General features: G+C 69.6%; 44 protein-coding genes and 3 pseudogenes. 20 read left to right on the plus strand and 27 right to left on the minus strand.

The window, feature by feature from the left end; all coding sequences use genetic code 11:
* Positions 1-378: 378 nt before the first annotated feature.
* Positions 379-948, minus strand: a complete 570-nt coding sequence (locus QZT59_RS02260) for a DUF1684 domain-containing protein (protein WP_290810750.1) — start codon at positions 946-948, stop codon at positions 379-381.
* Positions 949-1,517: 569 nt separating this feature from the next.
* Here QZT59_RS02260 and QZT59_RS02265 point away from each other — a divergent pair.
* Positions 1,518-3,977, plus strand: a complete 2,460-nt coding sequence (locus QZT59_RS02265) for an ATP-dependent DNA helicase (protein ID WP_290810868.1) — start codon at positions 1,518-1,520, stop codon at positions 3,975-3,977.
* A 69-nt stretch (positions 3,978-4,046) separates the two neighbouring features.
* On the opposite strand, the gene QZT59_RS02270 is transcribed toward QZT59_RS02265, so the two are convergent.
* Positions 4,047-5,009: a transcription initiation factor IIB family protein gene (locus tag QZT59_RS02270; protein WP_290810753.1), complete on the minus strand. Its 963-nt coding sequence runs from the start codon at positions 5,007-5,009 to the stop codon at positions 4,047-4,049.
* A gap of 497 nt (positions 5,010-5,506) precedes the next feature.
* The gene (locus QZT59_RS02275) at positions 5,507-5,773 is read right to left on the minus strand and encodes a hypothetical protein (protein WP_290810756.1); all 267 of its coding nucleotides are present in this window, start codon (positions 5,771-5,773) and stop codon (positions 5,507-5,509) included.
* Between the two features lie 176 nt (positions 5,774-5,949).
* Between QZT59_RS02275 and QZT59_RS02280 the strand changes: the two are divergent.
* A pseudogene (locus QZT59_RS02280) lies at positions 5,950-6,138 on the plus strand (CBS domain-containing protein); the annotation flags it as partial.
* 44 nt (positions 6,139-6,182) lie between these two features.
* Complete coding sequence (locus QZT59_RS02285; protein ID WP_290810760.1) at positions 6,183-6,761, plus strand: phosphatase; 579 nt, start codon at positions 6,183-6,185, stop codon at positions 6,759-6,761.
* A 105-nt stretch (positions 6,762-6,866) separates the two neighbouring features.
* Here QZT59_RS02285 and QZT59_RS02290 read toward each other — a convergent pair whose 3' ends face one another.
* Together QZT59_RS02290 and QZT59_RS02295 are read right to left on the minus strand one after the other, a co-directional pair.
* A complete protein-coding gene (locus QZT59_RS02290; protein ID WP_290810763.1) occupies positions 6,867-8,162 on the minus strand; it encodes an aminoacyl--tRNA ligase-related protein in 1,296 nt (431 codons plus the stop codon).
* Positions 8,163-8,454: 292 nt separating this feature from the next.
* A complete protein-coding gene (locus tag QZT59_RS02295; RefSeq protein ID WP_290810765.1) occupies positions 8,455-9,369 on the minus strand; it encodes an EamA family transporter in 915 nt (304 codons plus the stop codon).
* 232 nt (positions 9,370-9,601) lie between these two features.
* On the opposite strand from QZT59_RS02295, the gene QZT59_RS02300 reads away from it, so the two are divergent.
* A complete protein-coding gene (locus QZT59_RS02300) occupies positions 9,602-10,477 on the plus strand; it encodes a VOC family protein (RefSeq protein ID WP_290810768.1) in 876 nt (291 codons plus the stop codon).
* 38 nt (positions 10,478-10,515) lie between these two features.
* On the opposite strand, the gene QZT59_RS02305 is transcribed toward QZT59_RS02300, so the two are convergent.
* Together QZT59_RS02305 and QZT59_RS02310 are read right to left on the minus strand one after the other, a co-directional pair.
* On the minus strand, positions 10,516-11,466 hold the full coding sequence (locus QZT59_RS02305; RefSeq protein WP_290810771.1) for a hypothetical protein: 951 nt from the start codon (positions 11,464-11,466) through the stop codon (positions 10,516-10,518).
* 176 nt (positions 11,467-11,642) lie between these two features.
* Positions 11,643-12,071: a DUF6069 family protein gene (locus tag QZT59_RS02310; RefSeq protein ID WP_290810774.1), complete on the minus strand. Its 429-nt coding sequence runs from the start codon at positions 12,069-12,071 to the stop codon at positions 11,643-11,645.
* A 290-nt stretch (positions 12,072-12,361) separates the two neighbouring features.
* Between QZT59_RS02310 and QZT59_RS02315 the strand changes: the two genes are divergently transcribed.
* Entirely contained in the window at positions 12,362-14,020 is a 1,659-nt protein-coding gene (locus QZT59_RS02315) for a thiamine pyrophosphate-binding protein (protein WP_290810777.1), read from the plus strand.
* A gap of 147 nt (positions 14,021-14,167) precedes the next feature.
* On the opposite strand, the gene QZT59_RS02320 is transcribed toward QZT59_RS02315, so the two are convergent.
* Positions 14,168-15,262, minus strand: coding sequence for an ABC transporter substrate-binding protein (locus tag QZT59_RS02320; RefSeq protein WP_290810780.1), 1,095 nt, complete (start codon positions 15,260-15,262; stop codon positions 14,168-14,170).
* Between the two features lie 140 nt (positions 15,263-15,402).
* Here QZT59_RS02320 and QZT59_RS02325 point away from each other — a divergent pair, with 140 nt between their 5' ends.
* Positions 15,403-16,536, plus strand: coding sequence for an AI-2E family transporter (locus QZT59_RS02325; protein WP_290810783.1), 1,134 nt, complete (start codon positions 15,403-15,405; stop codon positions 16,534-16,536).
* A 183-nt stretch (positions 16,537-16,719) separates the two neighbouring features.
* Positions 16,720-17,409, plus strand: coding sequence for a ribose-5-phosphate isomerase RpiA (gene rpiA / locus QZT59_RS02330; protein ID WP_290810786.1), 690 nt, complete (start codon positions 16,720-16,722; stop codon positions 17,407-17,409).
* A gap of 2 nt (positions 17,410-17,411) precedes the next feature.
* On the opposite strand, the gene QZT59_RS02335 is transcribed toward rpiA, so the two are convergent.
* Complete coding sequence (locus QZT59_RS02335) at positions 17,412-17,858, minus strand: hypothetical protein (RefSeq protein ID WP_290810789.1); 447 nt, start codon at positions 17,856-17,858, stop codon at positions 17,412-17,414.
* Between the two features lie 150 nt (positions 17,859-18,008).
* On the opposite strand from QZT59_RS02335, the gene fni reads away from it, so the two are divergent.
* On the plus strand, positions 18,009-19,073 hold the full coding sequence (gene fni, locus QZT59_RS02340; protein ID WP_290810791.1) for a type 2 isopentenyl-diphosphate Delta-isomerase: 1,065 nt from the start codon (positions 18,009-18,011) through the stop codon (positions 19,071-19,073).
* A gap of 211 nt (positions 19,074-19,284) precedes the next feature.
* Positions 19,285-21,210: a hypothetical protein gene (locus QZT59_RS02345; protein ID WP_290810794.1), complete on the plus strand. Its 1,926-nt coding sequence runs from the start codon at positions 19,285-19,287 to the stop codon at positions 21,208-21,210.
* Positions 21,211-21,305: 95 nt separating this feature from the next.
* Here the strand turns inward: QZT59_RS02345 and QZT59_RS02350 are convergent, their stop codons facing one another.
* The gene (locus QZT59_RS02350) at positions 21,306-21,473 is read right to left on the minus strand and encodes a DUF1931 family protein (RefSeq protein ID WP_290810796.1); all 168 of its coding nucleotides are present in this window, start codon (positions 21,471-21,473) and stop codon (positions 21,306-21,308) included.
* 431 nt (positions 21,474-21,904) lie between these two features.
* Between QZT59_RS02350 and QZT59_RS02355 the strand changes: the two genes are divergently transcribed.
* Positions 21,905-22,054: a hypothetical protein gene (locus tag QZT59_RS02355; RefSeq protein WP_290810799.1), complete on the plus strand. Its 150-nt coding sequence runs from the start codon at positions 21,905-21,907 to the stop codon at positions 22,052-22,054.
* Positions 22,055-22,123: 69 nt separating this feature from the next.
* Positions 22,124-22,372, plus strand: coding sequence for a GIY-YIG nuclease family protein (locus tag QZT59_RS02360; protein ID WP_290810801.1), 249 nt, complete (start codon positions 22,124-22,126; stop codon positions 22,370-22,372).
* Positions 22,373-22,529: 157 nt separating this feature from the next.
* On the opposite strand, the gene QZT59_RS02365 is transcribed toward QZT59_RS02360, so the two are convergent.
* Positions 22,530-23,123, minus strand: a complete 594-nt coding sequence (locus QZT59_RS02365) for an NADPH-dependent FMN reductase (protein WP_290810804.1) — start codon at positions 23,121-23,123, stop codon at positions 22,530-22,532.
* Positions 23,124-23,279: 156 nt separating this feature from the next.
* Here QZT59_RS02365 and QZT59_RS02370 point away from each other — a divergent pair, with 156 nt between their 5' ends.
* The 3 genes from QZT59_RS02370 to QZT59_RS02380 all read left to right on the plus strand — a co-directional run bounded on the left by QZT59_RS02370 (position 23,280) and on the right by QZT59_RS02380 (position 26,089).
* Entirely contained in the window at positions 23,280-24,044 is a 765-nt protein-coding gene (locus QZT59_RS02370) for a bifunctional 2-polyprenyl-6-hydroxyphenol methylase/3-demethylubiquinol 3-O-methyltransferase UbiG (RefSeq protein WP_290810807.1), read from the plus strand.
* Between the two features lie 252 nt (positions 24,045-24,296).
* Positions 24,297-25,736 (plus strand): phosphoglucomutase/phosphomannomutase family protein, encoded by a 1,440-nt coding sequence (locus QZT59_RS02375; RefSeq protein WP_290810810.1) that lies wholly within the window; start codon positions 24,297-24,299, stop codon positions 25,734-25,736.
* 74 nt (positions 25,737-25,810) lie between these two features.
* Positions 25,811-26,089 carry a hypothetical protein gene (locus tag QZT59_RS02380; RefSeq protein ID WP_343195721.1) on the plus strand — a complete coding sequence of 93 codons (279 nt, stop codon included), beginning with the start codon at positions 25,811-25,813 and terminating at the stop codon, positions 26,087-26,089.
* Between the two features lie 308 nt (positions 26,090-26,397).
* On the opposite strand, the gene QZT59_RS02385 is transcribed toward QZT59_RS02380, so the two are convergent.
* From QZT59_RS02385 to QZT59_RS02415, 7 genes are all read right to left on the minus strand, one after another.
* Complete coding sequence (locus QZT59_RS02385) at positions 26,398-27,606, minus strand: ATP-binding protein (RefSeq protein ID WP_290810813.1); 1,209 nt, start codon at positions 27,604-27,606, stop codon at positions 26,398-26,400.
* Positions 27,607-27,850: 244 nt separating this feature from the next.
* The gene (locus QZT59_RS02390; RefSeq protein WP_290810816.1) at positions 27,851-28,309 is read right to left on the minus strand and encodes a GNAT family N-acetyltransferase; all 459 of its coding nucleotides are present in this window, start codon (positions 28,307-28,309) and stop codon (positions 27,851-27,853) included.
* Between the two features lie 4 nt (positions 28,310-28,313).
* A complete protein-coding gene (locus QZT59_RS02395; RefSeq protein WP_290810819.1) occupies positions 28,314-28,529 on the minus strand; it encodes a ubiquitin-like small modifier protein 2 in 216 nt (71 codons plus the stop codon).
* Between the two features lie 137 nt (positions 28,530-28,666).
* On the minus strand, positions 28,667-30,082 hold the full coding sequence (locus QZT59_RS02400; protein WP_290810822.1) for an Nramp family divalent metal transporter: 1,416 nt from the start codon (positions 30,080-30,082) through the stop codon (positions 28,667-28,669).
* Positions 30,083-30,134: 52 nt separating this feature from the next.
* Positions 30,135-30,839: a TenA family protein gene (locus QZT59_RS02405; RefSeq protein WP_290810824.1), complete on the minus strand. Its 705-nt coding sequence runs from the start codon at positions 30,837-30,839 to the stop codon at positions 30,135-30,137.
* Positions 30,836-31,495, minus strand: coding sequence for a thiaminase II (gene tenA / locus QZT59_RS02410; protein ID WP_290810826.1), 660 nt, complete (start codon positions 31,493-31,495; stop codon positions 30,836-30,838). The genes QZT59_RS02405 and tenA overlap by 4 nt, the downstream gene beginning before the upstream one ends.
* 278 nt (positions 31,496-31,773) lie before the next feature.
* Complete coding sequence (locus tag QZT59_RS02415) at positions 31,774-33,261, minus strand: NAD(P)/FAD-dependent oxidoreductase (protein ID WP_290810829.1); 1,488 nt, start codon at positions 33,259-33,261, stop codon at positions 31,774-31,776.
* A gap of 188 nt (positions 33,262-33,449) precedes the next feature.
* Between QZT59_RS02415 and QZT59_RS02420 the strand changes: the two genes are divergently transcribed.
* The 3 genes from QZT59_RS02420 (at position 33,450) to QZT59_RS02430 (ending at position 35,491) form a co-directional block, all read left to right on the plus strand.
* Positions 33,450-34,541, plus strand: coding sequence for a Gfo/Idh/MocA family oxidoreductase (locus tag QZT59_RS02420; RefSeq protein WP_290810832.1), 1,092 nt, complete (start codon positions 33,450-33,452; stop codon positions 34,539-34,541).
* Between the two features lie 224 nt (positions 34,542-34,765).
* Complete coding sequence (locus tag QZT59_RS02425; protein ID WP_290810834.1) at positions 34,766-35,158, plus strand: hypothetical protein; 393 nt, start codon at positions 34,766-34,768, stop codon at positions 35,156-35,158.
* 3 nt (positions 35,159-35,161) lie between these two features.
* A complete protein-coding gene (locus QZT59_RS02430) occupies positions 35,162-35,491 on the plus strand; it encodes a hypothetical protein (protein WP_290810837.1) in 330 nt (109 codons plus the stop codon).
* Between the two features lie 27 nt (positions 35,492-35,518).
* On the opposite strand, the gene QZT59_RS02435 is transcribed toward QZT59_RS02430, so the two are convergent.
* From QZT59_RS02435 to QZT59_RS02445, 3 genes and pseudogenes are all read right to left on the minus strand, one after another.
* Entirely contained in the window at positions 35,519-35,788 is a 270-nt protein-coding gene (locus tag QZT59_RS02435) for a type II toxin-antitoxin system HicB family antitoxin (RefSeq protein ID WP_290810840.1), read from the minus strand.
* 40 nt (positions 35,789-35,828) lie between these two features.
* Positions 35,829-36,098 (minus strand): annotated as a pseudogene (locus tag QZT59_RS02440) (winged helix-turn-helix transcriptional regulator); the annotation flags it as partial.
* A 61-nt stretch (positions 36,099-36,159) separates the two neighbouring features.
* Positions 36,160-36,414 (minus strand): hypothetical protein, encoded by a 255-nt coding sequence (locus tag QZT59_RS02445; protein ID WP_290810843.1) that lies wholly within the window; start codon positions 36,412-36,414, stop codon positions 36,160-36,162.
* Between the two features lie 533 nt (positions 36,415-36,947).
* Here QZT59_RS02445 and QZT59_RS02450 point away from each other — a divergent pair.
* Together QZT59_RS02450 and QZT59_RS02455 are read left to right on the plus strand one after the other, a co-directional pair.
* Entirely contained in the window at positions 36,948-37,319 is a 372-nt protein-coding gene (locus QZT59_RS02450; protein WP_290810846.1) for an AbrB/MazE/SpoVT family DNA-binding domain-containing protein, read from the plus strand.
* A complete protein-coding gene (locus QZT59_RS02455; protein ID WP_290810848.1) occupies positions 37,316-37,804 on the plus strand; it encodes a type II toxin-antitoxin system VapC family toxin in 489 nt (162 codons plus the stop codon). Before QZT59_RS02450 ends, QZT59_RS02455 begins: the two co-directional genes overlap by 4 nt.
* Before the next feature lie 28 nt (positions 37,805-37,832).
* On the opposite strand, the gene QZT59_RS02460 is transcribed toward QZT59_RS02455, so the two are convergent.
* From QZT59_RS02460 to QZT59_RS02485, 6 genes are all read right to left on the minus strand, one after another.
* Positions 37,833-38,984 carry a hypothetical protein gene (locus tag QZT59_RS02460; RefSeq protein WP_290810850.1) on the minus strand — a complete coding sequence of 384 codons (1,152 nt, stop codon included), beginning with the start codon at positions 38,982-38,984 and terminating at the stop codon, positions 37,833-37,835.
* The gene (locus tag QZT59_RS02465; RefSeq protein ID WP_290810854.1) at positions 38,981-40,888 is read right to left on the minus strand and encodes a carboxypeptidase-like regulatory domain-containing protein; all 1,908 of its coding nucleotides are present in this window, start codon (positions 40,886-40,888) and stop codon (positions 38,981-38,983) included. The genes QZT59_RS02460 and QZT59_RS02465 overlap by 4 nt, the downstream gene beginning before the upstream one ends.
* 4 nt (positions 40,889-40,892) lie before the next feature.
* A complete protein-coding gene (locus tag QZT59_RS02470; protein WP_290810857.1) occupies positions 40,893-42,410 on the minus strand; it encodes a hypothetical protein in 1,518 nt (505 codons plus the stop codon).
* A 1,258-nt stretch (positions 42,411-43,668) separates the two neighbouring features.
* Complete coding sequence (locus QZT59_RS02475; protein WP_290810859.1) at positions 43,669-45,183, minus strand: hypothetical protein; 1,515 nt, start codon at positions 45,181-45,183, stop codon at positions 43,669-43,671.
* Between the two features lie 202 nt (positions 45,184-45,385).
* A complete protein-coding gene (locus QZT59_RS02480) occupies positions 45,386-47,863 on the minus strand; it encodes an MEDS domain-containing protein (protein WP_290810862.1) in 2,478 nt (825 codons plus the stop codon).
* Positions 47,864-48,145: 282 nt separating this feature from the next.
* Positions 48,146-48,577, minus strand: coding sequence for an ester cyclase (locus QZT59_RS02485; RefSeq protein ID WP_290810865.1), 432 nt, complete (start codon positions 48,575-48,577; stop codon positions 48,146-48,148).
* 240 nt (positions 48,578-48,817) lie between these two features.
* On the opposite strand from QZT59_RS02485, the pseudogene QZT59_RS02490 reads away from it, so the two are divergent.
* Positions 48,818-49,105: pseudogene (locus QZT59_RS02490) on the plus strand (hypothetical protein); the annotation flags it as partial.

Here is a 49,105-nt window from a genome sequence, read left to right on the forward strand (position 1 = left end):
GTTCGACGGGGAATCCGGTGAGCCGTCTCGGAACGGACGGCCGACCGCCGGCGTTGCCGCCACTCGAACCCCTTCATTTCACTTCGAAACGAGTGCACTATGGGCATAAACCCGGTAATTTCGTAGATAGAGCGATCGAGCGACCGTCTGACTCGCGTCTGACGCTCCAGATGAAATGGTGGATATCGAAATCTACGGTTTCCAACCGTTCAGGCCGGATCTCGCCCGATCAACCCCCCTACTTCGACTGGAGCACCACCCGAACTACCCTCGATCCATCGAAATCGGAGTGAAGAGCGGTGCTCGCGGCGTCTGACGCACGGCTGACGGTCCACTCGAACGGCGGGGAGCGACTCGAACGCCGGTGGTTCGCGTTCCTCAGTCCCGCCGCTCGCCCGCCGGGATCGCGACCTCGAGCCAGTTCTCTTCGGGCGGGAGCGGACAGTCGAAGGTCTCGCTGTACGCACAGAACGGGGTGTAGGCGAGGTTGAAGTCGAGGACGATCTCGTCGCCGGGTTCGAGCTGGCGATCGGCAGCCAGTTCCATGTACCGGCCGCCGTCGTAGCTCTGCTGGCCGGTCGTCTTGTCGCGGAACGGGACGAAGAGGGTCTCCTCGTCGGCGCCCTCCTGGCGGTAGCCGCCCAGCTCGCAATCCCGCTCGTCGCCGGCCGCGTCGGGCACCGCGAACGAGAGGGTCCCGAACCGACGGTATCGCATCTCGCCCCCGGCCGTGGTCCCCATTCGCACCACGTCCGGCTCGTCGTGGACGGTCACGGTCGCGCTCACCCGGTAATCGGGATCCGGCTCGAAGTACGAGAGTCCCGAGAAGTCCTCGCGCTCGTCGGGCGGAATCGGCGACTGCGGGTGCTCGGCGAAGAACTCGTCCTTCTCGGCTCGTTTCGCGTCGAGCTCGCGGCGCCAGCGGTCGACGTCCACGTCGTCGGTCATGGGGGACGATTGGTCGTGCCGACGGGAGTGCGTTGCGTTCGTCCCCAGGGTGGCGGGGTTCGTGGGGAGACGGACTTCACCGGATGCGGCTCGCTCGTCCCACTCGAACGGATCGAGCGGATCGGCAACCTCCCGATTTCCACTCGAGTTCGGGGATGAACGCGCCGAACCCGGCGAAACCCGGATCAAACGGCGTTGACGCGGCGTCTGACGTACGCACGACGCTCCACTCGAACCGGTGGTCCGGCGCCGCGGGGATCGAACCGTCGCGGTCTCCGCCGGCGTCCGCGGCGACCGTCGTCGATGGCCGAGGCGACCGTCGTCGGCAGCCGGGGCAACCGTCGTCGATGGCCGAGGCGACCGTCGTCGGCAGCCGGGGCAACCGTCGTCGATGGCCGGGGCAACCGTCGTCGATGGCCGAGGCAACCGTCGTCGATGGCCGAGGCGAACGCCGCCGGCGGTCGGGGGCGATCGACGACCCGCGTCGTCGCGCGATCCGAGGGTTCAAATCGGATGCGGAGGCGACGGTCCGACACGCCTATGCGGGTGCGAGAATGAGTACGCCCACCATGACGGACTGGCGCGCCGTCTTCGGCCACGACCGGCCCTACGACGAGCAGGTCGACGGCATCGAGACGGCGATGGAGACGGCTCGCGAGGGCGGCTACACGGTGATCGAGGGCGCCTGCGGGACCGGCAAGACGATGCTCGCGCTCACCGCGGGCGTCTCGCTCGTGCGCGACCCCGACACCGACTACGAGTGCGTGCTCGTCCTCACGAGCGTCAAGCAACAGCTCCGCCAGTTCGAGACGGATCTGGAGACGATCAACGAGAGCCTCCCCGACGAACACGCGCCGATCTCCGGGCTGACCCTCGTCGGGAAGGCCGACGTCTGTCCGTACAACCGCGAGCGGGCGGCCGGATTCGACGACGGGACGGTCTACGACCGCTGCGAGACGCTCCGCGAGCGCACCCGCGAACTCGCGGGCGAAGGGGGCCCCACGACCGCTGGCGATCTCGCGGCCCGCGGGCGGAGCCAACAGGTCGGGCTGGCCGACAGCGGCCGACGGGATCGCGGGGTCAGGCTCCTCGAGACCGCCGGCGAGCGGTCGCCGTACCCTCCCGACCTTCCGGAGTTCGACGACGGCCGCGGCGAGGTCGAGTTCTGTCCCTTCTACGCGCAGTACCTCGCCGACCTCCCCGAGGAGGGGAGCGAGGGATCCCCCGTCGAGGCCGTTCCGTTCGACCTCACCGCGGCCGGCCTGGTCACCCCGGACGAGCTCGTGGCGCGGTCTGCGTACCACGGAACCTGCCCACATTCGGTGATGGGCGCCGCCCTCGGCGCCGTCGAGGTCGTCATCGGGAACTACTACCACGCGTTCGACCCGACCACCCTCGCCGCGTTCACCGGCGGCCTCTGCACCGAGGAGACGTTCGTGGTCTGCGACGAGGCGCACATGCTCGAACCCCGCGTCCGCGACCTCGTCAGCGACGGCGTCGCGGACGCGACCCTTCGGGACGCCGTGACCGAACTCTCGCGGGTGATCCGGCCCGTGAAGTTCGACCGCGAGGGACGCGAGTACGAGGGCGGTTCCAAAACCGCCGACGCCGAGCTGGTCCGGGCCGAGCTGGCCGGATCGGACGTCTCGTTCGACGAGCTTGCGAGGACCCTCGAGTTCCTCCAGGACCTCAGGGCCGAACTCGACCGCCGGGTGAGCGTCCACCTCGACCGCGAACACCGGGGATGGCGCTCGGACCTGCACTCGCTCCCGGACGACGAGCTCCCGCTGCGCGATCCCGCCGAACCCGCGGAAGACGAGCTGACGGCCTGGGCCCGGCGGGCGGGGTACACGGACGTCGACTGGGTCCGCGCGGAGGCGGCGGGCGCGGTCGCCGCGCGGATCCTGAACGAAGCCGAGGACGAAGAACGGAGCCGCGCGGCGCCCGCGGTCGGCCGGCTGCTCGGCGAGTGGTACCGGCGCGACCACACGGACTACTTCCGCGAGATCGAACTCGAGCGCACCTGGGACGAGACCGAGCCGCCCGATTCCTGGCGGCGAGCGTACAACGCCAGGCTCGCGCTGCACAACTGCGTCCCGAGCGGCGCGATCGGCGAGCGCCTCTCAGCGTTCGGCGGCGGCGTCCTCATGAGCGCAACGCTCGCGCCGATGGACGCCTTCGCCGAGGTGACGGGGCTCGACTACCTCGAGCGCGAGGCGGATCGGCCCGTGGTCGAGCGCCGGTACGGCCTGCACTTCCCCGAGGAGAACCGCGAGAGCTTCGCGGTCGCCGCTCCCAAGTTCACCTACGACAACCGGGGACGGCCGGCGACGCTCGGCGGGTCGAACGGGTCCGGCGGCGATCGGGGCGACGCCGAGGCCGACGCGTCGGCCGAAGACGAGTTCGACCCCGCGCGTCCCGGCTACGAGAACCCCACGCGGCGCGCCTACGCCGACGCGCTGACCCGGATCGCCCGACTGCCCGGCAACGTCCTCGTGGGGATGCCGAGCTACGCGGAGGCCGAGTGGGCGGCCGCCGCCCTCGAGGACCGCCTCTCAGAAAAGGCCGTGCTGCTCGACGTCTCGAGCGGCGACGAGACGACCGAGTCGCTCAAGGGCGAGTTCTTCGCGGGCGAGGGGAAGGTGCTCGTCACGAGCCTGCGCGGGACGCTCACCGAGGGCGTCGACTACGGCGGGGACCGACTCGTCGCCGCGGTCGTCTGCGGCGTCCCGATCGTCAACACCTCGAGTCCGCGTACCCAGGCCGTCCGTCGGGCCTACGACGAGGCCTTCGGCGACGGCTTCGAGTACGCGCTGACGGTGCCCGCCGTTCGCAAGGCCCGTCAGGCCGTCGGCCGCGTCATCCGCAGCCCCGAGGACGTCGGCGTCAGGGTGCTCCTCGACGAGCGCTACGCCCGCGATTCGTGGGACTCCGTCCGGCCGTACCTGCCCGACGCCGAGGAGTTCCAGCCCGTCAGTCCGGACATGCTCGAATTCGGGCTCGACCGGTTCCGAGAGCGCCTGGAGTGACGCGGCTCCGACCGACGGGCGATCGCGAGAAGATCGATTGCGGGGGGCGCGGAGACGGCGACCTCGGGATCAGTGGATGTCCATCGCTTCGATCTGCTCCTGGTAGCGGTTCCGGATCGTCACCTCGGTCACCTGCGCGACGTCGGCGACGGCGCGCTGGGTCTTCTTCTCGTTACAGAGCAGCGAGCTGGCGTAGATGGCGGCGGCGGCGTAGCCGGTCGGGGACTTGCCCGAGAGCAGCCCCTTGTCGGCGGTGACGTCGATGATCTCGTTGGCCTTCGCCTGGACCTCCTCGGAGAGCTGCAGTTCGGAGCAAAAGCGGGGGACGTACTTCTTCGGGTCGACGGGCTCCATCTCGAGTCCGAGCTCCTGGGCGATGTAGCGGTAGGTGCGGCCGATCTCCTTGCGCTCGACCCGCGAGACGGCGGCGACCTCCTCCAGACTCCGGGGAATGCCCTCCATCCGGCAGGCGGCGTACAGCGTAGCCGTGGCGACGCCCTCGATCGAGCGCCCGCGGATGAGGTCCTCGTCGAGCGCGCGGCGGTAGATGACGCAGGCCACTTCCCGCACCGAGCGAGGAACGCCGAGCGAGGAGGCCATCCGGTCGGTCTCGCTGAGCGCGAACTGCAGGTTGCGTTCGCCGGCGTCTTTCGTCCGGATGCGCTCTTGCCACTTGCGCAGCCGGCGCATCTGGCTGCGCTTCTCGGAGGAGAGCGAGCGGCCGTAGGCGTCCTGATTCTTCCAGTCGATGGAGGTCGTCAGGCCCTTGTCGTGCATCGTCTGGGTCGTCGGCGCGCCGACGCGGGACTTGCTCTGGCGCTCGGAGTGGTTGAACGCTCGCCACTCCGGCCCGCGGTCGATGGTCTCTTCTTCGAGGATCAGCCCGCAGTCGTCGCAGGCGCGCTCGCCGCCGCCGCTCGAGACGATCGATTCCGAGCCGCACTCGGGACAGCCGGCCCGTACACCCTCGTCTTCGGTCGTTCGCTGCTCGGTATCCGTGTCGCGAGTCCGTTGACGTGTGGGGCGTACCATCTGTTCATCGTACAGAATCGCCCGAGGGTCATAAACGCTATGAGCGAACTTCTAGGTGACTGATACGAAAACCGGGTCCACGATCCGGCCCGGTCCGATCCGACCCTCCCCCGCCCACGGGAGCGCGAACGAGCGGGTCGGCGATCGGCCGACGAACCTAGATGCCGAACGACCCACAGCCGCAGTCGGGACACGCGAAGCCGCCGTCCCCCGGTTCGATCGTCGTGATCGGCCATTCGCCCCCGCACGAGCGACAGATGAGTTCGTGATGTGCCATGTCGTCTCGACGGTGGACGGGAGGAAGCCGACCACGATATAGCTTGTTCCCGGTGGCCGACCGCGGGCGCGCTGGCCGACGAAGCCCGCTCGCCGGCCGAACCGAGTAGCGAGGAGGGACGATCGTCGGCGAAGCCGGAAAACGACGATGGACGAGCGCGGATGAACCGCCGGACGAGGAGGGCTAAACCGACGAACGTCGACGGTCTGCCGGGGCGTCCTCACTGGAACCCGGTCGTGTCCTGCTCCTCCGGCATCGGCCCCTGATCCCGCGAGCGGCCGAGCGGAATTCCGCCCAGCAGCGCGGCGACGACCAGCAGCGACGCCGAGAGGACGACGAAGTCACCGCTCGGATCGTAGCCGGCCAGCCAGGCGCCGGAGGAGACGACGAAGACGCTCACGAAGAACGCGAGCGTGGCGAGGAGGACGAGCACGGCGATCGTGACGACGGTGCCGACGAGACCGGTCAGGACGCTGGCGATCGACATGCTGGAGGGGTTGCGATTCCGCTACCGTAAACGCTCCGTCCGGGAGAGGCGCGCCCCGCGGCCGTGTCGGCGGCCACGGGTATGATGATCGGTACCGAGTCACGCGCACGGGGTCCGGGCGGTGATGTCCGCACCGGTCGTGACGGTCGGTTCGTCGGCGACCCTCCACGACGTCGACGACCGGCGTGACGGCCGCGCTCCGGACGATGCGAGAACGCGACGTCGAGCGGCTGCCGGTTCGCGGCGGCACCAAACCGCTCGGCATCGTCACCCTGGCCGACGTCGGCCGGCACCCGCCGGACCGGCTGGGGGAGGGTCGGGGGCTCTCGACGCGGGTGCGCGGCGGCGGCGAGCACGATGGGTGATCGCGCCGAAACGGCTTTGTTTCGGGACGAGTCACTCGTGCCCCGTGGCGAACGACGACACTCCCGGCGGTCCCGTCGAACCGGCGACGGCGCGAAACGTGCACGTCCGACCCCTCGGGTACGCGTCGCCGCGCCCCGTCGTACGACGCCTCGGCGACCGCGAGCTGTACCTCGGGAACGGCCGCGCGGCCGATTCCGGCGCCGAGAACCCAGCGGCCGATTCCGGCGCTCGGAATCGCGCGGCCGACCGCGACGCCGAGGAGCGCACGACCGATCGCGACGCCGTCGCCCGCGAGTTTGCGGCGGTCCTCACGCTCACCGCTGAGGAGCGCGCGCTGACGACCCACCACCGACCGCTGGTCGACGGTCCCGGAAACGAGTGGGCGGCGTTCGGGGCGGCGGTCGACTGCGCGCGGCGGCTCCACCGCGACGACGGAGCGCTGTTGATCCACTGCGAGGCGGGGATCTCCCGCAGCGCGGCGATCGCGGCGACGACGATCGCGGCCGAAGAGCGCCGACCGTTTCGCGACGGGCTGGAGGTCGTCCAGACGGCGCGACCGCACGCGATTCCCCACCCGGCGCTGCACGAGCTGGCGGTCTGCTACCTCGCGGCGCGCGGGTGACCTCGCGCGAACGGGGGCGTTCACCGCCTTCTCACGATCGAGCCGACCGTCGTGCCGGCGGACCGACAACCGGGCCACCGATTCCGATGCCGGACCGGTTCGCAGCTAGGGGCCGACCACCTCGGTGACGGCGTCGGGATCGACGTACCGCGTTTCACCGTCACGGTTCTCGATCTCGATCTCGCCGGTCTCGCGGTAGTGCGAGCCGAGGACGATCTTGCGGGGGATTCCGAGGAGGTCGCTCTCGGCGAAGCGCTCGCCGATCGTCTGCCCGGGGTCGTCGAACAGGAGCGTCTCCTCGGGCCCGCACGCGCGGTGGAGCCGGTCGGCGGCCTCTCGCAGGTCGCTTTCGTACCGCAGGGGCACGATCGACGCGCGGAAGGGGGCGACGGAGCCGGCGTCCGTCTCGGGCCACCGGCAGCCGGCGGCGTCGGCGTGCTGGAGGAGGATCGCGTGGATCAGTCGGTCGATCCCGATCCCGTAACTCCCCATCGGGACGGGGCGCGCGGAGCCGTCGGGGGCGTCGATCGTCAGGTCCATCGCCGTCGAGTAGCGGGTGCCCAGGTCGAAGACGTGCCCGACCTCGATCCCGCCGGTCGCGACCAGCGTCCCGTCACAGTCGGGACAGGGGTCGCCGTCGGCGAAGTCGTTGGGAGACTCGTCGGTCGCGCCGAACCGACAGTCGGCGCCGTCGCAGACGAGGACGGTCGTCGACCCGCCATCGGGCGCGACGACCGCGAGGAACTCCTCGGAGCGGGCGCCGCCCATCACGCTGTTCTCGGCCGCGGCGACCGCGAACTCGAGGCCGAGCGCCTCGAAGGCGCGAACGTACGCCGCGCGGACGCGATCGTACGTCGCCGTCAGGCACTCGCGGCTCGCGTGGAAGCTGTAGGCGTCCTTCATCGCGAACTCCCGTGTGCGCACGAGCCCGGCTCGAGGCCGGTCGTCCCGGTGTTTCGCCCCGAGCTGGAAGATCAGCAGGGGCAGGTCCCCGGAGGAGCGGACCGCGCCCCGGACCAGCTCGACGGCGCCTTCCTCGTGGGAGGGCGCCAGGCAGCACTCCCGGCCGTCGCGGTCGAGGAGGGTGAACATCTCGCCCTCGAAGTTCGCCCAGCGTCCGCTCGCCTCCCACGGTCCGCGGGGGGTGAGCTGCGGCAGCGAGACCTCCTGGGCGCCGATCGCCCGGAGCTCGTCCCGGAGGACGGCGGCCACGTTGCGCCGCACCCGTTCTCCGACGGGTGCGAACGCGTAGAGCCCGCTGCCGACCCGACGGACCAGCCCGGCGCGCGCGCACAGGTCGGCCGTCTCGTCGGCCCAGCCGGGCCCCTCCCGCCGCGTGAACAGCGCGAGCGCGCTACGCCGCACGGCGATCACCTCCGGCGGCGCGGCTCGCAGTTTCACCGGTGGCACCGGCGAGGCCTCCCGGTCGGTCGACCCCGCCGGTCGCAGGCGCGCGAGCGGACATCGAGGCGGTACGGACGGTCGTCAGAAGGGCGTCGATACGACTATCGCGATCGCGGAACCCAGCCGCGGGCCGCGTCGGACCCGCGGTTGCTGGCCGCAGTGCAGTCGGTTCGAGACATGCGGCCGGAACGACGGGGGCCGAACGCAAAGGCGTTCTGATACGTGACCGCGCGAGGGCTCGACGCGACGGCGGCGATCGTCGCGGCGCCGGCTGGAGCGATCCGGCCGCTCACGGCCGCCCGACGTCCGCGACGGCCCCGAAGGCGTCGACGAGCGCGTGGCGCTTGACGAGCGCGAAGCCGACCGCCACGAGGCCGAAGCCCACGATCGACAGCGCGCTGATCGACTCGCCGAGGACGAAGACGCCGACGATCGTGGCGACGACGGGGACGAGATACGCCACCAGCGCCGCCTCGAACGCGCCGTGTTCTTCGAGGATGGCGAAGTAGATCAGGAAGGCGACGGCGGTCGAGAAGACGCCGAGGTAGACGACCGCGCCGATCGCGGTCGCCGCGGCGGCGTCGCCGCCCGGCAGCTCGCCCGCGCCGAGGCTGACCGCGTGGAGGACGAGCGCGCCGACGAGCATCGCCCAGCCGGTGAACGCCACGCGATCGATCGTCGGACCGGCCCGCTGGACGAGCACGCCGCCGAGGGCGACGCTCACGACCTGGCCGACGATGATGAGCCGCCCGACCGTGTCGCCGGCCAGCAGGTTCCCGGCTTCGGGCTGGATGATGAAGCCCACTCCCAGGAACCCGACGGCGACGCCGGCCGCGCCGACCGGCGACAGCCGTTCGCCGAGCAGGAACAGGGCCCACACCGCCGTCACGATCGGGACCAGCGACTGCAAGATCGCGGCGACGCCGCTCGGCACCGTCTGCTGGCCGACGAACAGCAGTCCGTTCCCCGCGACGAGGAAGAGCCCGCCGCCCGCGATGGCCGCCAGATCGTTGCGCGCGCTCGGGCGCCAGCCGTCGATCCGGACCGCGGCGTACGCGAGCAGGAGGACCGCCGCGACGTCGTACCGGAACGCGGCGAACAGCAGCGGCGGCAGGTACTCCAGCCCGACCGCGATCGCGGGGAACGAGAGGCCCCACAGGATCGCCAGCAGGAGGAACAGCGAGGCGTCGAGCGCACGGGACACGGGGCGGGATTGGGGAGAGCGGCGCAAGACGTTGGCGATTCCGGAAGCGTGCGGCCGCCTCACCGAACCGGCCGGCCGGGGCCACCTCACCGAACCGGCCGGCCGGGGCCGCCTCACCGATACCGGTCGGCCGGGGCCGCCTCACCGATACCGGCCGGCCGGGGCCGCCTCACCGATACCGGCCGGCCGGGGCCGCCTCACTTACCACCACTCGGGGCGTACCGCGACTATCGTGTCGTCCGCCGAACCAACGCTTCCCGCCGACACCGCGATCGGGCGCGCCGCCCTGCGCGTGGCGGACGTCGCCCCCGCGATAGACTTCTACCGCGACGTCGTCGGCCTCGCCGTCCTCTCGCGCACCGACGACCGCGCGTCGCTCGGCGTCGACGACGTCTCCCTCCTCGAACTCCGCGCGGCGCCGGAGGCGCCGGCGCGCCGGGGCGCGGGACTATTCCACAACGCGTTCCGCGTCCCGTCGCGCGCGGCCCTCGGCGACGCCCTGGCACGGATCCGCGACCGCTGGGAACTCGACGGCGCGGCGGACCACGGCGTCAGCGAGGCGCTCTACTGTTCGGACCCGGCGGGCAACGGCGTGGAGATCTACCGCGACCGTCCCCGGAGGGAGTGGCCGATCGCCGACGACGGGCGGGTGGCGATGGTGACGGCGCCGCTCGACCTGGCTGCGGTCACGGCGGCGACGGACGGGAACGTCTCTGCGGGAGGCGAGTCGACCGTCCCCCCTGGAACCGACCTGGGGCACGTCCACCTGGAGGTGACCGCGCTCGACCCGGCTCGCGAGTTCTACGTCGAAACGCTCGGACTCCGGGTCCGCCAGGAGATGGACGACTCGGCGCTGTTCCTCGCGGCGGGCGAGTACCACCACCACGTCGGGCTGAACACCTGGAACGGGCGGAGGAAGCCGGCAGGGGGACGCGGACTCGACTGGTTCGAACTCGTCGTGCCCGACGCCGACGCGCTGGCGGCGGCCCGCGACCGGCTCGAGGCGGCCGGCGTCGGCGTCGCCGACCAGGCCGGCGTCGGCGAGACGGTCGGCTTCGAGACGGCGGATCCCGACGGGATCCGGATTCGGCTTCGCGCCGCGACGTGACCGTCGGCGGCTCTCCCCGCCGCCGACGCGCCGCCGGCTCAGGGGAGCGAGGTGACGTCGATCGGTTCGAGTTCGACCGTCGGAAGCGAGCCGTCGACGATCACGAACCGGCCGCTCCGGCTCGCGTCGACCGAGTCGTAGACGGCGTAGATGTCGGGGAGGTCCCGCGGACGCCCCTCCCGGCGCTCGGGCAGCTCTCGTAACCCCTCGAGGAACTCCTCGTCGAGCAGACGGTCGTCGGCGGCGTCGTCGGCCGTCTCGTGGACCCGAACCGCCCGATACCGGGCGGCGGCCCCGTCCAACGAGACGCGGATGGCTCGCGGAGCGGGCCCGCCGAAGCCGTTCACGGTCACGTACGTCCCGCCGCCCAGTTCGTCCACGAGGGTCTCGGCGACCTCGTCCCCGTCGACGAAGCGGTCCGCGTCGCCGGAACCAGTGTCCAGGATCGCCCTCGTGTAGTCGAGGGCCGCCTCCGGCGGCGCGTCCCGGACGACCGCCACCGAGTCTCCGCCGACGGCGACTCCAGCCACCAGATCCGGATTCGCGGCCGATGGGACCGCGTAGAGTCGATGATCGCCGTGCTCGCCCCGCCGCTCGGCTCGTTCGGACACCTCGTCCGCGAGGTCGTCGACCGACCCGACGGCGACCTCCCACGTCCGCGTGGAATCCGCGATGCGGAGCTCGATATCGGCGGGGTCCACCTCGACGGTCGCCTCGCCGGCCCGGATCGTTCCGCGGTCGGGACCGACTTCGTCGACGACGTCCTCGGGGAGCCGATCGCTGTCGGCCTCGATATCCGGCGAGACGACGGTGCAGGTAGCGTCGTCGGCGCCGCGAACGCGCTCTTGGGCGGCGAGCATCTCCTCGCCGAGCCACGCGTGGTACTCCGGCCCGCGGTCGTCCGCGCCGGGTATCGCGGACGCACAGCCCGCGACCAGCGCACCGATCGTCGTCCCACCCGCAACGAGCACGCGTCGCCTGTACTGCATACGGTACGGCTGCGCGAACGGCCGGAAAATCCTGTCGGCCGTCGGGGTCGACTCCGGAACGGTTGTCCGTCGAAGTCGACTCCGGAACGGCTGTCGGGTCGGGAGCGGACGCCGTCGACGGGGGCGCGGACGCTCACCGCGCGCTCGGCGAGCAGCGGTCGAACAGCACCCGAAGCTCACCGCGCGATCGGCGAGTAGCGGTCGGTCAGCGCCCAGACGCAGGCGGCGGCGACGGCGACGTGCATGATCATCAGAACGATCACGGCGGGAACGGTCGCGTCCGCGTCGTACTCCAACAGCGCCAGGTCGGGCGCGAACGAGAGGACCAGGACCGCCGCCGCGACGACGACGAACGTCCGGTCGGGCGCGTCGGAGCGTCGGGTGATCGCGCCGTAGACGATCGTCGCGCCGATCGCGCCCAGGACGGTCAGCAACGCCACGGGCGGAACCGAGAGCGCGTCGAACGGCTCGACGATGCCGCTGGAAAGCACCGCGGCCAGTATCGCCAGGTTGACTAGCAGCGATACGACGACGGCGAGGCCGCCGCGCACCGCGAGCGTCTGCGTCGGGATCGTCCCACTCGTCGCGTCGAATCTCGAGCCCATCGGTCAGTCGGTGCGGTTTGGCCCCCCGACTGTTCAGTGTATCCATCCGCGCCGCTCGACGACTCGGCTCGGCGAACGGCCGTCGCCTGTAACCGGCCGGGTCGGCGAACGGCCGTGGCCCGTAGCCGGCCGAGTCGGCGCGTCAACCCGCGTGACTCGACGATCAGTCGGCCTTCTCCGCCCGGATATCGACGAATGCGACGGAAACGCACGTCGGAAGTACGTCCCTCGGCAGCGGCCCTCGGATGCGAGACGCCCCGGCTAAGTACCCGCCGCGCGAACGCTGGCGCATGCAGGTCAGCAGCGCGGTCGTCGACCGGCTCGCCGAGAGCGGGATCGAGGCCGTCTTCGGTATCCCGGGCAAGCAGACGCTCCCGCTGAACGAGGCCATCGACGGGCGCGACGACGTCCGGTTCGTGATGGCCCGCCACGAGACCGCGGTCACCCACCAGGCGTGGGGCTACGCGGAGACCAGCGGGAAGACCGCGGCGACGGTCGTCGTCCCCGGGCCGGGCGACATGAACGCGATGAACGGGCTGAAGAACGCGCGCAACGACTGCACGCCGCTGGTGCACCTCGCGGTCGAGACCGAACCCGAGATCCGCGGCGGCGAGGGCATCCACGAGACGCCGCCCGAGACCTACGACACCGTCGTGAAGGAGAACGTCCTCGTCGAGCGCCCGGAGGGGACGGTCGCGGCGCTCGCGGAGGCGATCGCGATCGCCGAGACGCCGCCGAAGGGCCCCGTCCGGGTCGGGATCCCGAAGAACTTCCTGAAACGAGACGTCGCGCTCGCCGCGGCGCCCGAGTACCCGCGTGAGGGGCCCACGGGCGTGCCGGACGAGAGCGTCTCGGCGGCCGTCGAGCTGCTCGCCGGGGCGAGCGACCCCGTCGTGATCGCCGGCGGCGGCGTCCGGGCGTCGGGGGCGAGCGAGGAGCTGGAAGCGGTCGCGACGCGGCTCGACGCGCCCGTCGTGACCACGTACAAGGGCAAGGGCGTGCTCCCCGAAGACCACCCGCTGTCGGCGGGCGCGCTCTCGGGAAGCGCCCCGCCGGCGCTGCTCGAGTTGCTCGCCGAGGCCGACGCGGCGCTGGCCGTCGGGACCAACTTCGACGCCGTCGCCACGCGCGCCTGGTCGGTCGACGTCCCCGACGATCTCGTCCACGTCACCCTCGACCCCGACGACCTGGGGACGGGCTACGGACCCGCGGTGAGCGTGCTCGCAGACGCGGACGAAGCGCTCTCGGCGATCGACGGGGCGCTGGGGGACCGCGGCGTCGAGGCGCCTTCGAGCGCCGACGCGACCCCGGGCGCCGAGCGGGCGCGCGCCGTTCGCCGGGACTTCGACGAGCGGGTCGACGAACTCCGCGTCGACGGGGCGCCGCTGACCTCCGTCGCGGCGCTCGAGACCGTCCGCGAGGCGCTGTCCCGCGATACCGTCGTCGCCGCCGACGCCGGCGGCTTCCGCGTCTGGGGGCTGAACGCCTTCGCCGCCTACGGCCCGCGCTCGTACGTCAATCCCGGCTCCTGGGCGACGATGGGGACCGGCCTCCCGTCGGGGATCGGGGCCCAGGTCGCGAACCCGGACGCGGACGTGGCGGTGCTCACCGGCGACGGCGGGCTGATGATGTGCGTCCACGAGCTGCACACGGCGGTGGCCGAGGAGCTGCCGATCACGGTCGTCGCCTTCCGGAACGAGGACTACGCGATCATCAGCGAGGAGGCCGAGCGATCCTACGCCCTGTCCGAGAGCGCCTACGGCTGGGCCGACGCCCCCATCGACTTCGTCGCGCTCGCCGAGAGCCTGGGGATGCGTGCGGTGCGGGCGGCGGACGCGAGTGCGGTCGCGGAGGCCGTCGCGGAGGCCGTCGCGGCGGACGAACCCGTGCTCGTCGAAGTACCGACGGATCCACGGGAGCCGCAGGCGAGCGAGTGGCTGACCGAGTGACGCCGGTTTCGGCGGCCGGCGGTGGGGCACCGTTCCCGACGCGCGTCGGTAGTCGTCGATCGGGTTCCGCCGTCGGGCGCCGCCGACAGCGGCTCGCAACCGGCCGCCGCGCCGCGACCGCTCCCAGCGCCTCGATCGCCCTCGCCGTCAGTCCCCGACGCCGACCGCGTCGGCCCACGCCTCGAGCCACTCCTCCTGGGCCTCGACCAGGTCCCCGTAGTCGAGCGAGATCGACTCGATCGGCTCGTCCGCGAACGCCGTCACGTCGTCTGACAGGTCGAGCTCGTCCGGGTCGACACTCGGAAACCGGTCGGTCCGCTCGACCAGCTCCGCCTGGACCTCGTTCGAGAGCAGCGCGTCCACGAACTCGTGGGCGAGCTCCCGGCGCGGCGTGCCGTCGAAGATCGCGACGTACGTCGGCCGGGCGTATCCGCGGTCGTCGGGGTAGGCGACCCGGTGGCGGTCGGGGTCCTCGCCGGCGCGGCCCGCGGTGACCCGGCGGCTGGCGCGTCCGGCGAGCAGCGCGTCGGGGTCGGCGAGGTATGCGTCGTGTGCGTCCGACCAGGTGGGCTCGACGCGGACACCGCCGTCGCGGAGCTCGCGCCAGCGGGTGAACGCCTCGTCCTCGCCGAACTCGGCGACGGTCCAGTGCAGGAACGACCGGCCGACGGCGGACGCCCGGGCGTCCGGGACGACGAGGGTCTCCGCGTACGTGGATTCGACGAGGTCGCCGAACGACGTCGGCGGGTTCGCGTCGGCGTCGTGCAGGAGGCAGGTGTAGTCGGCCAGGACGGCCAGCGCGCGATCGTGGGGGTCCGCGAGGCTGAATCGGGGCCGCGGTCGGTGGTCGTTGGTCAGCGACCCGCGATCGAGGGGGCGGAACACGGCGGACGTGGCCTGTCCGGCCCTGGCGACGTCGGACGCGGCGAGCCCGAGGTAGACGTCGGCGCCGAACGGCACGTCGCGGCGGGCGCGCTCGAGGAAGTAGTCGAGCCCGGTTTCGGGGCTGATCCACGTGATCTCGGCGTCTTCGCGGCCCTCCGGGAAGCGCTCGGCGAGCCACCGCCCGGGGCCGTCTTCCGGTCTGACGAACGGCTCGGGGGCGACGACCCGGAGCACGCCTTCGTCGTCGTTTTCCTCTTCCTCCTCGGGAGGCTCGTCCTCCGCCTCGCGTTCGAGACACCCCGCGAGCGTTGCTCCCGCGAGGCCGCCGAGCGCGGCGAGGGCGGTCCGCCGGTCCATCACCGGATCTAAGTCGGTGTCGGGTATAAGCCTCCGGTCGTGACGATCCTCACCGACGGCGGAGTCGGCGTCCGCGCCGGGACGCCGAGAGGCCACCGACCTGACCAAAAGACTATGCGGACCGGCTGAGAGTCACGACCGTGACGCCCGACATCGACCGACGGTACGCGCTCGGGGGCGCGGTCCTCGTTCTCGGCCTCCTCACGGGGGCCATCCTCCTCGAGGTGATGGGGACGATCCTCTTCGCGATCACCGTCGCGTACGTCCTCGTTCCCGTCCAGCGCTGGCTCGTCCGCCGGGGACTCAGCGAGTGGACGTCGGCGGTCGCGGCGACGCTCGTCGGATTCGTGGGGGCGCTGGCGGTGTTCGCGCCGATCTTCGTCACCGTCTACTACCGCCTGGACGAGCTGGAGGCGCTGATCCGGGGGCTTCCGTCGGAGGTACCGATCAGCGCGTTCGGCGAGACGGTCGTCCTGGAGGCGGCGGCGATCCGGGACCCGGTGCTCGACTGGGTGCAGGCGGCCGCGTTCTCGATCGCCGCGGCGCTGCCCGTCCTCGTGATCAAGTTCGCGCTGTTCGTGATCTTGCTGTTCGCGCTCTTGTTGAAGGGACGGGCCGCGGCGAAGGCGGCGGTCGCGCCGGTGCCGCCGGCGTACCGCGACATCGTCTACGCGCTCGCCGCCAGGGCCCGCGAGACGCTGTACGCGATCTACGTCCTGCAGCTCGCCACCGGCGTCGCGACGCTGCTGATCGGCTACCCGCTGTTCTGGCTGCTGGGGTACGAACCGGCGTTCACGCTGGCGATGATCGCCGCCATCCTGCAGTTCGTCCCCATCATCGGCCCGAGCCTCCTGATCCTCCCGCTCGCCGGGTACGAGGTCGTCCAGGGCGATCTGGTGGCCGCCGCCCTCGTCGGCGTGCTCGGCGTGGCGCTGGTCGCGTGGTTCCCGGACGTCTACGTCCGACCGAAGTTGGCGCGACGATCGGCGGGTCTCCCGGGAAGCCTCTACTTCGTCGGCTTCACCGGCGGCCTGTTCACGCTCGGGCCGATCGGGATCGTGATGGGGCCGCTGATCGTCGCGGTCTTCGTCGAGGCCGTCGAGTTGCTGGCCGAGGAGGTGAACGCGGGCGAGTTCGAGCGCTTCGACGCGCTCGGCGACGAGATGCTGCCGGACGCGCCCGACGCGAGCGCCGCGGAGGACGCCCCCGCGGATCCGGCCGGCGGCCAGGGTGCGGTCTTCGCCGAGGACGAGATCCCCGACGCGAACGAGTAGCCGACGCACGTCCGCGGGAGTGGCCGCCGAACGTCCGCGGGAGTGACTGACGCACGTTCGTGGGAGCAACTGACGCACGTCTGTGGGAGCGACTGACAGTCGGGTATCGCCGGGCGGCCCGGTACGCGCGAGCGTCGGCCCGCGTCGGCGGGTTTTTTGACGTCCCCGGCCGCGCTGGTAGGTATGAAAGTGGGGGACGGATCGACGGACGCGAAGCGGCGGGCGGCCGAGCGCGCGGCCGAGGAAGTCGCCGACGGAGCGGTCGTCGGCCTCGGCACCGGGAGCACGACCGCGCACGCGATCGAGGCGATCGGGCGCGCCGTCGCCGAGGGCCTCGAGGTCCGCGGCGTCGCGACGTCGCGCCAGTCGGCCGCGCTCGCCCGCGCGGTCGGGATCCCCCTCGCGCCGCTCGAGGCGGTCGACGGGATCGACCTCGCCATCGACGGCGCCGACCAGGTGGCCGACGGCGACCTCGTCAAGGGCGGCGGCGCGGCCCACACGCGCGAGAAGCTGATCGACGCGGCGGCCGAGCGCTTCGTGGTCATCGTCGACGACTCGAAGCTGGCCGACCGGCTGGACTGGCCGGTTCCCGTCGCCGTGCTCCGGGGCGCCGAGGGCGTGGTCGCCGATCGAATCCGCGAGCTCGGCGGCGAGCCGACGCTGCGGGAGGCCGAGCGCAAGGACGGACCGGTCGTGACCGACGACGGCCACCTGGTGCTCGACGGCGACTTCGGAACGATCGAGGACCCCGGCGAGCTGGCGGCCGATCTGTCGGCGATCCCCGGCGTCGTCGAGCACGGCCTGTTCGTCGGCCTGGTCGACGCGATCTACGTCGGGAGCGACGACGGCGTCGAGGTCCGGGAGTACGAGTAGGCCTACGTGCGCGTGGTGGCTCGCGTCGGGGCCGCGTCGCCGTCGGCCCCGACGGTCGAGGCGTCCTCGTCGGCCCGAGCGGAGAGGACGACGACGGTCAGGTACACCACGCCGAGCAGCCGGGCCGCGGGCTCGACCCACGGCTTCAACTCGAGGTCGGTCGGGTTCTCGTAGGCGAACGCCTGGCTGAACCGGATCAGCGGTCGGGGGACGAAGACGGCGACGAGTCCGCCGAGGGTCAGCGCCGCGCTCGCGAACGGCGACCGCCGCCGGCCCCGCAGGAGCAGCCAGACGAACAGCAGTCCCTCGAGGCGCGCGAGCTCGACCGCCCACGGCCGGAGTTCGGCATTCTCGGGATTCTCGAGGCCGATGCGCTCGCACGCGTCGATCACCTGACGGGGCGCGACGATCTCGACGACCCCGAACGCGAGCAGCAGTTTCCGGATCATGGTCGAGGACACGGCGCCGGCCATCAAAAAGGCGAGTCGCCGCTGCGGCTGACGAGAGCCCTCCGCAGGCGACCTCCGGGACGGCGGGGCCCTGGCGCGACCGGAGCGGAACGAACCGCTTTTGGTGCGAGTGCACGACTCGTGGAGTAGATGCCCGAGACTTCCGATCGGAAGGACGACCACATCCGCATCATCGAGGAGGAGGACGTCGAGACCTCGGGGACCGGGTTCGCCGACGTCGAGCTCGTTCACGAGGCGCTCCCGGAGATCCACCGCGACGAGGTGGACACCGCGGTCTCGCTGCTCGGGCGCGAGCTCGCGGCGCCGATCGTCATCGAGAGCATGACCGGCGGCCACCCGAACACGACGGCGATCAATCGGGCGCTGGCCGAGGCCGCCCAGGAGACCGGGATCGCGATGGGCGTCGGCAGCCAGCGCGCCGGCCTCGAACTCGACGACGCCGACCTCCTCGAGTCCTACACGATCGTCCGCGACGTGGCGCCGGAGGCGTTCCTCTACGGCAACGTGGGCGCCGCCCAGCTGCTGGAGTACGACGTCGCGGACGTCGAGCGCGCCGTCGAGATGATCGAGGCCGACGCGATGGCCGTCCACCTCAACTTCCTCCAGGAGGCCGTCCAGCCGGAGGGCGACGTCGACGCCCGGGGCTGTCTCGAGGCCATCGAGCGCGTGGCGGACGGGCTTTCCGTGCCGGTGATCGTCAAGGAGACCGGCAACGGCATCTCGCGGTCGACCGCCGAGCGCCTGACCGACGCGGGCGTCGACGCGGTCGACGTGGCGGGGAAGGGCGGCACCACCTGGTCCGGCATCGAGGCCTACCGCGCCCGCGCGGTGGGAGCGTCCCGCCAGGCGGAGGTCGGCGAGCGCTTTCGCGCGTGGGGCGTCCCGACGGCGGTGAGCACGATCGAGGCGGCCGAGGTCCACGACTGCGTGATCGCCAGCGGGGGCGTCCGCTCGGGCCTCGACGTCGCCAAGGCGATCGCGCTGGGCGCCCGCGCGGGCGGCCTCGCCAAGCCCTTCCTCGGTCCCGCCGGGCGGGGAACCGACGCGGTCGTCGACCTGATCGAGACGCTGAAACTGGAGCTGACGACGGCCATGTTCGTCACCGGTTCGCGGACGGTCGCGGAGTTGCGGGAGGCCGACCGCGTCGTCCTCGGACGGACGCGGGAGTTCCTCGAGGCGCGCGAGCGCCGGTAGGCCGGCGACCCGCCGCGGTCGGGCCGGAGTCGACCCCGTCGGAACGGCGAGGCCGGCGATCGATCGGCGCCAGCCCCCGCGTTCCACCGAGCGCCCCTCGACCGGCGACGCTCCCGGTCAAGGGCTGCTTGACCCCGGAGCGAACGTTTACGATCACTCTCACCATAGACAAATTTAATATACTGTGAGCGTTCGTCGGAAACGATTCCGAATGGGCTCCCAGTTCGAGGACGGCGACGAGGTGAGCGACCCGTCCTCCGACGCCGACTCCCTGGAGGCGCTGTTGCGCTCGACGGGGCAGGACACGGAGACCGTCGTCGAGCGGCTCCGCGAGAGCGGCCCGCGTCGTCACGTCTCCGACTCGAGCGTCGACGACGTCCTCGAAGAGATCGCGACGCCCCAAAAGTCGACCGGCGAACGCGAGGGCTTCGCGCTCTCGGGCGGCCCGACCCGACGCGTCTCCACGGCGGGGGTCGACGAGGTCTTCGAACAGCTAGAAGCGGAGGCGATGGCGGAGTCCCCCGCGGTGACCGAGCGAGAGCCGACCGGTTCGAGCGGGGGCGATGGAAATCGCTCCGGGCCTCGCGTCCACCGTTCGACCGCGCCGCTCGCGGACGAAGCCGGCGAGACGGCGACGTTCGGGGACCTCGACGCGGACGACGGCGGATTCGGCACGCTGGCCGGCGGCGGCCCGACGAGGACCGTCTCCGACCGGAGCGTCGACGAGATCCTCGAACTGGCCGACGAACCCGACGCCGACGACGCGCCGGACGGACGGGCGGGAGATATCGAGACGCTCCGCCCGGCGGATCCGGAGGCCGCGATGGCCGATCTCGTCAGCGAGGGGGCGGCGGCGCTTCCCGACGCGGTCGACGCGCCGACCGCCGAATCCGAACCGTCCGCGTCCGACGAGGATTCGCCCGCGGAGACCGCCGAGTCGGGCGATTCTCCGGCGGTGCCGGCCGATTCCGAGGGGTCCGACGATCGTGGGAGCGACTCGGCGGCGACCGAACCCGCTTCCGACGGCGAGGACGGCGGGTCTCCCGATTCGAAGCCGACGACCGATCCGCTCGAGGCGGCGGCCGAAGCCTGCAAGAACGTCGACTCGATCCTCTCGGGGGACCTGGACGTCCCGGCCGACGAACGGGGAGTGACGGACGGCGCTGAACCGTCCGGAGCGGCCGGGACGACCGACCCGGGGGCCCGACCGACCGCCGACGGATCCGGGACCGACGCCGGGTCGTCGCCGGTGGACGATGCGGCGCCGTCCGCGGAATCCGACGGCACCGACGTGCCGCCGTCGGAGCCGATCGACGGAGACGACCGGTCCGCCGTCGAGATCGCGTCGGAGGCCCTCGAGGAACTCGGGGCGGCCCGTACCGACGTCGAGGAGACTCCCGCTGGCGCGGATCGAACCCCGGTCCCGAGATCGGAGACGGCGGCGCGAGCGGGGTCCGAGGAACCGCCCTCGGAATCGGGCTCCGGGACCGATTCGAACGCGACCGGTTCGGCCGACGGGACGATCGAACGCGACTCCGAGGGATCGTCCCGGTCGCGACCGCTGGTCACGCGGGCGGAACTCGAGGAGATCGCCGCGCTGGTGTCGGATCGCGAGGAGTCGACGTCGTCGCCCGGGGAGGAGGCGGCCTCAGAGGCGTCCGGATCGGCGTCCCCCGCCGAGGTCGACGATCGCGTCGCTCCGGGCGACGATGGACCATCGACACCCGTGGTTCGTCCCGATCGGGTCACGAACCAGCCCGTCGTGATCGACGGCGTATCGGCGAGTCGGTCCGTCGAGAACGACGACCGAGACGGTGACGAGCGGTCGGCCGGCGACCGGGACGGAGGCGAAGGGTCGGGCGACGACCGAGACGGTGACGAGCGGTCGGCCGGCGACCGGGACGCGCGCGACCGGGCTACCGGCGAGGGCGATCGTCTCGACGGGATCGACGTTCCCGGCTTCGTTCCGGGCGACGGCGACGACCCGATCCACCGGTCCGAATCGGTCGGCGCGAAGACGGCACCCGGTCGGGCGGAGTCGCCCGATAGTACGGCGGACGACGCGCGATCGGAGGGGCCCGTCGGCTGGCGTCGACTCCTCGGACGAGTCCGATCGCTGTTCGGCCGCCTTCGGTGATCCCGGCGGCGGATTCGAGCGAAATCGCGCGTCGAGTGACGACGGCGCCGTCGCTACGGGACGTGATCGCCAAAAAATTCGCGTCGGGTTCGACCTTACAGGTCGCGGGGCTGGACGGTCTTGCGGTCGTTGGCCTCCGCGCGTCGGGCGGCGTTGTCGAGCAGTTCCTCGACCTCGTCGTCGAGGGCGTCGTAGAAGTCCGAAGCAACGTTCTTGTCATCGAGCGCTTCCTTCACCGCGGCTTTGACGATAAGGTCTGCCATACGAATTACCCGTTCTGCCCACCCCGTTATAAGAGTTCTGTTTAATCCGCGGGATAGCGGGCCTGAGGCGGGGCGCGACGGGTGTTTCGGGTCGCCGCCCACCGAAACGTATATGACTGATGCCCGTCCGTTCGGCCGGTCGGGCCCGTTCGAGGCGGTAGTCGTCGCTCGCGCGCGCCCCGAGCGTCCGGTTCGTGTCGGAGTCGGCTTCGGTGGTCACTCGCGAGATCCTCTCCCGTTCGACGGCGCGAGGACGCGTCCGACCGACCTGGACGGCCGTCCCGGTCGACGGCCGAACGAGCGCCGGTCTGCCGCGTCGGCTTCCCGACGACGAACAATACCTTACACAATACCAAATTCGACACGCGTTTGGCCAAGTCTTTTTAGGTGATCGGCAGGTAGATCGAGGTGCCGGACCAACCGGCGTCACCATGCCAGAGTGCAACCACTGCGGCGCGCACGTCTCGGAGCGTTTCGCGCGAGTATTCGCCGACGACCGCGGGAAGATCCACGCCTGCGTCAGCTGCTCCGCGAACGCCGGCATCGCCGAAGCCTCGCGAGAGCGCGCCCGCACCGTCTGATACCGCCGTCGACAGCTTGGCCCCGATCGGACCGCGAGTCTTTTCTCCGCGGACGCGAACCGTCTCCCGATGAGTCGCCACGTCGTCTACGTCCTGGAGTGCGACGACGGCACGCTCTACACCGGCTACACGACGGACCTCGAGCGCCGCGTCGCCGAGCACAACGCCGGCGACGGCGCGAAGTACACCCGCCCCAGGACCCCGGTGGACGTCGTTCACGTCGAGCGCTACGAGAGCCGCTCGACGGCGATGGCTCGCGAGTACGAGATCAAGCAGCTCTCGCGGGCGGCGAAAGAGCGGCTCGTGGACGGGACGTGAACGCCGGCGGGTGGTGACGGCGCGAGATCGCCGGCGGCTCGTGAACAGCGCGCGATCGCGGGCGGGTGGTGACGACAGGTGATCGTCGGACGTGACGTCGTGAGAGTACGGCTCGTTCGCGGGTCGGTTTCGGGGCGGCGTTCGCGACCGACGGGGCTCAGTCGTCGTCGGCGCTGGCCACCCGAGACGCGATCGACGGCTCGATGAACGCGTACTCGGCGAGTTGGCTGCCGAGCGTCTCGACGCGCTCTTCGAGGTCGGGATCGCGGAAGGCGCGGCCGTCGATCGCCGCCGGATCGGAGACGAACCGGTCCGAGGCCTTCCGGATGCCGACCTGGTGGGGAAGGACCCAGCCGTGGACGCCCCGAACCGTCATCCGGAGGTGTTCGAGCGTCGAGCCGTAGCTCCCGCCGCCGGCGGTCGCCAGCAGCCCGACGGTGGTATCCTCGTACTCGTCCCAGCCGCAGTAGTCGTGGAAGTTCTTCAGCGCGCCCGAGAACGAGCCGTGGTAGACGGGCGTTCCGAGGGCGACGGCGTCGGCCTCGCGGACGAGGCGTTTCACTTCCGCCTCGTCGCCCTGCTCGTCGGCGTCCGGGTCGTAGACCGGAAGCTCGTACTCGCGGAGGTCGAGCAGGCGCGTCTCGGCGCCGGCGTCATCGGCGGCCGCGAGGACGTACCGGAGGGCGGTCCGGGTGTAGCTCGCCTCGCGGAGGCTGCCGGAGACGGCCAGCACGGTCGGCGTCCGGGTCATGGACGGTAATTCGCTTTCGAATCGTAAAGCTTCGTCGTCCCGTCGCGGCGCGTCGAAAATCGAGTCGAGCCGTCGGTTTCGGCCGGACGGCGGCGGCCCCGCCTTCGGTCGTGTCGCGTCGAAAGAACTTTCACTCCGGGTCGAATCCGCCCGCAAATGGACGGCGAAGATCATCGATATCGCGACGAGCGCGCCCGGTTCTACGACGCGCACCTGTCGGACGCGGATCGACCGGACGTCGACTACTACGTCGAGCTGGCCCGGGAGGCGGAGGGCCCGACCCTGGAGGCGGCCTGCGGCACCGGGCGAATCTACCTCGAACTGCTCGAGGCGGGCGTCGACGCCGACGGCTTCGACCTGTCCGCCGACGCGCTCGACGTGCTACGGGAGAACGCCGACCAGCGCGGTCTGGCGCCATCGGTCTGGCGGGCCGACCTGACGTCGTTCGAGACCGACCGCCGCTACGACCTCGTGACGTGCCCGTTCAACGCGATCCAGCACCTCGCGACGGTCGACGACCAGCTGGCGGCGCTGGGGGCCGTCCACGACGCGCTCGCGCCCGGCGGCCGGTTCGTCTTCGACGTCTTCGTCCCCGGCTTCGACGTCATCCGTGAGACCTACGGCGAGTGGCAAATCGGGTCCGTCGAGTACCGCGGCGCGACCCACGAGGTCCGCACCCGGACGCGGATCGTCGACGAGGTCGAACAGCGATTCGCGGTCGAGACCGAGCTGTACGACCCGGACGGCTCGCTCGTCTTCGCGGAGGAGGACCGTCTCTCGATGCTCCCGACGCGCCAGATCGAGCTGCTGGCGCGGTGCTCGCCGTTCGAGTCCTGGACGGCGACCGGAGACTTCGGCGACGAGGAGCTCGCGGACGGCCACTCGATCCAGGTCTGGTCGCTTCGGAAGGGCGACGACTGACGGGTCGGATCCGGTGCCCGCCGTTGGGGGCGGTCGCGTGCGCGCTCGGCAGCACGCCGGGGCCGATCCGCCGAGGCGTCCGATCGGCGGCGACGCCCGCTACGCCGGAACCGACCCGCCGAGGCGTCCGATCGGCGGCGACGCCCGCCACGCCGGGGCCGACCCGTCGCAGCCGTCGCGCCGGACTCCATCCGTCGCGCTGGTCGCGGCGGGTGTCGCCGCACTTTTCTCCGCGGCCGTGGACGAAAGCGCATGGACGAGATCAGCTTCGGGACCGACGGCTGGCGGGCGACGCTCGAGACGTTCACGGCGCCCCGGGTGCGGGCCGTGGGGCAGGCCGTCGCCACCTACCTCCGGGACGAGGGCCTCGACGCACCCGTCGCCGTCGGCTACGACGCCCGCGAGACCTCCCGCGGCTTCGCGGAGGAGCTGACGCGGGTGCTCTGCGCCAACGGCTTCGACGTGCTCCTTCCCGAGCGCGACCTCCCGACGCCGCTGATCGCCCACGGGATCGTCGAGCGCGGCCTCTCGGGCGCGCTGGTCGTCACGGCCTCGCACAACCCGCCGACGTACAACGGCGTCAAGTTCATTCCCGCGGACGGCGCGCCAGCCCCGCCGGCGGTCATGGACGCCGTCGCCGAGCGTCTCGCGGAGCCGGACCCATTGCCGGCGAGCGAGCACGGGACCGCGCGCGAGGTGGACTTCGTCGAGCCACACGCTGCGGCCGCGATGGACCTGTTCGAGCGGTTCGCCGAGGGGACCGACCTCGACGGCCTCGCCGTCGCCTACGACGCCATGCACGGCTCCGGACGAGGGGTGACCGACGCCCTCCTGGCGCGTGCCGGAGCGTCGATAGAACGTCTGCGCGGCGATCGCGACCCGACGTTCGGCGGCTCGCCGCCGGAGCCCGCCCCGGCCCACCTCGGGGAACTCGTCGATCGCGTGACGGCCCGCGAGGCCGCCGTCGGAGGCCTCGACGATGGGAGCGGCGGCGCCGCGAGCGGCGAGCCGGCGCTCGGGATCGCCAACGACGGCGACGCCGACCGCCTCGCCGTGGTCACCCCCGAGCGGGGCTACCTGGACGAGAACCTCTTCTTCGCGGCGCTGTACGACTGGCTCCTGGAGCGCGACTCGGGGCCGGCGATCCGGACGGTGTCGACGACCTACCTGATCGACCGCGTCGCCGAGGCCCGCGGCGAGTCGGTCCGGGAGGTCCCGGTCGGCTTCAAGTGGGTCGCCGAGGCGATGGCCGCCCACGACGCCCTGGTGGGGGGCGAGGAGTCGGGCGGCTTCACCGTTCGCGGCCACGTCCGCGAGAAGGACGGCGTCCTGATCGCGCTGCTCGCGGCCGCGATGCACGCCGAGGAGCCCCTCGACGAGCGGGTCGACCGGCTCCTCGACGAGCACGGGACGGTGGTCCAGGACAAGCGCAGCGTTCCCTGCCCCGAGAGCGAGAAGCGACGGGTCCTGGACGCGCTCGCGGACGCGATCCCCGGGGCGGTCGCCGGGGTCGCCGTCGAGGACGTCAACACCGCCGACGGCTTCAAGCTCCTGTTGGCCGACGGCTCCTGGCTGCTCGTCCGCCCGAGCGGCACCGAACCCGTCCTGCGAGTGTACGGGGAGGCGACCGACGAGGGCCGGCTGACGACGCTGCTCGAGGAGGGCGTGGCGCTGGTCGAGCCGCTGGTGTGAGCGATCGGTCGCCGACCCGGGTCGCCGGGGGTTCCGACGCGGGCTTTACGCCCCTCGACGTCGAACCCTCGCGTATGCCTCGGGACGAAGACGCGGCCCGCATGGATCTCGACGCCGACGCCTGGCACCAGAACGAGGATGGCAAGTACTACCTCGACTGCCCGGAGTGCGGTTCCGCGGCGAGCATCTCCAACATCGTCGCCCACGGTCGCTGTAACGGCTACGTGGACGAGCGCGAGACGGAGACGAACCTCGACGAGGCCGCGATGAGCTGCACGGCGAAACTCTCCTTCGAACTCGTGTACACGTCCGACCCGTCGGCCTCTGGCGAGGACGAAGCGGTCGGCGAGTGAGTCGACCGGGTGGGGGCGGTCCGGACCGAGGCCTGAGCGCCCTCGGAGTGGACTCGGAGCCCGTCAGCCGGGTCAATGGCGGAGCGCGGGCCGGGTCGATGGCGGAGCGCGGGCCGGGTCGATGGCGGAGCGCGGGCCGGGTCGATGGCGGAGCCGGGGCGGGTCGATGGCGGAGCCGGGGCGGGTCGATGGCGGCCAGAGCGCCGAAGCGATAGCAGCCCGTCCGCCGAAGCGATGGCGGCACGTCCGTCGAAGCGATAGCAGCCAGAGCGTCGGAAGAGATCCCGGGCGCGACGCCGGCGGCCGGCTCAGGCGGCGCCGTCGACCGCGTCCGCGGCCGGCGCCTTCTCGGTCCCGGCCGGCAGCGAGAAGCGGAAGGTCGATCCCTCCCCGGGCTCGGAGTCGACCCAGATCTCCCCGCCGTGGCGCTCGACGATGCGCTTGCAGAGCGCCAGCCCGATCCCCGACCCGCGCGGACCCGTCTCGCCGACCCGCTGGAAGATGTCGAAGACGCGGTCGGCGTCGGCCGAGTCGATCCCGACGCCCTCGTCGCGGACGGAGACGACCCACCGCGGCCCCTCCCGCGCGGCCGAGACGTGGACGCGGGACCGGCCGACGCTGTAGTCGATCGCGTTCCGCACCAGGTTCTGGAACAGCTGCCCCAGCTGGCCGGCGTCGCCGCGGACGGTCGGCAGCGGCTCGCGTTCGATCTCCGCGGCGCTCTCTTCGATCTTCAGCTGCAGGTCCCTGAGCACGTCGTCGAGCACGTCGTTCAGGTCGACGGCGTCGAACGGATCGCCCTGCGCCTCGACCCGGGAGTACGCGAGGAGGCCCTCGATCATCGCGCGCATCCGGTCGGCGCCGTCGGCGGCGTACTCGATGAACTCCTCGGCGTCCTCGTCGAGCTCGTCGCCGTAGCGCCGGTCGAGCAGCTGGAGGTAACTTCTGACCATCCGCAGGGGCTCCTGGAGGTCGTGGCTCGCGGCGTGGGCGAACTGCTCGAGGCGCTCGTTCGACCGACAGAGCTTCTCGTTCGCTTCCTCGAGCTTCGCCTGGGTCCGCTTCAGCTGTTCGTTCTTTCGCTCGACGGCCTGGGCCCGTCGAAGCTCCTCGTACTGTCGGGCGAGGCGCTTCGCGCGCGTGGTGGCCTGGGCCTCGCGAACGCCGATCGCGATGCCCGCGATGGAGCCGATCGCGACCGAGACCGCCGTCGTCCCGAACGAGAAGTTGGCGCTGACCCCCGGGTGGAGCGCGCGCATGAAGATGACGGTGACGAGCACCGCGACGCCGCCGGCGCCCCACGCGACGATGCGCGGGTACTGTGCGGGTTCGATGTCCGCGTCCGGCAGCCAGCGGCCGACGTGCACCAGGACGACTCCGGGCACGCTGATCAGGACGACGTCGAGGGCGACCGCGGGCGAGACGTCGCCGAGGGCCAGCGAGCGGATCGCCAGTCCGACGGCCGCCGCGAGGAAGACCGCGCCGAGCGCGAGGATGAACTGCTGCCAGCGGGCCATGTAGTGCGGGTAACGCCACCTTTCTACATCAACTCGCCGGTTCGTTCAACGCCACACAGCGTGATACGATCGCCGACGGGACGGTCCGATTCGCGAGGGGGTCGATCCGCGCCGTGAGCGCACGACCGACACGACCGACTCCGGGGTAACGGTCTGTTATCCGGGCGCTGGCCGGGCCGGCCGGCCGAACTCGGCGGGTGGCCGAGTCGCAGCGCCCGGGCGATTCGCGGCCCCGGGCGACGGCTCAGCGCTCTCGACGGCCGGCGAACCGACCGTCGCCGATCTCGCAGACGTCGAAGCCGAGCGCCTCGTAGAAGGGGCGGAGGTCGGCGTCGAAGTGGGCCGTCAGCCGCCCCTCGCGGTCCAGCGCCGCCTCGATCAGGGCCGTACCGATCCCGCGGTCCCGCCGGCGCCGTCGGACGGCGATCGCCGCGACGTGGCTCGCCGCACTCCGCCGGTCGGACGAAACGGCCACTTCGTGGATTCCGACGGACGTCTCCGGCGGCTCGGCCGCGAGCACCAGCGCCCCGAGGACGCGGTCGCCGGCTTCCGGCCGATCCGCCACCGCGACCAGGACGTCGCCGTCGGCGATCCGCGACTCGACGTCGCCGGGTTCGAGCATCGCCGCGTCGAGGATCCGTCGGACGTCGAGGGCCTCGCCGGATTCGGCGGCGCGGACGCGGACGGACGCGCTCGATCGCACGACGTCACCCGCCCTTGATGAGCCTGAGGACGGTGACCTCCTCGGCGTCGACGGGCTGGTCTTCGGGGACGGGACGACCGTCGACGAGGACGCTCACCTCGTGGGGACTGTAGTCGACGCGGGAGAGCAGGTCGGCGTAGGTCGGCCGGCCGTCGGACTCGAGGTCGTCGAGGTCGACCTCGCTGGTTCCTTCCCCTTTCACGTCGACGGTCACGCGCATACCCGCCCGTTACGTTCGAAGGGGCTTGAGGGCGTCGTCCGCGGTCGGAATCGAAAACGACCGTCGGCGCCGGTGGGCCGTCGGCGCCCGTCAACGGGTCGGCGGGCCGAGGATCGAACCGCTCGATCGCCGGTCGATCACCCGGCGCTCGGGAGGAGCTCGATGAGCTCGGGAACCAGGTCGAACTGTGCGATCGCCCCCATGATCCCGAAGACGAGGACGGCGACCAGGCTGATCGCGTAATAGGCGACCCACCGCCTCGAGGGGTGGAACGCTTCGGGGAGGTTCTTCTTGACGACGTACCAGTTGGCGGGATAGAAGAGGATCTCGGTCACCGCCAGGATCGCGGCGATGGTGACGACGAAGGTGACCGGAACGTTCCCGAGCGCCAGGACCATCCCGCTGGCGACGACGACGATCACGACGATGACGGCGCGCCGAACCAACTCGCGGTCGACGGTCCGGTCGTTCAGGGCCATCGGCAGGATATCGCCGGTCGCCCGCGACGCGCCGTCGATGAGCGTGATGACCGTCGAGTACAGCGCGGCGAACCCGCCTACGATTATCGCCCAGAAGGACCACTCGCCGAAGGATTCCGAGAGCACCTGCCCGAGCGCGAACGCGAAGTTTTCGTCGTCGATCGGCTCCGGATACAGCACGTTAGCGGCCAGGAGGATCATGGCCGCGAGAAGGACGAAGCTGAAGGCGTAGCCGATGTTGAAATCGCGTCGACCCGTCCGGATCCACGCGCGTATGTAGTCGTGGTAGCGCTCGTCGTCGGGATCGAGCCCCTCCTCGCGCAGTTGGCTCGCACCTTCGCCTTTCGCCATGCTCCAGCTGCCGATCAGAACGCTCGTGCTGAAGCCCGTCGGCGCGAACCCCGCGGCGGCGGCGAACAGCCCGACGAAGATGATCGTCCGTTCGCCCCCGAGGTCGATCGAAAGGGCCGTCTCCGCGGCGACGTCGGCCGAAGGGGGCCCGACGATCGCGCCGAGGACGAGCAGAACGCCGAGCGCGACGGTGAACCCGAGGAGGATCTTCTCGAGGAGCGAGTATCGCGTGAAGAACACGAGGCCCCCGGCGATCGCGATCAGCACCACGAACGTCTGCGGGACGGAAAGTGGGACCAGCGGCCCCACCAGCGCGGCGCTCGAGAGCCCGACGCCGGCGGTGATCGCGACGTAGCCGATCACGAACACGGCGACGGAGTACCACTGCATCCAGTTTCTCGGTCCCGGGAGCTGATCGTAGGCCTCGACCGGGTTCCCGCCGACCCCGTAGTTGTACCGGATTCCCAGCTCCCAGGCGCCGTACTTCGCGATGTAGATGAGTCCGAAGATCCAGATCGCGAACAGCCCGAAGAAGGCACCCATCGTCGGACCGAGGACGATGTGGCTCCCGCCGATGCTGATCAGCGCCCAGAGCATCGACGGCCCGAAGTGGTTCTTGAAGAAGCCCGCCCAGTCGCCGCTCGGGAACTCGAGTTCGACGTCCGCCGCGCCTCCGGTCGCCGTCCCGCCGTCGGTGCGCCGCTCCCCCGATTCGTCAGGCATACCGATTGCTAACACGGAACGAACTTTACAATTACGTCACCGTCGCGTCAGTTCATTCGTACGCCGCGTCGAAAAAGGCCGCCTCGAGCTCGACCGTCCGGTCGAAGATCTCGGCGACGCGGCGCTGGCGCTCGGGCGAGAGGAGCGGTCCGTACGTGTCGAGCCGTTCGCACAGCCAGGTGGTGTAGGCCTCGAACTCGTCGATCACGTGGATCTCGACCCACTCGTCGAGATACCAGCGCTCGCGCTCGCGATCCGCCTCGGCGACGTACGCACACCAGTCGAGGTAGATCCACTCGGCGGCCGCGACGAACGCCAGCGTCTCCTCGTAGCCGCCGTCGTGACCGGCCCGATACATGAAGTCGATGAAGGCCGCGGTGGTGGGATGCAGTTCGGGGTCCTCGCGCTCGCCGTCGGGGACGTCCAGTTCGTCGAACGCCCGCTGGAAGTAGTCGTTCTCGCCGCCGGTGAGCACCGCGAGCGAGTCCGAGAGCCGCCCCATCTCGGCCATCGTGTGGGCCTGACTGGCGGCGAGCGCGGTGATCCGCGCCCCCGCTTCGAGGAACTGGTAATCCTGGACGAGATACCGCTCGAAGACGTCGTCGCGCAGTTCGCCGTCGCGGTACTCCTCGACGAAGCGGTGGCGAGCGGCGGCCTCCCAGTCCGAGCGCTCTCTGAGCCACTCGAAGAAGCGGCCGTCGCGGTCTGGATCGTACGCCTTTCCGGGACGCGTCTCGACGCCGGCTGGCTCGGTCACACCGACCACTCCTCTTTCGTGTAGCACATCTCCCAGAAGTCGTGCTCGAGGCGGGCGCTCGTCACGAACGCCTCGCGCATGGCCTCGCGCTCGCCGGGGTTGCGCTCGGCGCAGTCGTCGACCAGCCACGTCATCCAGTCGACCGCCTCGTAGAACTCCTCGCTCGTGTACTTCTCGATGAACGGCGTGTAGCGGTGTTCCTCGTCGGCGAGTGCGGCCATCCGTTCGGCGACGTCGAGGTAGCCCTGCCCGCAGGGGTAGATCGCCGCCGCGATCTCCGGCAGCGTCCCCTCGTGGGCGGTCCGGACGAGGAAGTTCGTGTAGGCGACGCAGGTGGGCGCCTTCTCGACGGACTCGAGTTCCTCCCGGGGGATGCCGTAGTCGGCGGCGAACTCCCGGTGGAGGTCCATCTCGTCGTCGAGGACGGTGTGGGCGACGCCGAGGAGGCCGGCCATCGTCTCCTCCCGGCGGGCCTTCGTCCCCGCGATGGCGAACGTCCGCGCGTAGTCGAGCAGGTAGCGGTAGTCCTGTTCCACCCAGTGGCGGAACGCCTCGGGGTCGAGCGTGCCCGCCGCCAGCTCGGTGACGAACGGGTGCTCGTACTGCGCCTCCCAGATGTCTGCCCCCTCCGCGAGGAGCTCGTCGCTGAAACTCATACGGGCGGAGCTACGACGGCCTCGGTGAAATACCTAGGTGGTATTACCGAGTAGTACCGAAGACCGGCCGCCGATCTCGCGGAGACGAACGCGTATCGTCGGCCGGGACGATTCACGTATCATCCGTCGGACGGTCAGCGCATCGTCGGCCGGGACGGTCAGCGCATCGTCGGCCGGAACTGCCCGCGAAAATATCCTGTCCAAGTTCGTGCGAATCCCAGTAATTCGACCGGAGCGGTGGTGATCTCCCCGGTCGCCCGTCCCTCGCGATCGCGATTTCAGTACTTGTGCTCGTGCGGGGCCAGCCCGAGGTCGTCGTACAGCTGCCGGTCGATGCGGTCGCGCTCGGAGCGCCACTCCTCGAAAGCGGACCGATCGTCCGGGTAGGCGTCGTACCGTCGTTCGTACGCGGAAACGTGGCTGCGCGTCTTCCGGACGCCGCGAACGCTCTCGTACAGGTCGCGTTTGCTCACGTCGAGCGTCTCGAAGGTGCCCTTGCGGTACTCCGCGAGGAGGTTTCTGAGGATACCCGTGCCCACGAGGACTTTGCTTCTGAGGTCGTCCACTTCCGCGGACGTGCCGACGATCTCCCGGAGTTCGTCTTCGGGCAGCAACGCGGTGACGGCTCGGAGGACGTTCACCTCGATGGAGCTCGCGGCGACGTTGTAGGCGTCCCAGGAGGCGAGCTTCGCGGCCTCCCCGTGCTCGCGGTACAGCCAGCGATTGTGCTCCCAGAGCCCGCTCTCGGAGAGGTCCCCGTCTTCGACGGCCTGGACGGCCGCGCGCCCGGCGGAGTACCCGGAGTAGGCCGCCCCGCGGATGCCTTTCCCCGTGATCGGATGCGTGGTCCCCGCCGCGCCGCCCGCGGCCAGGTAGCCGGGGGCCACCATCGAATCCAGCGGTCGACGGAGGGCGATCGACGACCCGAGCTTGTTCTTCGCGTCGAACTTCTCGGCCACGTTCGCCCCCCGGAACTCGGGGCGATTCTCGACGTCCCGGCGCAGGCGGTCGGCGAGGGCGATCGGCTCCTCGCTCATCTGGAATCCCAGGCCGACGTTGATCTCCGTCGGCGTGCGCGGGAAGTACCAGATGTAGCCCATCCGTTCGAGGGGTTTCCCGACGATGGCGTCGTGATAGGACACCGGGTTCTCGGTCTCGATGATTTCGCGGTAGGCCGCCCCGAAGTGGGTGTAGTGGGGCACCTCGAACGTCGGATCGCCGGGCGCGTCGAGTCCCTCGAAATCGATCAGGTCCTGCAGGATCGACTGGGCGCCCGCGGCGTCGATCACGACCTTCCCCTCGTAGGTGACCGGCTCACCGTCGCGAATCGCTTCGACCCCGGTGACGCGACCGTTCTGGGTCACTTCGGTGACCACCGTGTCGTAGTGCTGGGTCGCTCCTCGGTCGGCGGCCTGTTCGAGGAGTCGCCGTCCGAACTCGTACCGGTCGACGACGTTACTGCTCGTCTCGTAGGGGAGCACCTTCCGCACGCCGAGTTCCTCGTCCCAGTACTCGATCCGATCGATGGTGGAATCGATGCGGACGGACTCGTCGTCGGCGATCGCGTCCATGTCGATCGGACCCGGGTAATGTTTCGGATCTCGGGGGCTCTTCATCGCGTCGCCGCACGCGATGAACCCGCCCCGCTCTCGGGATTTGCGCTCCAACTGGACGACGTCGAGTCCCTCGGCCGCCGCGGTCGCCGCCGCGAAACAACCCGCGACCCCGCCCCCGACGACGATCACGTCGTGCTGACTGCGCGCCATTGGATACTCGTTCTGTGTTGGGAGATGAGGGACGTAACTCTTCGTCTTGCGGACGTGCACGGGGAGGGGCGGGAGTAGTTCGGTCGGACGAGCGTCTCGGAGGGTTGTCAGGTTTCCGCCGGCGGGCGACCGACGGGCGACCGACCGCGACGGGCACCTTCTTGAGACGAGCGCGCCACCGTCCGCGCATGCACCAGGTCGGCATCGTCGGCTGCGGGGTCATCGGGTCGCGCCTCGCGGCGGCGTTCGACGAGCACGAACGGACCGCGATCCGGGCGGTCTGCGACAGCGTCGCCGAGAAGGCGGCGGCGATGGCGTCGACGCACGACTGCGAGGCGGTGACCGCGGTCTCCGACCTCGTCGCGATCGACGCGATCGATCTCGTCTACGTGGGCGTTCCGCCGAAACACCACGCGGCGGTCGTCCGGGCCGCACTCGAGGCGGACAAGCACGTCATCTGCGAGAAGCCCATCGCCGAGGACGCGGCGGTCGGCCGCGAGCTGACCGCCCTCGCCCGCGAGAGCGACCGGACGACCGCCATCAACTTCCCGTTCCGCTACGCGCCGGGATTCGTGGAGATGCGTGAACGGATCGCCGCCGGCGAGATCGGCGCGCCGAAACGGGTCGCGCTCCGCTTTCGCTTCCCGCGGTGGCCACGCGAGTGGCAGGACGTCGACTGGCTCGCCGGCCGCGAGCAGGGCGGCCCGCTCCGGGAGGTCGGGAGCCACTTCGTCTTCGGGACCCAGGAACTCTTCGGCGGGATCGGCGACGTCTCCGCCGATGTCCGGTACACGGCTCCGGGGAAGTACGAGGAGTCCATCGTCGGCACGTTCCGCGTCGGCGGCGACGTGGCGGGTGCCGCCGTGGCGGATGCCGCCGTGGCGGATGCCGACGTGGCGGGTGCCGAGATCGCGGATGCCGGCGTGGCGGGTGCCGAGGTCGCGGGTGCCGGCGACTTCGCCGACGGAGCCATCGGACTCGACGAACCGGTCCACGGGACGATCGACCTCCTCTGTGATTGCGCCGGCGGCGAGGAGAACGCCATCACGGTCGAGGGGACCGAGGGGTCGCTGTCGCTGCAGGCGTGGCGCCGCCTCGTCGCCGAGCCGGGCCAGGCCGACGAACGCGTGCTCACCGAGGAGCCGGGCGAGACGACCCTCGCGCTGATCGAGGAGTTCGTGACCGCACTCGAGGGCGGCGACGGCGACCTCGTCTCCTTCGCCGAGGCGACTCGCGTGCAGGCGGTCGTCGACGAGGTTCTCGGCGTCGACGGGATTTGAAGTATCGGCGGACTCCCGTTCGAACGGCGGGTAACGATCTGGCATAGAGGGCAGACGGGGGAAGGCGTGAAGAGCGAAGTTCGCCCCGGTTCGTCCGACCGACGAGCCGCCGCGACGATCGACGGTGACGAACGCGCCGTGGTATTCCAGGTGGACGGCCGGCGGGATTAGAAGTACACCGGTACGGCAGTACACTCATTACGCCGGCACGCGAATGAGAACTCATGCCCGTCAGTATCGAGGACTTCGAATCCGGGAGGATCCCGAACGGACCCAGCGTTCCGCGGCAGATCCTCGCACACCTCTCTCAGCACCGCGACAAGGCGTTCACCAGATCGGAAGTCGCGGCGGCGATCGGCGAAACCCCCAACGCCGTCGGCACGGCCCTCTCGCGGTTGAAAGACCGCGACCTCGTTCGTCACAAGGGCGAGTACTGGGCGCTCACGGACGATTACGACCGCGTCGCCGCCGCGTACGACCTCCACGTCGCGTCCGACCGACTCGACGAGGCGGACGGCGGAATCGATCCCGAAGCGTGGGACGACGTCGCTCCCGACGAGCCGCATCCGAGCGAGCAGCCGCATTCGGACGGGCACGATGCGGAGCGCGAGGAGTGATCGATGCAACCGGAACGGGGCGACGTCGTTCGAAGCGAAGATCCGTTCAAAATCGGAACCGACAGTCAGCGACCGTGGCTGATCATCAACAACGGTACGCACCCGTTTAGCGACGAACAGTACCTCGCCGTCGCCATCTCGACGTCGCGGTACCATCGATCACTGCCGCTCGAACCGGACGCGCGGGAGGTCGGCGGGGTCCCGTGCGAGTCGTTCGTCGCTCCGTGGGCGGTTCACTCGCCGCGGATCGAGGATCTGATCGCCTGGCAGGGCCGCGTCTCGGATCGCTTCACCGACCGCGTGGTGGACGAACTCGAAACGTACGTTAGATAATCTTGGGGTCACCGCCGCCGCGACATCCTACACGAGCACGTCCGGCGAGTCCCGATCGCCGGTCGAATTATCCGCCGGATCGATACCGTACTCGCGGAGTTCCTCGTCGGTCGACTCGCGGCCCCGAGAATCTTCGTGAACCGCGACCGCGTCGTCGAGGTTTTCGAGCGCATCCGTCCGAGACCGTCCCTGGGTCGTGACGCCCGCCCCGACGTCCGTGGCGACCCACCGGTCGCCCTCGCGCCACAGTCGGATCTCGGCCTCCCGGGCGGGACCGTCGCTCGACGGACTGGCCACTACGTTCGTCACTTGTCGACAACTCGAATAAGGGTTCGGCCCCGTCGAGCAGCGCCTCGAAGTCCTCGACCGCACCGTACCGGTCGCGGTGGGCGAGCGCCGCGGCGCCGCGCGGGGTGAGCTCGTAGAGTCCGGAGCGCTCGGCCGGACCCACCTTCCTGACGAGGCCGTAGTCGGCCAGGACTGGCAGTCGGCTATTGCAGTTCTTGCGGGTCTTGCCCGTGTGATGGGCCAGATTCGGCGCGACGTTCCGGCCGTGCTCCGCGAGCGCCTGGAGGAGCAGGAAGTCCGTCGGACGTCGGAGTCTCACGGGCGCTCACCTCGCGGTTCGGGTGGGTCTCGGCTGCGGACGTGCACGATCGCTCACCTCGTCAGAGCGACTTGACCTCGTCCGGGGCGAGCGGACAGCCGCAGGGGGCGGCGGTGTGGGCGTCCGGGCCGAGCGTGTAGACGTCCGCGAGGACGGCGTCACAGCGCGGACAGCGCGGGAGGGAGGCGTCGGCGGAGTCGGGGTTCCGGTCGTCCGGTCCGGTTCGACCGTCGGGTTCGTGGGGTGCGGCGTCTGCCTCTGCGTTCGGTGGATCCGCGGTCGGCGGATCGTCCGCGTCCGATCGCGACGGGTGCACGAGGTTTCGGCTGCGTTTACGGCGTCGATCACCACGGACGCGCAGCTCGTCGTCGCGGGTTCGCGGACACTTCGCGGCGATGCGTGCGGGACGTTTATATCGGGTTGGCGTGTAGCGAATCATGGCTTCGAAACCTGTACCGGGGTTTTGGAAGCCACGTCTCGGGTGCTTCAACACCCGGGGCATTTGCATGCCCTCTCCGGTGAAGCTGGAGCGAGTGGCTTCCAACGTGACAGAGGGTCTAGTGGTTAATATAACTATTGAATATCGCGTGAAGGAACATATATTCGGGAGAGATGTGAGATCGTTTTAACAAGGCAATATACTACAAGTTGTTTACCATGCTGTTTTAACCTAGAAAGACATTATCCAGTTGATGAAGCTTGAGGATTGGGCAGGTCGAAAGCACTGATAACTGCGACGACGCCCTCTCACCTCGACTACCTCCCCTGCGTAGTGAACGGTTCGCAAGCAAACGGATGCGTGAGTTGTACCGAGCGCATTTCCCTGGTCGAATAACGTCTCGCAGCCTCGTGCCAGCGGATCACCTGAGGAAGGATGTGGAGCACACCGAGGCTTCGAGCGGCGCAATCGTTTTGTATGTCAACAGAGTAGTGGGACACAGGCGATCGAAAATGGGAAAGACCTCCTCCGAATCGAACCGCGGCGAGGAGCTCACGCTCACGGTGGACGATAGAGGGCGGGTAACGCTCCCGAAAGCGGTCCGGGCCCGGTTGGGCATCGAATCGAACGACGAGATCCCCGCGACCCTCGTCGGATCCGTCCTCGAGATCGACCCCAAACCGAGTTCGAAACTGGAGACGGCGACGGCGGGCCGGGAGGACTGGGAGCACACGACGCCGACCGACGCCGGCGAATCGCTCTTCGGCCCGACGGATCGATGAGCGACGGGTCACTGTCGCTCCCGACGGAGGTGACGGTGCTCACCGACGTGAACGTGCTGGCGATCGCGCTCACCGACGATCATCCCGCGCACGAGGACGTGTACCCGTGGATCCAGAACGCGATCGACGGCCCGAACGTCCTGTTCGTGTTCGATTACTACCCGTTGCGAGCGCAGTACGTGATGACGAGCGATTTCGGCGTCGACGCGGTCGCCGCGCGAAACGCCGTCCAATCGCTCGTTCGGAGCCCCGCCCGAATCGTCGGCGCCACGGAGACGACGATTCTCGAGGCCTACGAGATCAGCGCCGAGAAAGACCACGACGTGTACGATTCGTTCATCCTCGCCCTCGCACGGGCGTACGACGCCGACTATCTGCTCACGACCGACGGCGATTTCGACGACCTGTGCGAGGACGAAGCCGCGAAGTACGTCAACCCCGTCCCGCCCGAGAAACGCGAGAAATTGGCGCGCATCGACGGCTAGTGCGTCGCGAGTCCCGGATCCAACCTGTTCAGATCGGATCCGGCGGGGTCGTCGCGTCCGCAGGCCACCGTCCGCCCCCGCAGGTCCGCTCAGCGGGGAGTTCGCCTCGCTCGTAGAGCCATCCCCACCGGCCCTTCGAGTGGTGGGCCACGTGGTGGGGATCGTACGCGGAGTCGTCGTCCTCGGGTCCCCGCGTGCGGACCGGGCCGTACTGATCGGCCCTGGGAATCCGCCCGAGGTGGTACGGCACGAACTCGTTGACGTCTCCCTGTCGGTTCTCCGTCTCGAACCGCGCCGGGGCGATGCCGAAGGTCGCCGGGAACCCGAACCCCTCCGCGGCGCAGTCCACGTCGCCGTACAGCAGCGATCGACTGATCAGCCGATAGAACAACTCGAGGTTCAGGTCGGTCGGGTCGTCGTGACCGTCGCGGAACCCCCGGTCGACCTCGCGGTGGGCCGTCACCGTGAGGAACTGTTGGGCCTCGAGCGACGCGGCGACGTAGGCGTTCGCCAGGTCCCAGTACTGGTGGAAGGCGTGTTGTCCCGTGTTCGGTCCGCGGCGGCCTCGATCGGCGATACAGACCTCGACGTGCACGAAGCAGCCGGTGGTCCCGCGCTCCAGTTTCGTCGCGTTGCCTCGCTCGTACCACTCGCGAGTGAGCGCCAGGTTCTCGACCCCGAGCCACAAGTGGACCGGATCCTCGCCGACGAGGTTCTCCTCGGCGACGTCCGGATCGTGCAGCACGAAGTACTCGGCGTCCGATCGTCCGGACTGCGTCCCCAGGACCTCCCGCGGTCCGCGCGAGTGCGTTTCCCCACCGCGGCCGTCCCCGAGCGCACGGTCCTGTTTCTCGTACTGCTCCCACATCGCGTCGTGCCACTCCGGAACCGAAATCCACGGCGGGATCGGGAGCCGGTCCACGTTGGTATCGGGCTCGTCCGGGAACCGCCGGGTCCTGGCGCGCGCTCGACGCGTCCAGACGACTCGCGCACCGCGCGTCCAGGGCTCCTCGTTCGCGGTGGCGGCCTCGTACGCGGCGATGTCGTCGTCGGTCACCTGCGGGAGTCGCCACTCGTCGGGGACGGCGGGCATGTCGTCGGGCTCGACGCGCCACCCGCCGTCGGTTACGACCGTTCGATCGGCTCCGACGGGTGCGCGGGGTGGCGCTTCGTCGGTCACCGGTCCACCTCCGACCACTCCAGGTACGGATCCGGATCGGGGACTGCGGGGAGCGGCTCGCAGACGTAGGCGACGAGGGTCGTCCCGTCGAGCACCGTGATCTCCGCCCCGTCCAGGTCCGGTTCGAGCGCGAACTCGAGGTGGTTCGCTCCCGGTTCGAGGTCCACGGCGCCGACGTCGCGGTCGCGGTACCCCGGCCTGGTCGCCCGAACGCCGTAGCGCTGGGCCGGAAGTTCGACCTCGAAGGCCCCGTCTTCGTCGGTCACGGCGCTGGTGACGACCGTCTCGTCGGCGGTGAATGTCACCGTGACCTGGTCGAGCCCGACCCCGTCGGCCCCGAGGACGGTGCCCTCGCAGACGCCCGGTTCCTCGTCGTCGCGTCCACCATCGTCGGTGGCGTCTCGCCCCCGGTCCGCGGGGACTTGCGTCCGATCGCGGTCGTCGTCAGTACGGTGGTCGCGGACTCGCGCCGACCCGCCGGATCGTCCCCTGCTTCTTCGTTCTCTCGTCCGATCCGATCCACGTCGACGGCTCCCGCTGCGCCGGTCGCGAACGGTACGCCCACCCCGGCGCGACCCGGCTCGTCGCTGCTGGTGGTTTCGCGATTCGTCGAGACGTTGCTCGTCCGAGACGGTCCGATAGCGCGCGTCTTCGTCGTCCGACGACTGCTCGTCACCGTCCGACGAGTCTCGAGCGGCGGATCGTTCGGACCGCTCGGCCTCGACCTCCTCGAGGACGGACCCGACGAACTCGATCCCGCGCTCGACGATCCTCTCGCGGTCCACGGACAGGAGCGATCGAAGCGTACCGCCGTCGCCATCGGCGTCCGCGCGGTCGGTCCGGAACGGACCGAGCGTCTCGGGATCGCCCAGGTCGGACGCCGACCGGAGGCGGGTGACGGCCCTCGGCCGGGGGACGACCCGGAGATTGCGAGCGAACACCAACTCGTCCACGTACCCGGGCATGGTCCCCGACGGCGGGTCCTCGCCGTCGGAGAACGGCGCCCGTGACGGGTTCCGCCACCGCCAGAGCTGGCTCGTAAGGGCGTCCCGGGCGAACCACCCGCGGTGGATCCCGACCCGGGCCAGTTCGAGGCTGACCGCTTCGACGTCCGCGATCGCCCACGATCGGTCCAGCGCCCACTCGCTGCCGACCAGCCGGGGGTGGTCCCTCGGGAGTCGCGCCCCGATCTCCTCTAACTCCTCGCGGTCCAGCTGCAGCTGCCACCAGATATCGTCGTTCTCCGCCACGTCCGACGCACGCCGTCGAGGCGCGGTGTAGAAGAACTCGCCGTATTCGGGGGCGAACCGCTGGGCTGCCCTGAACCGCTCTTCGGCTCGGGTCCGAAGCTCAACCGCTTCGTTGGCCGTGAGCTCGTCTATGATCGCGGTCGCCTGGTCGTACTCGTCGGCCTTGCCGGAGTCGGTCCAGGCGCGTTCGGCGAGCGCGGTCGCCCGATCGTCGAGCTGCTCCGGCGGGTCCTCGCGGGCCGCCAACTCCTCGTACGCGTCGTCCAGGTACGTTTCGAAGGCCTCGTACGTGGTTCGACGCCGCTCGCGCGCTTCCTCTAGTCGCTCGGCCGTCGCCGCGTCGATGCCGTCCCCGATCGCCCACTGTGCGTCGAACAGCGGCCGATACTGGTTCCACAGGAGCGCTCCCGATCCGTCCCACGCCGCCTCGAACGTGGGGACCTCGTTGGTCGCCCGGGCGAATCGAGCGGCGGCCCGCAGGGAGTCGCGAGCCTCGTCGCCGTCGGCCGGCGACGTTTCGGCGAACTCGAGGTCCTCGAGCACCAGCGTCGAGGCGGACGTGGCGAACGAGATGTGCGTGTCGGGGACCTCGAGCGATTCGAGGACGCTCGCGAGCACGGCCAACAGTGCGTTTTCCTCGTGATCGGCACTCATGGACTCACCCGATCCACTCCCCGACCTCGTCGCTCGGGTTCGGCACCTTCGGCAGCATGCGACACCGGAACCCGATCAGTTGCATCCCGTCGACCGAGAGCGTCCCGTCCGCATCGAGCTCGAAGCCCTTGCTCTCCTCCTCGCTCGTCTCCTCTTCGTACGAGCCGCCCCCGCTCAGCGGGATCGGTCCGAGGGAGATGTCCACGTCGAGTCCCACACCGCCTTCGCCGACGCGCTCGAAGTCCTCTCGGAGCTCGCTGTCTTCCTTCCGGAGCTCGGCCATCCGGAGCTCGACGTTTCGGAGGAAGAGCCCGTTCGTCGCGTACCCGATCATGGCCCCGTCCGGCGGGCTGGCGCCGTCCGAGAGGTCCGTCGTCAGGTAGTCCAGCTCCGGCATGTTCGGGTCCCACCGCCAGGCGTTGCTGAAGAGCAACTCGGGCGAGAACCACGGTCTCGTGATCTTCACCTGCGTGTACTCGAACGAGAGCTCGAAGTCCTCGGTATCGATCTCCTCGTAGGTTCTCTCGATTTCCTCCTCCTCGTCGTACTCGCCCGCGAGCGCGACGATCGGGCCGATCGAGACGTCGGCGTCGGCCTGGATCTGCTCGCGTTCGAACCCCTCCTCGCTATATTCTTCAACCATTTCGCGAGTGAACTCGACTCGGTTCCAGGCGTCGGACTCCGCGAACCGCGGGGGCGTCACCGACGTCCGGTAGAAGCTGACGCCCGATTGGGTATTCGTCTCCTCGAACTGCCGGAAGTCCTCGATCAGCTCCTGTTTGAGCTGGGTGACGTTTCCGCCCTCGAGCTGGCTGATCCGGGCCATCGCGTCCTCGACTTCGTGTTTCCGACCCTCGCTCACCCACCGATCGTGCGCCATGTTCAGCCGCCGACGGTAGACGTCCTCCATCCGCGACCACCGTCTGACGACCCGCGGATCGTCCGACACCTGGGCGTCGAGCCACTTGTCGAGGTACTCCTCCAGCGCGAGCTCGTAGTCTACCATGTAATTCTCGTACGTTTCGATCGTCTCTCCCGTGACGATCTCGCGGTACTCCTCGATCGCCTCCTGCTGTTCCTCCGTGGGCTCCGTGTCGGGGACCTGCGAGTGGTCGAGGAAGCTCCGATAGATGCTGGCGACGGTCTGACCGTCCGGTTCGAACGTGGTCGAGAGCACCTCGTTCTGTCCCTCCCGGGTCAACATCCCCATCGTCCCGAACCGATCGCCGTGGTACGGGATCGACGCCGGATCCGGGACGAAGTTGGCGACCCTGGCCCACCGCTCGGCCGCGTGGAGCTGTGCCTGCTCCGAGTAGTCGCCTTCGTCGTCCTCGTCGTCCTCCCACATGCCGCGATGGGCGAACTCGAACCCCTCCGGTTCGAAGGGAAGCCCCGGGATACACCAGACGAGAAACCGGTCTTCGGGCGGCCCGCCCGGAATGTCGTCCGGTTGTGCCGTGAACATCCCCTGTAGCTTGGTCAAAAGGGCGGTGCCGAGGTCCTCCGCAACGAAGTCGCTCATCGTCGACCACCCCGTCGCCGGATCGATCCGACCGAGCGCCGAGACACCCCGCGCCCCGACCCCCGGCGTCGCGACGACGTGACGGCGATCGGTCCCGTGCGCCCCGGTGTCGGTCCGGATCCACGTGGCCCCTCACCCGTCGAGTATCCATCTCGACGGAGTCCGTAGCTTGCTCCATACGCATCCCTGTACACCGACTTGCCCTCGCGAGCGAGTCTGTCCGTGTCGAATGATTCACTCATTGGTTGTCACCAGTCGGTCACCGCCCGCCACCTCGACGGGCGCGTCGATCATCAGATCCGAAACATGAGGGGAGGGGCGAGCGCCCGCCGCACTCGTTCGCCGGTCGAGTCCCGATCGAGTTCCTCGCCGTCGACCTCGGCCGTGGCGATGAGATCCTCGAAAATCGAGTCGTCCGCCGCGAGTGCATCGAAGCTGCAACGGACTGCCGGATCGAACCCGGACCGGACGTCCGGAGCTGGTCCACGTCCACGCCGTCGCCAGGAACGTCGGAAGTGAGGCCGAGGTTGCAACGGCCGGCCAGCGCCGACAGCGCTGGGTCGACCGGCCTAGGCCAATCGATCCCACCGATCCACCTGCCAGCCTACAGCACATCCTTCCGGACGCCGTTGGAAGTCGCATATTCTCGCGTTTCACGACGGATCGTTTCGCCCCCCGGAATCGGAGCTACCGACGGTCGGCAGGCAGCGCACGATCGTTCCTTCGAGGGCCGCGACTACTTCGAGACCGGGCCAAACGGTTTCGAGACTTGCTGCTGGGCATGTGAGGTGCCCCGCGATCGTGCCGGGTCCCTCGAGCGTGAGGTGCCCCCCGCGCGTGACAGGCCCCTCGAGCGTTTCGAGGTCGTCTGCGGCATCCTGGTCGGCAGTCACGTGGCTCCCTCCCTGTCTGCGAGGCTACGAGAGAGGAGTTACTGTAGCTAATTAGTGGTGAACTGCCGGGGTATGCCGGTTTGGCAGCCCCTGCAAGATCCTCAGTCCCTGCAACCCTCGTAGAGCCGGCCCGAGATCGACCCGAACCGCGTTCGAAGCTGGAGCCGGCGGCGGTTAGTGCGTACCGTGCTTCCTGGACACGCGCTGGAGGAGTAGTCCGATCCCGGTCTCGCTCCCGTCTTCGCGGCCGTGGCCACGTTCGACGACGCCGAAAGCGCGGTCGTGATCCTCCCGGCGCGTCGTGGCCCCGAACCAGCTCGTCCCGTCGAGCTCACCACCCTTCCAGACTTCGGCACCGATCTGACCTACGCACCCGGCGTGAAATCCGGGTCGACCGTCGGATCGGGCTCGATCGAGAGGACACGCGTGTACAACGTTCCCTCGTCATTTTCCCACGCGTCTCGGTGTCGATCGTAGTACGCCAGCCGGTCCTGGTCGTCGACGCTGGACGGTAATGCCGACAGCAGGTCGGCCGGGCTGAGTCGCCGCACGACGATTCCGGTGTGGTCGTCGTCGAACTGGAGGAGGTCGTTGTTGGGACTGCCGTACTCCGGGTCGTGTTCGTCGAGGCCGTCCGGGTCGTTCACGGCGAAGTTCTCCCACGCGCCCACGTACCGGCCGCCGCGGTACAGGTAGAGCGTATCGCCGGGGTCGAGCGCGAGCGGCTCGTTGGCGATCGCCTCGGCGTCCTCGAGCGCGAGGTCGTCGACCGCGGGTCTGAACGGCGGCGGGGAATCGCGACTGCCGTCCTCGGTCGACGTGCCGACCACCGCGATCTCGAACGGGCCGCGGATCGACTCGTCGCCCGCGTTCTCGAGCGCCAGGTAGTTCGCACTGATGGTGCACTCGAGCTCCGCGTCACCGAACGCGTCGTCGGTCCACTCCGGGGTCGCAGGGAACGTCTCGGCCACGTCGGGCCTCCACCGACCCTCGACGTCCCACCGGACGGTGGCGCTCTCGTACCCGTCCGTCAACTGGGTCACGTCGGCGGTGACGGTCAACTCGCTCACGAGTCCGTCCTCGTGGATAACGGCCTCACCGTCGACGCCCACCGCATCGTCACCGAACGCGATCTCCTCGACGTCGTACCGGATCGCGTTCTCGCTCGCGTCGTCGGTCGCCTCGACCGAACCGGTCGCCGGGTCCACCGCGACGCTCTCGCGAGGGTCCAACGAGAGGTCGGCGTACGGCATCCAGAAAATCTCGGTGAGCCCGTCCTCGAGTTCCTCCTCGTAGGCCACCTCGCGCAGCAGCACGTCCGCCGCTCGTTCGTCCAGCCTCGCCGTCCCGTCGGCTCCGGCGTCGTCTTCGAAGAACGGTTCGTAGTATCGATCGACCCACATGGAGGCGATCTCGACTTCGTCTCCCTCGTCCGGATAGCCCCGCACCATCATCCGTTTGTCGTCGGTTTCCCGCAGCTCCCGGTCGAACCGCACCCACGCCCCATCTCGCATCTCGGTAACGACCCGCGAGGCGGCGTTCACGCCCCCGTCGTGGCGAGTCGTCTCCGTGGTGAACCGCTGCCGGATGTCGACGCGCGAGTCGCCATCGGCGAACAGGTCGAATTCGGTGTGCGAGCGGAGTTCCTCGCCGTCGTCGTCCACCTGTGCGATTTCGACCGCGTTCGCGTAGTGGAGGGGTTCGGTCGGCGGCGTCGTGAACGGCTCCGTTCCGAGAAACACCGACTCCAGGTCCGCCCGCTCGATACCGTCCGGGAGGTTCGCGGAATCGACCCGGCCGTCGGAGTCCTGCCGGCTACACCCTGCCAAAAAGACGATTCCGGAAAGGGCGATGAGCACCTCCCGGCGTCCCGAATCCATAGTTCGAACGAACGAGTAACCGAGGGTAAAAGTTAGGAGTCGATAGCTACCATCCTCCTGACCGGTCGCGGATCGCTCAGCAACGTCTTCCGCTGTACTTGCGCCCCGTCTCTCGCACGTCGCGCTCGACCTCTGCACCAGCTGGTGGGCTGGGTGTGCAAGATAGAGCGGATGAATTTAGCAGGAGTGGCTCGATTGTTTCTCAGCCCCGGGTCGTTTGCTCGTGATCAGCCGCAGGCAGCGTGAACGAGACGGTCGTGCCCTCACCGGGCTCGGAGTCGAGCCAGATCTCGCCGTCGTGGCGGGCGATGATCTGCTCGCAGAGCGCGAGCCCGATCCCGGTCCCGCTCCCGTCTTCGCGGCCGTGTCCGCGTTCGAAGACGCCGAACACGCGGTCGTGGTCCTCGTCCCGGATGCCGATCCCGTCGTCCGCGACCGAGACGGTCCACTCCCGCCCGCTGCGCTCGGCCGTGACCCGAACGGTCGGCGGGCCCTCGCCGCTGTACGTGATCGCGTTCTCGAGGAGGTTCTGGAGGACTTGCCGAAGTTGGTTGCCGTCGCCGTGAACGCGGGGCAGCGAGTCCGCCGTGATCGTCGCCTCGGCTTCCGCGAGGGTGACCTGGAGGTCGGTGCGGACGTCGTCGAAAACGCCGTCGAGGTCGACGGGTTCGAGCGGATCGGCGTCGGTTTGCACCCGCGAGTACTCGAGCAGGCCGTCGATCATCTCGCGCATGCGGTCGGCGCCGTCGACCGCGAAGTCGATGAACTCTCGGGTGTCGTCGTCCAGCTCGTCGTAATTGCGCTGCTCGACGAGCTGGAGGTAGCTCGACACCATGCGAAGCGGCTCTTGCAGGTCGTGGCTGGCCGCGTACGCGAACTGCTGGAGCCGCTCGTTGGACTCTTCGAGCGCGCGTTCGCGGTGTTCGCGCTCGAGCTCGTAGCTCACCCACTGTCCCATGAGTTCGACGAAGGTGCACTCGGTGTCGGAGAACTCGCGGTCGCGGGGCGTCGTGCTCCCGAACCAGAGCGTCCCGTAGGTCTCGCCACCGTTCACGACCTGGGTGCCGATGTAACAGGCGATGCCGCGGTCCTGGTAGGTGGGATCGCGTTCCCAGTCGGTGCCGCGCACGTCCGCCACGGCGACCGGTCCATCGCCGTCGAGCACCTCCCGACAGTACCGGCCGTTGCCGGGATTCCCCCACAGCACGCCGTCGGGATCGTTCGGGGTGGTTATCCCGTCGGAATCGAGGAGATAGTCGTTGCGGAACTGATCGGTCCAGTCGGGGACGTGGGTGAGCCCGGCCAGTTCGAGGTCCATCCGGTCGCGCCCGAGGTCGAGCAACCGGACGAGCTTCTCCTCGAAGTCGAGCTCGGGGTCGGCGGTGATCTCGTAGCTCCGGCGCAGGAATCCCTCGCGGTGCTTGCGTTCGAGCGTGTACTTGACCCACTGGCCGAGGAGGCGCTGGATGGCGTGCTCGTTCCCCGTGAACTCCCGGTCCCGCGGCGTGTCGCCGACGAAGAAGAACGTGCGGTTGGCGCCGCCTTCGATCTCGAGGTAGGTGCCGAGATACGCGCGGATCCCGAGCTGGTCGTGGGCGTAGATGTCGTCGTAACCCTCCGCGGCGGGATCGACGACGCTGCCCGTGCCGTTGTCCGTCGCGGCGGTGCAGAATGTTTCGGACAGGGGGAGTTCGACCCCGGGTTCGAAGTACTCGTGATCGTCGCTGACGTATTCGATCTCCAGGCGGTCGGTATCGGGGTCGACGCTGGCCATCGCGCCGAGGTCGAGGTCGAAGTGCGCGCACCCGAGGTCACACACCGCGTCGAGTTTTTCCTCGAACGACCGGGTCGGGTCGGACGTGATCTCGTAGTAGCCGCGGAGATAGCGTTCGCGGTCGCGAAGCCGGGTTTGCGTTGTCGTCCGGTCGACGAGCGTGCGGAGTTTCCGGTCGACGTCGGTTTCGATCGGGCTCTTCTCGAAGTACTCCTCGGGCGGCTGGTAGTAGACGTTCCGGCAGACGGTGCCGTCGTAGATGAGACACGGGTGATTTTTGAGGACCTCGTCGATCACCGAGTCGGGGATTTCGCCGCGTTTGTACTGGCAGAGCGTCAGGCACTCCTCGGCGTCGAGCAAGTCGTTGACGTGGGTTTCACACGACATGAAGTCGTCCTGTGCGGACTCGTGGCGGTCGAGCCACGTCTCTTCGGCGGTCACGCGGAAGCCGTCCCACTCGGCGAGGGCCTCTTTCATCGCCGATCGCAGCAGGGAGGTTCCCGCTTCGACGGTGAACGGTTCGTCCGCGAGATACGTGTCGCCGACGGTCGTGAGGACGAGTTGGCCGGTTTCGAGCGCGGCGTCGACGTCGAGGTCGGGGTACCGGGCTCGCAACGCGTCGAGGACGTCCGCTGGCGAATTATCGTCGACCATGTACATGCACTGGTCGCCGCGTTGCAACCCGTGGGCGATGAACGGGATCACGGTCTCGAACTGATCGGCCCGTGATTCGTAGATGAGTGCCGCGTGTGTGAACGGGGTGCCGGTATCGTCCGCGGCGCCGGATGCTGTCGACGGGGGCAGGGACGCCGTCTCGATCTCGGTCGCAGTCTCGGTCTCCGGACGGAAGGGGTTCGTTCGATGACGGTGCTCGATCGATCGGGGCGAATTGGTGTGGTAGGACATCAGACTGAGGGCTCCGTGGTGGTTGATCTGGCAAGATAAAGACGAGGTTCCGCCTTAACGATTTTGTCGTGCGGGCTTGTCGCTCTGGCTGGTTGGTCGGTCGGCGGATTCGAGGAACCGACGTCCGCGACGATCCCGTGGGAGGGCGTGGACGGCGATCGTTCGAGCGACGCCCGCGATCGATTCCGACGGCGTGGTGGTGCGGTCGGAGCGGGCAGTCAATGCAGAGAGGGAGCGGTCAGTCGATGGAGAGAGTGGTCAGTCGATGGAGAGAGAGAGCGGTTAGTCGGTCGGCGACTCCATCACGCCGAGCTGCTGGAAGAAGTCGAGATTGTCCCAGTAGTTGATGTCCTCGACGGCTTTCCCGTCCTCGAACCGGTTGATGGTCATCCCGTGGGTCTCGACGGTGTTCCCCGTCGCGTCGATCCCTTCGATCTCGCCCTCGTGCGTGGCGGTCCAGGAAAAGTGGGTGATGACCGCGTCGCCGTCGACGAACATGTCGTGCACCTCGAAGGTCGTGTCGGGAAACGCCGTCTTGTACGTCCGGATGTAGTCTCTGTAGCCCTCGATCCCGTGGATCTCGTTCCGACCGGGGACGCGCAGGACGACGTCCTCGGCCAGGACTTCGTCGAGCGCGTCGAGGTCGTCGTTTTCGATGTGCTCCCAGATGCGGTGAGTCGCCTCTCTGTTGGTACCCTCGAGTTCTGATGCCATTGTTTCACCCCGTCGGCCGGCGCCCGAGATCGCGTGCGTTGCGATCAGCCGAGCGCACTGCGTACTCACGACGCCAAATTACTTAGTACACGCGGGTGGAATTTTGTGTCGGATTGGGGGTATCTTCACCGGTGGATCCAGTTGTGCCACTGCGACATTTTACGCAGTGATGGGCGACCGCCGAGAGGCGCGGAAAGGTGCGATCCTCGACTCGGTCGATCGGCATGGACGCACTGGCCGGTGGCGGAAGTAACCGGCCGGTCGGAGGTGTTCCAGCTCGCGCTGTGGTTCGCGGTCGTCGCGCTCGTCACGGCCATCTGGGGGGCGAACACGCTGACGAACGACGACGAGATGCCGCACCCGCCCCGGACCAGGCGGGAGATCGCCGATGAAAGAGCGGCCTGCGCTGACGACGAGTCGGCGTTCACCCTCCGCGCTCCGATGAAACCGAACGAGTCCGTCGTGGTGGAACGAGCCCGCACTGGTGGAACGAGTCCGCACTGGTGGAACGAGTCCGCACTGGTGGAA

This window comes from Halovivax sp. (genome assembly GCA_007119345.1).
GTDB lineage: Archaea > Halobacteriota > Halobacteria > Halobacteriales > Natrialbaceae > Halovivax.

Coding starts and splice junctions, on each gene's coding strand:
- QZT59_RS02260 (WP_290810750.1), bottom strand. CDS start 948: ATGACCGACGACGTGGACGTCGACCGCTGGCGCCGCGAGCTCGACGCG.
- QZT59_RS02265 (WP_290810868.1), top strand. CDS start 1,518: ATGACGGACTGGCGCGCCGTCTTCGGCCACGACCGGCCCTACGACGAG.
- QZT59_RS02270 (WP_290810753.1), bottom strand. CDS start 5,009: ATGGTACGCCCCACACGTCAACGGACTCGCGACACGGATACCGAGCAG.
- QZT59_RS02275 (WP_290810756.1), bottom strand. CDS start 5,773: ATGTCGATCGCCAGCGTCCTGACCGGTCTCGTCGGCACCGTCGTCACG.
- QZT59_RS02305 (WP_290810771.1), bottom strand. CDS start 11,466: ATGCAGTACAGGCGACGCGTGCTCGTTGCGGGTGGGACGACGATCGGT.
- QZT59_RS02310 (WP_290810774.1), bottom strand. CDS start 12,071: ATGGGCTCGAGATTCGACGCGACGAGTGGGACGATCCCGACGCAGACG.
- QZT59_RS02315 (WP_290810777.1), top strand. CDS start 12,362: ATGCAGGTCAGCAGCGCGGTCGTCGACCGGCTCGCCGAGAGCGGGATC.
- QZT59_RS02320 (WP_290810780.1), bottom strand. CDS start 15,262: ATGGACCGGCGGACCGCCCTCGCCGCGCTCGGCGGCCTCGCGGGAGCA.
- rpiA (WP_290810786.1), top strand. CDS start 16,720: ATGAAAGTGGGGGACGGATCGACGGACGCGAAGCGGCGGGCGGCCGAG.
- QZT59_RS02335 (WP_290810789.1), bottom strand. CDS start 17,858: ATGATCCGGAAACTGCTGCTCGCGTTCGGGGTCGTCGAGATCGTCGCG.
- fni (WP_290810791.1), top strand. CDS start 18,009: ATGCCCGAGACTTCCGATCGGAAGGACGACCACATCCGCATCATCGAG.
- QZT59_RS02345 (WP_290810794.1), top strand. CDS start 19,285: ATGGGCTCCCAGTTCGAGGACGGCGACGAGGTGAGCGACCCGTCCTCC.
- QZT59_RS02350 (WP_290810796.1), bottom strand. CDS start 21,473: ATGGCAGACCTTATCGTCAAAGCCGCGGTGAAGGAAGCGCTCGATGAC.
- QZT59_RS02355 (WP_290810799.1), top strand. CDS start 21,905: ATGCCAGAGTGCAACCACTGCGGCGCGCACGTCTCGGAGCGTTTCGCG.
- QZT59_RS02360 (WP_290810801.1), top strand. CDS start 22,124: ATGAGTCGCCACGTCGTCTACGTCCTGGAGTGCGACGACGGCACGCTC.
- QZT59_RS02365 (WP_290810804.1), bottom strand. CDS start 23,123: ATGACCCGGACGCCGACCGTGCTGGCCGTCTCCGGCAGCCTCCGCGAG.
- QZT59_RS02370 (WP_290810807.1), top strand. CDS start 23,280: ATGGACGGCGAAGATCATCGATATCGCGACGAGCGCGCCCGGTTCTAC.
- QZT59_RS02375 (WP_290810810.1), top strand. CDS start 24,297: ATGGACGAGATCAGCTTCGGGACCGACGGCTGGCGGGCGACGCTCGAG.
- QZT59_RS02380 (WP_343195721.1), top strand. CDS start 25,811: ATGCCTCGGGACGAAGACGCGGCCCGCATGGATCTCGACGCCGACGCC.
- QZT59_RS02385 (WP_290810813.1), bottom strand. CDS start 27,606: ATGGCCCGCTGGCAGCAGTTCATCCTCGCGCTCGGCGCGGTCTTCCTC.
- QZT59_RS02395 (WP_290810819.1), bottom strand. CDS start 28,529: ATGCGCGTGACCGTCGACGTGAAAGGGGAAGGAACCAGCGAGGTCGAC.
- QZT59_RS02400 (WP_290810822.1), bottom strand. CDS start 30,082: ATGCCTGACGAATCGGGGGAGCGGCGCACCGACGGCGGGACGGCGACC.
- tenA (WP_290810826.1), bottom strand. CDS start 31,495: ATGAGTTTCAGCGACGAGCTCCTCGCGGAGGGGGCAGACATCTGGGAG.
- QZT59_RS02415 (WP_290810829.1), bottom strand. CDS start 33,261: ATGGCGCGCAGTCAGCACGACGTGATCGTCGTCGGGGGCGGGGTCGCG.
- QZT59_RS02420 (WP_290810832.1), top strand. CDS start 33,450: ATGCACCAGGTCGGCATCGTCGGCTGCGGGGTCATCGGGTCGCGCCTC.
- QZT59_RS02425 (WP_290810834.1), top strand. CDS start 34,766: ATGCCCGTCAGTATCGAGGACTTCGAATCCGGGAGGATCCCGAACGGA.
- QZT59_RS02430 (WP_290810837.1), top strand. CDS start 35,162: ATGCAACCGGAACGGGGCGACGTCGTTCGAAGCGAAGATCCGTTCAAA.
- QZT59_RS02455 (WP_290810848.1), top strand. CDS start 37,316: ATGAGCGACGGGTCACTGTCGCTCCCGACGGAGGTGACGGTGCTCACC.
- QZT59_RS02465 (WP_290810854.1), bottom strand. CDS start 40,888: ATGAGTGCCGATCACGAGGAAAACGCACTGTTGGCCGTGCTCGCGAGC.
- QZT59_RS02470 (WP_290810857.1), bottom strand. CDS start 42,410: ATGAGCGACTTCGTTGCGGAGGACCTCGGCACCGCCCTTTTGACCAAG.
- QZT59_RS02475 (WP_290810859.1), bottom strand. CDS start 45,183: ATGGATTCGGGACGCCGGGAGGTGCTCATCGCCCTTTCCGGAATCGTC.
- QZT59_RS02480 (WP_290810862.1), bottom strand. CDS start 47,863: ATGTCCTACCACACCAATTCGCCCCGATCGATCGAGCACCGTCATCGA.
- QZT59_RS02485 (WP_290810865.1), bottom strand. CDS start 48,577: ATGGCATCAGAACTCGAGGGTACCAACAGAGAGGCGACTCACCGCATC.